Origin of the sequence: Pseudomonas fulva NBRC 16637 = DSM 17717 (genome assembly GCF_000730565.1) — a bacterium.
GTDB classification, from domain to species: domain Bacteria; phylum Pseudomonadota; class Gammaproteobacteria; order Pseudomonadales; family Pseudomonadaceae; genus Aquipseudomonas; species Aquipseudomonas fulva.
The window spans coordinates 1-56,492 of sequence record NZ_BBIQ01000002.1; the positions used below are offsets into that span (position 1 = coordinate 1).

General features: G+C 62.0%; 50 protein-coding genes, 1 tRNA gene and 3 pseudogenes (1 of these 54 running past the window's edge). 23 read left to right on the plus strand and 31 right to left on the minus strand.

Annotation, left to right across the window (positions count from 1 at the left end):
* Positions 1 to 222: hypothetical protein (locus PFU01S_RS02545; protein ID WP_176564488.1), on the plus strand; the 222-nt coding region annotated here is incomplete at its 5' end.
* Positions 223 to 435: 213 nt separating this feature from the next.
* On the opposite strand, the gene PFU01S_RS02550 is transcribed toward PFU01S_RS02545, so the two are convergent.
* On the minus strand, positions 436 to 3,363 hold the full coding sequence (locus PFU01S_RS02550) for an aminotransferase (protein ID WP_028686582.1): 2,928 nt from the start codon (positions 3,361 to 3,363) through the stop codon (positions 436 to 438).
* Between the two features lie 411 nt (positions 3,364 to 3,774).
* On the opposite strand from PFU01S_RS02550, the pseudogene PFU01S_RS22835 reads away from it, so the two are divergent.
* A pseudogene (locus tag PFU01S_RS22835) lies at positions 3,775 to 4,350 on the plus strand (PAS domain-containing protein); the annotation flags it as partial.
* 105 nt (positions 4,351 to 4,455) lie between these two features.
* Positions 4,456 to 4,887 (plus strand): annotated as a pseudogene (locus PFU01S_RS22840) (methyl-accepting chemotaxis protein); the annotation flags it as partial.
* Here the strand turns inward: PFU01S_RS22840 and PFU01S_RS02560 are convergent.
* The gene (locus tag PFU01S_RS02560; RefSeq protein WP_028686581.1) at positions 4,868 to 5,248 is read right to left on the minus strand and encodes a MerR family transcriptional regulator; all 381 of its coding nucleotides are present in this window, start codon (positions 5,246 to 5,248) and stop codon (positions 4,868 to 4,870) included. The pseudogene PFU01S_RS22840 and the gene PFU01S_RS02560 sit on opposite strands and share 20 nt — an antisense overlap.
* 87 nt (positions 5,249 to 5,335) lie before the next feature.
* On the opposite strand from PFU01S_RS02560, the gene PFU01S_RS02565 reads away from it, so the two are divergent.
* Positions 5,336 to 5,767: a hypothetical protein gene (locus PFU01S_RS02565; protein WP_028686580.1), complete on the plus strand. Its 432-nt coding sequence runs from the start codon at positions 5,336 to 5,338 to the stop codon at positions 5,765 to 5,767.
* Positions 5,768 to 5,837: 70 nt separating this feature from the next.
* Here the strand turns inward: PFU01S_RS02565 and PFU01S_RS02570 are convergent, their stop codons facing one another.
* The 7 genes from PFU01S_RS02570 to gloB all read right to left on the minus strand — a co-directional run bounded on the left by PFU01S_RS02570 (position 5,838) and on the right by gloB (position 15,644).
* Positions 5,838 to 7,445, minus strand: coding sequence for an ABC transporter ATP-binding protein (locus PFU01S_RS02570; RefSeq protein ID WP_027916265.1), 1,608 nt, complete (start codon positions 7,443 to 7,445; stop codon positions 5,838 to 5,840).
* Position 7,446: 1 nt separating this feature from the next.
* A complete protein-coding gene (locus PFU01S_RS02575; RefSeq protein WP_023534824.1) occupies positions 7,447 to 8,466 on the minus strand; it encodes an ABC transporter permease in 1,020 nt (339 codons plus the stop codon).
* A gap of 1 nt (position 8,467) precedes the next feature.
* The gene (locus tag PFU01S_RS02580) at positions 8,468 to 9,541 is read right to left on the minus strand and encodes a microcin C ABC transporter permease YejB (RefSeq protein WP_028686579.1); all 1,074 of its coding nucleotides are present in this window, start codon (positions 9,539 to 9,541) and stop codon (positions 8,468 to 8,470) included.
* Between the two features lies 1 nt (position 9,542).
* The gene (locus PFU01S_RS02585; protein ID WP_028686578.1) at positions 9,543 to 11,378 is read right to left on the minus strand and encodes an extracellular solute-binding protein; all 1,836 of its coding nucleotides are present in this window, start codon (positions 11,376 to 11,378) and stop codon (positions 9,543 to 9,545) included.
* Positions 11,375 to 13,204, minus strand: coding sequence for an extracellular solute-binding protein (locus tag PFU01S_RS02590; protein ID WP_081783924.1), 1,830 nt, complete (start codon positions 13,202 to 13,204; stop codon positions 11,375 to 11,377). Before PFU01S_RS02590 ends, PFU01S_RS02585 begins: the two co-directional genes overlap by 4 nt.
* Positions 13,205 to 13,333: 129 nt before the next feature.
* Complete coding sequence (locus PFU01S_RS02595; RefSeq protein WP_027916261.1) at positions 13,334 to 14,764, minus strand: lytic transglycosylase domain-containing protein; 1,431 nt, start codon at positions 14,762 to 14,764, stop codon at positions 13,334 to 13,336.
* Between the two features lie 100 nt (positions 14,765 to 14,864).
* The gene (gloB, locus tag PFU01S_RS02600) at positions 14,865 to 15,644 is read right to left on the minus strand and encodes a hydroxyacylglutathione hydrolase (RefSeq protein ID WP_027916260.1); all 780 of its coding nucleotides are present in this window, start codon (positions 15,642 to 15,644) and stop codon (positions 14,865 to 14,867) included.
* Positions 15,645 to 15,730: 86 nt separating this feature from the next.
* Between gloB and PFU01S_RS22265 the strand changes: the two genes are divergently transcribed.
* The 3 genes from PFU01S_RS22265 to dnaQ all read left to right on the plus strand — a co-directional run bounded on the left by PFU01S_RS22265 (position 15,731) and on the right by dnaQ (position 17,819).
* Positions 15,731 to 16,504: a class I SAM-dependent methyltransferase gene (locus PFU01S_RS22265; protein WP_027916259.1), complete on the plus strand. Its 774-nt coding sequence runs from the start codon at positions 15,731 to 15,733 to the stop codon at positions 16,502 to 16,504.
* Between the two features lie 13 nt (positions 16,505 to 16,517).
* Positions 16,518 to 16,964 (plus strand): ribonuclease HI, encoded by a 447-nt coding sequence (gene rnhA, locus PFU01S_RS02610; protein WP_023534768.1) that lies wholly within the window; start codon positions 16,518 to 16,520, stop codon positions 16,962 to 16,964.
* Positions 16,965 to 17,114: 150 nt separating this feature from the next.
* Positions 17,115 to 17,819, plus strand: coding sequence for a DNA polymerase III subunit epsilon (dnaQ, locus tag PFU01S_RS02615; RefSeq protein WP_241015291.1), 705 nt, complete (start codon positions 17,115 to 17,117; stop codon positions 17,817 to 17,819).
* A gap of 84 nt (positions 17,820 to 17,903) precedes the next feature.
* On the opposite strand, the gene PFU01S_RS02620 is transcribed toward dnaQ, so the two are convergent.
* The gene (locus PFU01S_RS02620) at positions 17,904 to 18,122 is read right to left on the minus strand and encodes a hypothetical protein (RefSeq protein ID WP_027916257.1); all 219 of its coding nucleotides are present in this window, start codon (positions 18,120 to 18,122) and stop codon (positions 17,904 to 17,906) included.
* Positions 18,123 to 18,277: 155 nt separating this feature from the next.
* On the opposite strand from PFU01S_RS02620, the gene PFU01S_RS02625 reads away from it, so the two are divergent.
* Positions 18,278 to 18,838: an NADPH-dependent FMN reductase gene (locus PFU01S_RS02625; RefSeq protein WP_023534853.1), complete on the plus strand. Its 561-nt coding sequence runs from the start codon at positions 18,278 to 18,280 to the stop codon at positions 18,836 to 18,838.
* Between the two features lie 82 nt (positions 18,839 to 18,920).
* On the opposite strand, the gene PFU01S_RS02630 is transcribed toward PFU01S_RS02625, so the two are convergent.
* The 14 genes from PFU01S_RS02630 to PFU01S_RS02695 form a co-directional block, all read right to left on the minus strand.
* Positions 18,921 to 20,993: a TonB-dependent receptor family protein gene (locus PFU01S_RS02630; RefSeq protein ID WP_028686575.1), complete on the minus strand. Its 2,073-nt coding sequence runs from the start codon at positions 20,991 to 20,993 to the stop codon at positions 18,921 to 18,923.
* Positions 20,994 to 21,210: 217 nt separating this feature from the next.
* Complete coding sequence (gene nuoN, locus PFU01S_RS02635; RefSeq protein ID WP_023534778.1) at positions 21,211 to 22,680, minus strand: NADH-quinone oxidoreductase subunit NuoN; 1,470 nt, start codon at positions 22,678 to 22,680, stop codon at positions 21,211 to 21,213.
* 7 nt (positions 22,681 to 22,687) lie between these two features.
* Positions 22,688 to 24,220, minus strand: coding sequence for an NADH-quinone oxidoreductase subunit M (nuoM, locus tag PFU01S_RS02640; protein ID WP_023534786.1), 1,533 nt, complete (start codon positions 24,218 to 24,220; stop codon positions 22,688 to 22,690).
* Positions 24,221 to 24,269: 49 nt separating this feature from the next.
* Positions 24,270 to 26,123 carry an NADH-quinone oxidoreductase subunit L gene (gene nuoL / locus PFU01S_RS02645; RefSeq protein ID WP_028686574.1) on the minus strand — a complete coding sequence of 618 codons (1,854 nt, stop codon included), beginning with the start codon at positions 26,121 to 26,123 and terminating at the stop codon, positions 24,270 to 24,272.
* Complete coding sequence (nuoK, locus tag PFU01S_RS02650; protein ID WP_003251446.1) at positions 26,120 to 26,428, minus strand: NADH-quinone oxidoreductase subunit NuoK; 309 nt, start codon at positions 26,426 to 26,428, stop codon at positions 26,120 to 26,122. Before nuoK ends, nuoL begins: the two co-directional genes overlap by 4 nt.
* 3 nt (positions 26,429 to 26,431) lie before the next feature.
* Positions 26,432 to 26,932, minus strand: a complete 501-nt coding sequence (nuoJ, locus tag PFU01S_RS02655; protein WP_023534783.1) for an NADH-quinone oxidoreductase subunit J — start codon at positions 26,930 to 26,932, stop codon at positions 26,432 to 26,434.
* Positions 26,933 to 26,942: 10 nt separating this feature from the next.
* Complete coding sequence (nuoI, locus tag PFU01S_RS02660) at positions 26,943 to 27,491, minus strand: NADH-quinone oxidoreductase subunit NuoI (RefSeq protein ID WP_023534793.1); 549 nt, start codon at positions 27,489 to 27,491, stop codon at positions 26,943 to 26,945.
* 11 nt (positions 27,492 to 27,502) lie between these two features.
* On the minus strand, positions 27,503 to 28,510 hold the full coding sequence (gene nuoH, locus PFU01S_RS02665; protein ID WP_027916254.1) for an NADH-quinone oxidoreductase subunit NuoH: 1,008 nt from the start codon (positions 28,508 to 28,510) through the stop codon (positions 27,503 to 27,505).
* A complete protein-coding gene (nuoG, locus tag PFU01S_RS02670; RefSeq protein WP_028686573.1) occupies positions 28,507 to 31,221 on the minus strand; it encodes an NADH-quinone oxidoreductase subunit NuoG in 2,715 nt (904 codons plus the stop codon). Before nuoG ends, nuoH begins: the two co-directional genes overlap by 4 nt.
* 133 nt (positions 31,222 to 31,354) lie before the next feature.
* Positions 31,355 to 32,734, minus strand: coding sequence for an NADH-quinone oxidoreductase subunit NuoF (gene nuoF, locus PFU01S_RS02675; protein WP_023534745.1), 1,380 nt, complete (start codon positions 32,732 to 32,734; stop codon positions 31,355 to 31,357).
* Positions 32,731 to 33,228, minus strand: a complete 498-nt coding sequence (gene nuoE, locus PFU01S_RS02680; RefSeq protein ID WP_027916252.1) for an NADH-quinone oxidoreductase subunit NuoE — start codon at positions 33,226 to 33,228, stop codon at positions 32,731 to 32,733. Before nuoE ends, nuoF begins: the two co-directional genes overlap by 4 nt.
* 2 nt (positions 33,229 to 33,230) lie before the next feature.
* The gene (nuoC, locus tag PFU01S_RS02685) at positions 33,231 to 35,012 is read right to left on the minus strand and encodes an NADH-quinone oxidoreductase subunit C/D (protein WP_023534867.1); all 1,782 of its coding nucleotides are present in this window, start codon (positions 35,010 to 35,012) and stop codon (positions 33,231 to 33,233) included.
* A 79-nt stretch (positions 35,013 to 35,091) separates the two neighbouring features.
* Complete coding sequence (locus PFU01S_RS02690) at positions 35,092 to 35,769, minus strand: NuoB/complex I 20 kDa subunit family protein (protein ID WP_023534774.1); 678 nt, start codon at positions 35,767 to 35,769, stop codon at positions 35,092 to 35,094.
* Between the two features lie 9 nt (positions 35,770 to 35,778).
* Positions 35,779 to 36,192, minus strand: a complete 414-nt coding sequence (locus tag PFU01S_RS02695; RefSeq protein ID WP_008096178.1) for an NADH-quinone oxidoreductase subunit A — start codon at positions 36,190 to 36,192, stop codon at positions 35,779 to 35,781.
* Between the two features lie 900 nt (positions 36,193 to 37,092).
* Between PFU01S_RS02695 and PFU01S_RS02700 the strand changes: the two genes are divergently transcribed.
* Together PFU01S_RS02700 and PFU01S_RS02705 are read left to right on the plus strand one after the other, a co-directional pair.
* Positions 37,093 to 37,335, plus strand: coding sequence for a hypothetical protein (locus tag PFU01S_RS02700; protein WP_027916251.1), 243 nt, complete (start codon positions 37,093 to 37,095; stop codon positions 37,333 to 37,335).
* A 152-nt stretch (positions 37,336 to 37,487) separates the two neighbouring features.
* Entirely contained in the window at positions 37,488 to 37,751 is a 264-nt protein-coding gene (locus tag PFU01S_RS02705; protein WP_027916250.1) for a DUF3077 domain-containing protein, read from the plus strand.
* 60 nt (positions 37,752 to 37,811) lie between these two features.
* Here the strand turns inward: PFU01S_RS02705 and PFU01S_RS02710 are convergent, their stop codons facing one another.
* The 3 genes from PFU01S_RS02710 to PFU01S_RS02720 form a co-directional block, all read right to left on the minus strand.
* Positions 37,812 to 39,083, minus strand: coding sequence for an NHL repeat-containing protein (locus tag PFU01S_RS02710; RefSeq protein ID WP_154665183.1), 1,272 nt, complete (start codon positions 39,081 to 39,083; stop codon positions 37,812 to 37,814).
* 240 nt (positions 39,084 to 39,323) lie between these two features.
* Positions 39,324 to 40,649 carry an isocitrate lyase gene (gene aceA, locus PFU01S_RS02715; RefSeq protein WP_023534769.1) on the minus strand — a complete coding sequence of 442 codons (1,326 nt, stop codon included), beginning with the start codon at positions 40,647 to 40,649 and terminating at the stop codon, positions 39,324 to 39,326.
* A 484-nt stretch (positions 40,650 to 41,133) separates the two neighbouring features.
* Positions 41,134 to 41,868, minus strand: coding sequence for a secretin N-terminal domain-containing protein (locus PFU01S_RS02720; protein ID WP_028686571.1), 735 nt, complete (start codon positions 41,866 to 41,868; stop codon positions 41,134 to 41,136).
* A gap of 208 nt (positions 41,869 to 42,076) precedes the next feature.
* On the opposite strand from PFU01S_RS02720, the gene PFU01S_RS02725 reads away from it, so the two are divergent.
* On the plus strand, positions 42,077 to 43,783 hold the full coding sequence (locus tag PFU01S_RS02725; protein ID WP_028686570.1) for a S8/S53 family peptidase: 1,707 nt from the start codon (positions 42,077 to 42,079) through the stop codon (positions 43,781 to 43,783).
* Positions 43,784 to 43,868: 85 nt separating this feature from the next.
* The gene (locus PFU01S_RS02730) at positions 43,869 to 45,311 is read left to right on the plus strand and encodes a SulP family inorganic anion transporter (protein WP_028686569.1); all 1,443 of its coding nucleotides are present in this window, start codon (positions 43,869 to 43,871) and stop codon (positions 45,309 to 45,311) included.
* 36 nt (positions 45,312 to 45,347) lie between these two features.
* On the opposite strand, the gene PFU01S_RS02735 is transcribed toward PFU01S_RS02730, so the two are convergent.
* Positions 45,348 to 45,773: a hypothetical protein gene (locus PFU01S_RS02735; RefSeq protein ID WP_028686568.1), complete on the minus strand. Its 426-nt coding sequence runs from the start codon at positions 45,771 to 45,773 to the stop codon at positions 45,348 to 45,350.
* A gap of 177 nt (positions 45,774 to 45,950) precedes the next feature.
* Between PFU01S_RS02735 and PFU01S_RS02740 the strand changes: the two genes are divergently transcribed.
* Positions 45,951 to 46,253 carry a hypothetical protein gene (locus PFU01S_RS02740; RefSeq protein ID WP_027916244.1) on the plus strand — a complete coding sequence of 101 codons (303 nt, stop codon included), beginning with the start codon at positions 45,951 to 45,953 and terminating at the stop codon, positions 46,251 to 46,253.
* Between the two features lie 13 nt (positions 46,254 to 46,266).
* Here the strand turns inward: PFU01S_RS02740 and PFU01S_RS02745 are convergent, their stop codons facing one another.
* Positions 46,267 to 47,517, minus strand: a complete 1,251-nt coding sequence (locus PFU01S_RS02745; protein WP_028686567.1) for a 2-aminoadipate transaminase — start codon at positions 47,515 to 47,517, stop codon at positions 46,267 to 46,269.
* A 333-nt stretch (positions 47,518 to 47,850) separates the two neighbouring features.
* Between PFU01S_RS02745 and PFU01S_RS02750 the strand changes: the two genes are divergently transcribed.
* The 10 genes and pseudogenes from PFU01S_RS02750 to PFU01S_RS22850 all read left to right on the plus strand — a co-directional run bounded on the left by PFU01S_RS02750 (position 47,851) and on the right by PFU01S_RS22850 (position 54,963).
* Positions 47,851 to 49,233 (plus strand): amino acid permease, encoded by a 1,383-nt coding sequence (locus tag PFU01S_RS02750; RefSeq protein WP_028686566.1) that lies wholly within the window; start codon positions 47,851 to 47,853, stop codon positions 49,231 to 49,233.
* A gap of 57 nt (positions 49,234 to 49,290) precedes the next feature.
* Positions 49,291 to 49,788, plus strand: coding sequence for a PaaI family thioesterase (locus tag PFU01S_RS02755; RefSeq protein WP_027916241.1), 498 nt, complete (start codon positions 49,291 to 49,293; stop codon positions 49,786 to 49,788).
* Positions 49,789 to 49,825: 37 nt separating this feature from the next.
* On the plus strand, positions 49,826 to 50,269 hold the full coding sequence (locus tag PFU01S_RS02760) for a GNAT family N-acetyltransferase (protein WP_027916240.1): 444 nt from the start codon (positions 49,826 to 49,828) through the stop codon (positions 50,267 to 50,269).
* Between the two features lie 109 nt (positions 50,270 to 50,378).
* A complete protein-coding gene (locus PFU01S_RS02765) occupies positions 50,379 to 50,768 on the plus strand; it encodes a helix-turn-helix domain-containing protein (RefSeq protein WP_110606571.1) in 390 nt (129 codons plus the stop codon).
* 63 nt (positions 50,769 to 50,831) lie between these two features.
* Positions 50,832 to 51,470 (plus strand): response regulator transcription factor GacA, encoded by a 639-nt coding sequence (gacA, locus tag PFU01S_RS02770; RefSeq protein WP_028686565.1) that lies wholly within the window; start codon positions 50,832 to 50,834, stop codon positions 51,468 to 51,470.
* A gap of 5 nt (positions 51,471 to 51,475) precedes the next feature.
* Positions 51,476 to 53,299 (plus strand): excinuclease ABC subunit UvrC, encoded by a 1,824-nt coding sequence (gene uvrC / locus PFU01S_RS02775; RefSeq protein WP_028686564.1) that lies wholly within the window; start codon positions 51,476 to 51,478, stop codon positions 53,297 to 53,299.
* 33 nt (positions 53,300 to 53,332) lie between these two features.
* Complete coding sequence (pgsA, locus tag PFU01S_RS02780) at positions 53,333 to 53,893, plus strand: CDP-diacylglycerol--glycerol-3-phosphate 3-phosphatidyltransferase (RefSeq protein WP_023534788.1); 561 nt, start codon at positions 53,333 to 53,335, stop codon at positions 53,891 to 53,893.
* Between the two features lie 64 nt (positions 53,894 to 53,957).
* Positions 53,958 to 54,033 (plus strand) — tRNA-Gly (locus tag PFU01S_RS02785).
* A gap of 361 nt (positions 54,034 to 54,394) precedes the next feature.
* Positions 54,395 to 54,481: pseudogene (locus PFU01S_RS22845) on the plus strand (hypothetical protein); the annotation flags it as partial.
* 188 nt (positions 54,482 to 54,669) lie between these two features.
* On the plus strand, positions 54,670 to 54,963 hold the full coding sequence (locus PFU01S_RS22850) for a phage integrase central domain-containing protein (RefSeq protein WP_371920336.1): 294 nt from the start codon (positions 54,670 to 54,672) through the stop codon (positions 54,961 to 54,963).
* Between the two features lie 252 nt (positions 54,964 to 55,215).
* On the opposite strand, the gene glsB is transcribed toward PFU01S_RS22850, so the two are convergent.
* Positions 55,216 to 56,136, minus strand: a complete 921-nt coding sequence (glsB, locus tag PFU01S_RS02795; protein WP_023534785.1) for a glutaminase B — start codon at positions 56,134 to 56,136, stop codon at positions 55,216 to 55,218.
* Between the two features lie 98 nt (positions 56,137 to 56,234).
* Positions 56,235 to 56,492: the 3' end of a substrate-binding domain-containing protein gene (locus PFU01S_RS02800; RefSeq protein ID WP_027916236.1), read on the minus strand. 537 nt of this gene lie beyond the right edge of the window; only the last 258 of its 795 coding nucleotides appear in the window; the start codon falls outside the window, past its right edge — the gene reads right to left on this strand; the stop codon is at positions 56,235 to 56,237.

Genomic DNA, 56,492 nt, shown 5'->3' on the forward strand with positions numbered 1-56,492 from the left:
GATCAAAAGCAAGATCAAGATCAAGAGCAAGAGCAAGAGCAAGATCAAGAGCAACAGCAAGATCAAGAGCAACAGCAAGATCAAGAGCAACAGCAACAGCAACAGCAACAGCAACAGCAACAGCAACAGCAACAGCAACAGCAACAGCAACAGCAACAGCAACAGCAACAGCAACAGCAACAGCAACAGCAACAGCAGTATGGCAGTTTGGCTGATGGATGAATCTCAGTGCTGTTGGTTGCTATTGTTTGATTTTAAGTATTTGCGTCTGCTATGACTGGTTTTGTTACCAGAGCCTAAGAACTTCCCGTCGTGCATTGCTCTCGCCCCTATATACAGCCCGTGTGGGAGCGGCCTCGCCGGGGCGTCGGACCGGCCGCGATGGGTCGCGTAGCGACCCCAGTCGTCTCATGAGTTTGCTCAAACACCGAAACTTCACACCCCCTGCGAAAGCACCCGATCAATGCAGTCGACAAAATAATCCACACTCGCCCGCCTGGTGCACATCGGCGGTTTGATCTTCAGGATGTTCAGGTAATCGCCCGTCGGCTGCATGAAAATCCCCAGCTCGCGCAGGCGATCACACAGCACCAGAGTTTCCTCGGTCGCAGGTTCCAGCGTATCCCGGTCGCGCACCAGTTCCAGCCCCAGATAAAAGCCCGAACCATGCGCCGCGCCTGCCAATGGGTGCTTGTCGACCAGCGCTTGAAGCCGGGCCTTGAAATAGCGCCCGGTTTCGCGGGCATTGTCCCACAGGCCCTCCTGCTGCAACACATCCAGCACCGCCATGCCAATGCGGCAACTGACCGGGCTACCGCCGGCAGAGGAAAAGAAGTACCCCTCAGCCTCCAGCGCCTCGGCGATGTCGCGACGAGTGATCACTACCCCCAGCGGCTGGCCATTGCCCATACCCTTGGCCATGGTGATGATATCCGGCACCACGCCTTGCTCTTCGAAACCCCAGAAATGCTCTCCTAGACGGCCATAGCCCACCTGCACTTCGTCGGCGATGCACACCCCGCCGCGTGCACGCACCTTGGCATAGGCCGCTTGCAGATAGCCCGGCGGTAAAGCGATGCCGCCGGCATTGCCATACACAGGCTCGCAGATGATCCCGGCCAGCTGGCGCCCGTTCGTATCGAGTTCGGCCAGGCGAGCATCGACGTCGCGCAGGTAGTCAGCGGCGCTGTCCGCGCCTCGGAAACGGCCGCGGAACGTGTTGGGGGCTTCTACCGGGTGCACCCAGGCGGGGCGAGTTTCCAGGGCCTGCGGGTTGTCGGCGATGGACGTGGAGATTGCATCCGTCGCCACCGACCAGCCATGGTAGGCCTCCAGCACGCTGAGCATGTCGCGGCCACCGCTGTAAGCCCATGCCAGGCGGATAGCCAGGTCATTGGCTTCGGTACCGCTGTTGACCATGAACACGCGGTCGAAACCGTCGGGCGCCAGGGCCAGCAGGCGTTCGGAAAATTCGGTGACGGCGGCGTAGTGAAAACGCGAATTGGTGTTGAGCAGCGACCACTGCCGCGCCGACTCGGCCGCCATGCGCGGATGACCGTGCCCCAGGACGGCCACGTTGTTGAGCATGTCCAGGTACGAGCGACCGTGCAGATCGATCAGGTAGTTGCGCCAGCCACGCTCGATCTGTGGTGGGTCGGCGTAATAGTGCTTTTGCGACCGGGCAAAACTGGCCTCGCGCCGAGCCAGCAACGCGTGGGGATCTGGCAGGGCGTCGGCGTTGCAGTCCACACCCAGTAAGCCCGCAGGGGAAGGGCACAGGGCCAGCCATGCTGGCGCCTGGGAGGGCACCGCGAAGAATGGCGGTTCCAGGCTGCTGTCCAGGCACAGCTGAACGCTGAGCCTCTCGCCGCTTTTGCCCAATGCATCACCTTTTTGCAACCGTTGGCCGTCGACGGGGACGTGGGGCAAGCCATCGATCCACAGGTTCCATGAGGGGGTGCGCAGATATCCGCTCTGTTCACCCACCGACCGCCATGTGCCGTCCTGCGGCGCCTGCACGACCGTGCCCGGTTCCAGTTTCAGCTCCACGCCCAACGCACAGGTTGCCGGTTCTTCGCTGCGATCGATGTGCGTCTGAGACAGGCGATACTGCCCATGCAACGTGCACGCTGGCGCTGACTGGGCTGCCAGCAGACGCTGGTCAAACCCTGGCACTTCCCAGTTGCCGGCGTCGCAGTGCACGCTCAGTACACCCAAGTCCAGGCGGGCGACAGGGCGGCCAGCCACGGTAGGGAGCAGCGGTGCGCAATCATCGAAGCTTGGTACACAAGACGCCAAGCCAGCTGCCTGCAAAATGGCGACTTCCATCAGTGCCAGCGGTGTCGCCTGCGCAGTCTCGAAAATCTGCCATTCGTGGGCGGCGTTATCGCGGATGTACTGGTTACCAGGGTCGATGGCCTGCTGTTGAGCACTACTGAGCACCAGCACAATTGCACGGTTGAGCACCAAGGGCCACAACGCGCGTAGTTCTGCCTCGGTCAGCGGATTGACCGCCTGATAGGCACTGACTGCGGCGAGCACCCTGAAGGGGTCGCCTTCGGCATGATGCAGCAGGGCTGCGCAGGTCACCGACAGGTCGGCAACGCGCCAGGTGCGAACCAAGTCGCCGAAATCGATGAGCCCCTGCAGTTGCCACTCGCGCTGCGCATCGCGAGCCCAGACGGTATTGTCATCGGTGATGTCCAGGTGCACGGCCTGGATGGGCAATTGCTCCATCAAGGGGTACAGGCGCAAGGCCGCGGCGCGTGCTGCCTCGCTCAGCCGTTCGCGTTGCCTGGGGTCGTCTACCTGTGACAGCAGGCGGTCAATCAATGCCGGGGCATGCCTGGGGTCCCACTGCAGCGTTCGCTCTAGACCCTCGTGGTCAAAATCGGCCAGGGCTCTGTCGACCTGCGCGCAGAGCGTGCCCATCGCCCTCATCACGGGGGCGGGAAGCCATCCGCATCGGGTCAGGGGTTGTCCTTGCAAGTACTCCAAAACCCGGAACCTCAGCACCTGCCCATCGATAGGCAATGTCAGCAGGGTATCGCCATCCTTTGCGGCAAGCACCGAAGGCACCGGCAAGCCCCGGTCCCGCAGCACGCCCAGCGCAGCATGCTGGGCATGCAACTCGGGCTCGGCATAGCTGGCGTGACACGCCTTGAGCACGAACTGGGTCTGGCCAGTATCCATAAGTACATTCAGATCCTGCTGACTACCAAGCGGCTGTATGTCACCCCGCAGGCCGTAATGCTCCCAAAGCATTGCAAGGGCCTGGGAGGGTTCCAGAGAGGGCGCAGGCAGGCTCACACGTTCTGCGATTTGGCGAAGGGCGGTGGCAGCATCATGAAGGTGTGCAGGCATGGGGTCGTACCGGGTCATGAAGGGGACTGACGCCATTAATGCCCGTTCTGAGCGATGAAGAAAGACGATTGTCTTCAGTTTTTCTGACAACCCCACAAGCAGTGCGGCTACGCCGTGGAGCAACGGCCCGCGCATCGGTCATGTACACCGAGAATTTCCTGTACAAGAAATACGATGCCTTAATGATGGCATCCCAGGGTGAGTCCTGGCCTCGCTCAATCACACTTATTAACCCCTTCTATAGGAACGACCACCGTATCTTCTAGTCGAAACGGCATCAGGGACGTGACGAACAGACTCCAGGCACTCCGTTGGACTGTGCCTTGGGGATGTACAAGTATTGACTGATTTGTCACACATAAGTGGTGACAAGACGCTGGTGCTGACGCACCCCACCCTCAGGTGACCCCTATGTTCAATCGGCAACTCAAAGCTACCTTGGCCGCCCGCGAAACCGAACTGGCCGCGCTTCGCCAGCGCCTCGACGTCTTGGAAAGCGGCGCATTCCTGCGCCTTGATGCACAACGTCGCGCCCTCGAATGCAGCTCGGCGTTCGCCACTGCCTTGGGCGTTTCGCCCGAAGAGGTGGTAGGGCAGCCACTCGGAAACTGGCTGGCCGCTCCGGCGCAGGAAAGCCAGGCGCTGCTGGAGGCCCTGTTGCGCTCCAGCGCCATCATTCAGTTCGACCTTGAGGGCAAGGTGGTGTCCGCCAACTCCAATTTCCTGACGGCGTTGGGCTACCGCCTGGACGAAGTGGTGGGACACCATCACCGCATGTTCTGCAGCCCTGATGAGGTCAAAGGCGAGGCCTATAGCAATTTTTGGCGCACGCTCAACGCAGGTCGCTACGTGACCGGGCGTTTCAAGCGCCTGGACCGCCACGGGCATGAGGTCTGGCTCGAGGCCAGCTATAACCCGGTCAGCGATGCCAGCGGCAAGCTGGTGAGGGTGGTCAAGTTCGCTTCCTTGGTGACCGACCAGGTGCAGCGTGAAGAGGCAGTCAAGCAAGCAGCGCAGGTGGCGCTTGAAGTGTCGCTGCAAACCGATGGCAGCGCCAGTGAAGGGGTCGTGGTCATGCAGGAAGTGGGGCAGTCCATGCAGGGGGTCGCGCGTCAACTGCAGTCGGCTGGCGATACCATCAGCGCGCTCGGCCAGCAATCGACGGTGATCAGCGCCATCGTCCAGACCATTGGCGCTATTGCATCGCAAACCAATCTGCTGGCGCTCAATGCGGCCATCGAGGCGGCGCGAGCAGGTGATCAGGGGCGTGGCTTTGCCGTGGTCGCCGACGAAGTACGCAAACTGGCCGGTCGCACCAGCGCAGCCACGGCGGAAATCGACGCGGTGGTGGCACGAAATCAGGCGTTGGTGACCCAGGCCGTAGGCGAAGTGCAAAGCAGCCGTGCCGAGGCTGCCAACGGCCTGCAGCTGGCTGACCATGCGGGGCATGTGATCAGCAGTATCCAGGAAGGTGCCAAGCGCGTGGTCGGCGCTGTCGAGCGGGTCAGCAAGGACCTGCGTTAGCATCCTGTAGGTTCGGGCGCAGGGGGCAGGCCAGGTCCAGGCGGTGCAGCAGGGATGCACGCAGTGCCTGCAGGTCGGCCATGCGCTGCTCGATAAGCGCCAGTTTATCGCGCAACAGTGCTTCAAGGGCTTGTGCCGGTTCGGTTGCGCTCCACAACTGCTGCACGTTGCTGCCAATTTCGCTGAGGCTGAACCCAAGGTGCTGCGCCGTACGGATGAAGGCGACCAGCTGTACGGTGTCATCGGCATAGTCCCGGTAACCGTTGGCCGAGCGCTGGGCCTTGATCAAACCCTTGGCCTCATAGAACCGCAGGGTATCGCGGCTGACCTCGCAGCAGGCGGCAAGTCGACCAATTCGCACGGTAATTTCCTTCTAAGGGTGCTTGACCCTGGAGCATACTCCAGGCTCTAGCCTGGGGCCTTCTTTACTTGAGGAAGGTGTAAGACGATGTGGAGCAAGCCCCACTACCGCAAGCTGGTGCGTATCAGTGGTTATTACGATTTGCTGATGACCATCGGTTTTGCGACCCCATGGACATTTGTCTGGTTGCACGGCTGGCTGGGGGATATGCACGCCTCACTGGGGCTTTACGGTGAATTGCCGGTGTTCGAGCCAATGCACCTGTTGATGGCCAACCTCATGGGCTCGATCGTCTGCGTGTGGGCGTGGCTGCGCATAAGTCATCCTCAAGTGCGGTTCGGTCGTTATGATGCGGCCGGTCGCGTGCTGTTCAGTAGCTGGCAGCTGTATGCGCTGATGCACGGCGGCTCGGCGCTGATCTGGGGCATCTTGGTGATGGAGGTAGTGTGGGCGATCCTGCAACTGATGCCCGTCACCGGGCGTCGCCAGACGCTGTGTAGAACGCCCGCCGCCGCCTGACAGCGTGCCAACCCGATGCGCCCTGTGGATGAGCGCGTCGGGCCGGGACATGACTAACGCGCCGAGGGTGTCAGCGGCCCTCAGGCTGCAAGAACGCCGCCTCCAGCAGTTGCTGGGTGTAGGGGTGCTGCGGGTCCTGAAAGATGGCCTGAGCATCCCCTTGCTCGACCACATGACCTTGCTTGATCACCATCAGCTGATGGCTCAGGGCCTTGACCACCGCCAGGTCGTGACTGATGAACAAGTAGGTGAGGTTGTATTTTTGCTGCAGGTTGCGCAGCAGCTCAACCACCTGGCGCTGCACCGTCCGGTCCAGCGCGGAGGTGGGTTCGTCCAGCAGGATCAGCGCCGGCTTGAGCACCAGGGCCCTGGCGATCGCGATGCGCTGGCGCTGCCCGCCTGAGAACTCATGGGGGTAGCGATGGCGCGTCTGTGGGTCCAGCCCGACCTCCTGCAGTGCTGCGATGATGGCTGCTTCCTGTTCCTGGGCAGTCCCGATACGGTGGATGCGCAGGCCTTCGCCCACGATCTCGGCCACGCTCATGCGGGGGCTGAGGCTGCCGAACGGGTCCTGGAATACCACCTGCATTTCCCGGCGCAGCGGACGCACGGCTTGCTGGTTCAGCCCTTGCAGGTCCTTGCCGTGGAAGCGGATGCCGCCTTGGCTCCCAATCAAGCGCAGAATCGCCAGGCCCAGAGTCGACTTGCCTGAGCCCGACTCGCCCACAATGCCCAAGGTCTGCCCCTGAGGCAGGCTGAAATTGATACCGTCCACGGCTTTCACGTGGTCGACGGTGCGGCGCAGCAAGCCTTTCTTGATCGGGAACCACACTTTCAGGTCGTCCACCGCCAGCAGTGGCGAGCCGGGTGTGTTGTGAGCCGGCAAACCGCTGGGCTCGGCGTTGATCAGCATCTGCGTATACGGGTGCTGTGGGGCATCGAACAGCGTGGCGCAGTCGGCTTGTTCGACGATCTGCCCCTGCTGCATCACGCACACCCGGTGCGCGATTCGCCGTACCAAATTCAGGTCGTGGCTGATCAACAACAGGGCCATGCCCAGGCGCGCCTGCAGCGCCTTGAGCAGGTCGAGCACCTTGAGCTGTACGGTCACGTCCAGCGCGGTGGTCGGTTCATCTGCAATCAGCAGTTCTGGCTCGTTGGCCAACGCCATGGCGATCATCACACGTTGGCGTTGGCCGCCCGAGAGTTCGTGGGGCAGCGCCTTGAGGCGCTTGCGCGGCTCTGGGATACCCACCATCTCCAGCAACTCAAGGGTGCGAGCGGTGGCCTGCTTGCCGGTCAGCCCCTTGTGGATGAGCAGGATCTCGTTGATCTGCTTTTCGATGCAGTGCAGCGGATTGAGCGAGGTCATCGGCTCCTGGAAAATCATCGCGATGCGGTCGCCGCGAATGCGCTGCATGCTCTTTTCGTTCTGCTGCAGCAAGTCCTTGCCTTGGTAGCGGATGGTGCCACTGGGATGACGCGCCAGGGGATAGGGCAGCAAGCGCAGGATCGAGTGGGCAGTCACCGACTTGCCCGAACCGCTTTCTCCGACGAGCGCCAGCGTTTCACCCTTGCGGATGTCGAAGCTGATGCCGTCGACCACCCGGTTGGTGTGCTCGCCACTCACGAATTCGACGGCCAGGTCGCGCACTTCGATCAGGTTTTCTTCGCTCATGTCACTTCCTCGGGTCGAAGGCGTCGCGGGCGGACTCGCCGATGAATACCAGCAGGCTCAGCATCACGGCCAGCACGGCGAACGCGCTGATGCCAAGCCACGGCGCCTGCAGGTTGGATTTGCCCTGCGCAACCAACTCACCGAGCGACGGGGCCCCCGGAGGCAGGCCGAAGCCGAGGAAGTCCAACGCGGTCAGCGTGCCGATCGCGCCGGTGAGAATGAACGGCATGAACGTCATGGTCGAGATCATGGCATTGGGCAGGATATGCCGGTACATGATCGCGCCGTTGCGCATGCCCAGAGCGCGCGCGGCGCGCACGTACTCAAGGTTGCGTCCGCGCAGGAATTCGGCGCGGACCACGTCCACCAGGCTCATCCAGGAAAACAACAGCATGATGCCCAGCAACCACCAGAAATTGGGCTGCACGAAGCTGGCCAGGATGATCAGCAGGTAAAGCACCGGCAGGCCGGACCAGATTTCCAGGAAGCGTTGCCCGGCCAGGTCTACCCAGCCACCATAGAAACCCTGCAAGGCACCGGCGATCACGCCGATGATCGAGCTGAGCACGGTCAGGGTCAGGGCGAACAGTACCGAAATGCGAAACCCGTAGATTACCCGTGCCAGCACGTCGCGCCCTTGATCATCGGTGCCCAGCCAGTTGTCGGATGAGGGCGGGGCGGGGGCGGGTACACGCAGGTCGTAGTTGATGCTCTGGTAGCTGAAGGGTATGGGCGCCCACAGCACGAAGCTGTCTTTCTTGGCCAGCAGGTCACGCACGTAGGGGCTTTTGTAGTTGGCTTCCAGCGGGAACTCACCGCCAAAGGTGGTTTCCGGGTAGCGCTTGAAGGCAGGGAAGTACCACTGGCCGTCGTAATGCACGGCAATGGGCTTGTCATTGGCGATGAGCTCGGCGCCCAGGCTCAACCCGAACAGGATCAGGAACAGCCACAGCGACCACCAGCCACGGCGGTTGGCCTTGAAACGCTCGAAGCGACGACGGTTCAGGGGGGACAAGGCCATGTCAGTGCTCCCGGCTGGCAAAGTCGATACGTGGATCGACCAGGGTGTAGGTCAGGTCGCCGATCAGTTTCACCACCAGCCCCAGGAGGGTGAAGATGAACAGGGTGCCGAAGACCACCGGGTAATCGCGGTTGATGGCCGCTTCGAAACTCATCAGGCCCAGCCCGTCGAGGCTGAAGATCACCTCGATCAGCAGCGAGCCTGTGAAGAAGATGCCGATGAAGGCCGAAGGAAAGCCGGCGATCACCAGCAGCATGGCATTACGGAACACGTGGCCATACAGCACCCGCGACCGGCTCAGGCCCTTGGCCTTGGCGGTGACCACGTACTGCTTGTTGATCTCGTCGAGAAAGCTGTTCTTGGTCAGCAGCGTCATGGTGGCGAAGTTGCCGATCACCAAGGCCGTGATCGGCAACACCAGGTGCCAGAAATAATCGAGGACCTTGCCTGTGGTGCTCAGCTCATCGAAGTTGTTGGAGGTCAGGCCGCGCAGTGGGAACCAGTCGAAGTAGCTGCCGCCGGCGAACAGGACGATAAGCAAGATGGCGAACAGGAACGCCGGGATGGCATAGCCCACGATGATCGCCGAGCTGGTCCACACATCGAAGTGACTGCCGTGGCGAACCGCCTTGGCGATCCCCAGGGGGATCGAGATCAGGTACATGATCAGCGTGCTCCACAGCCCCAGTGAGATCGATACGGGCATCTTCTCCAGAATCAGGTCGATGACCTTGGCGTCACGGAAGAAACTGTCGCCAAAATCCAGCTGGGCGTAGTTCTTGATCATGATCCACAGGCGTTCGGGCGGCGATTTGTCGAAGCCGTACATGCGCTCGATCTCCGCCACCAGCGCAGGGTCCAGGCCCTGTGCACCCCGGTAGTTGGAGCCGGCCACCGACACCTCGGCACCGCCACCTGCGATCCGGCTGGTGGCGCCTTCGAAGCCTTCGAGCTTGGCGATCATCTGTTCCACCGGCCCGCCAGGTGCGGCCTGGACGATGATGAAGTTGATGATCAGGATGCCGAACAGTGTAGGGATGATTAGCAGCAGTCGCCGCAGGATATAGGCCAGCATGTCAGTTGGCCTCGCCAGCAGTGGCCTGGGTTGCCTTGGGCGTTGAGCCGGGCTTGATCCACCAGGTGTCGATGCCGATGTCGTACTTGGGCGAAACCTTGGGGTGACCGATGTGGTTCCAATAGGCCACGCGCCAGGTCTTGATGTGCCAGTTCGGGATCACGTAGTAGCCCCACAGCAATACCCGGTCCAGGGCACGGCAGTGGTCGATCAGGCTCTGACGCGACTCGGCGTTGATCAGGCCATCGACCAGTTGGTCGATGGCGGGGTCACGCAGGCCGATGAAATTGCGGCTCCCGGGGTTGTCGGCGGCCGCGCTGGACCAGAATTCCCTCTGTTCGTTGCCAGGAGAGTTGGACTGGGGGTAGCCGCCCACGATCATGTCGTAATCGCGCGAGCGCAGGCGGGTGATGTACTGGGACACATCGACCCGGCGGATGTTGAGTTCGATACCCAGGTCCGCGAGGTTGCGCTTGAACGGCAGCAAAATGCGTTCGAACTCGGTCTGGGCGAGCAGGAACTCGATGCTGACCGGCTGGCCGTTGGTGTCGACCATCTTGTCGTCGACGATTTTCCAGCCCGCCTCCTGCAGCAACTTGTAGGCTTGGCGCTGCTGCTCCCGGATCATGCCGCTGCCGTCGCTGACCGGGTTATGGAAGGCCTGGGTGAAGACCTGTTCTGGCACCTGGCTGCGCACCGGTTCGAGGATTTGAAGTTCGCCAGGGCCGGGTAGGCCGCGGGCCGCCATCTCGGAGTTCTCGAAGTAACTGCCGGTGCGTGTGTAGGCGCCGTTGAACAGCTGCTTGTTGGTCCATTCATAGTCCAGCAGCAGGCTCAGCGCCTTGCGCACGCGGATATCCTGGAATACCGGCCGGCGAATGTTGAAGATGAAGCCCTGCATGCCAGTAGGGTTGCCATTGGGCAGCTCCTCCTTGATCAGGCGGCCGTCGCGCACAGCAGGCACGTTGTAAGCCGTGGCCCAGTTCTTGGCGCTGACTTCCAGCGCATAATCGAAGGCGCCCGCCTTCAGTGCCTCCAACGCGACCGTGGTGTCGCGGTAGGCGTCGAAGGTCATGGCGTCGAAATTGTAGAAGCCACGGTTGATGGGCAAGTCCTTGGCCCAGTAGTCCTTGACCCGCTCATAACGGACCGAACGCCCGGCCTTGACCTCGGCCACCTTGTACGGGCCGCTGCCCAGTGGGATTTCCAGATTGCCGCGGTTGAAGTCGCGCTGGGCGTACCAATGCTTGGGCAGCACGGGCAACTGGCCGAGGATCAGCGGCAGTTCACGGTTGCCCTTGTGCTTGAACTTGAACACGACCTTGAGCGGGTCTTCGGCGACCACCTCGGCCACGTCCGCATAGTATTGGCGGTACAGGGGAGCACCGTCCTTCATCAGCGCATTGAAGGTGAACACCACGTCTTCGGCACGCATGGGATGGCCATCGTGGAACCGCGCCTCGGGGCGCAGGTAGAAGCGCACCCAGCTGTTGTCAGGCGCCTTCTCGATCTGTCGAGCGACCAGGCCGTATTCGGTGAAAGGCTCGTCCAGGCTCTGGCGCATCAAGGTGTCGTAGATGATGCTGATGTTTTCGGCAGATACCCCTTTGTTGATGAAGGGGTTGAGGCTGTCGAACCCGCCAAAGCTGGACTGGCGGAAGGTGCCGCCCTTGGGGGCGTCCGGGTTCACGTAGTCGAAGTGCTTGAAATCCGCCGGGTACTTGGGCGGCTCGTCGTACAGCGTGAGTGCGTGCTGCGGCGCTGCCAGCGAGGGAAGGCTCAGGCAGGCCAGCAACAGGCTGCCAGCCAGCCGGCGCAAGGAATGCGTGGGCGTCATTGGGCTTTCTCCGAAGTCTTGATCCACCAGCTGTTCAGCCCGAGGGTATAGGGCGGCGTGGTGACGAAGCCGAACCGATTGCGGTAGGCCAGGCGGTGATTGTCGAGGTACCAGTTGGGAATCATGTAGTGCTGCCATGAGAGCACGCGGTCCAGCGCTCGCGCCGCTGCGACCTGATCATCGCGAGTGCGCGCCGCCAGCAAGGTGTCTAGCAGGTGATCGACCACGGGGTCGTCGACCCCGGCGTAATTCTTGCTGCCCTTGATGGCCGCCTGGCTTGAATGGAAGTACAGCCACTGCTCGAGGCCCGGGCTCAGGGTCTGGTTCAGGGTCATCAGAATCATGTCGAAGTCAAACTGGTCCAGTCGCTGTTTGTACTGAGCGCGGTCCACGGTTCGCAAGCGCGCGTCTACACCGATGCTGGAGAGGTTTTCGACATACGGCTGCAGGATGCGTTCCAGGTTGGGGTTTACCAGTAGCACTTCCATGCGCAGCGGTTGGCCCTTGCTGTCGACCAGACGCTGGCCCTTGAGTGTCCACCCGGCCTCAGCCAGCAAAGCCAGGGCCTTGCGCAACGTCTGCCGGTCAATCCCGCGCCCGTCCGTACGGCTGACCTGGTAGGGTTCAGTGAACAGCTTGGCCGCGAGCTGGTCGCGAAACGGGGCCAGCAACAGCCATTCCTTGCCTTGGGGCAGGCCAGCGGCCGCGAACTCGCTATTGGGGTAATAACTGGTCGAGCGCCGGTAGGCGCTGCTGAACAGGGCACGGTTGGTCCACTCGAAATCGAACATCAAGCCCAGTGCCTGGCGCACCCGTGGATCGCTGAAGGTGGCGCGACGGCTGTTCATGAACAGGCCCTGGGTCTGGGTAGGGATGCGGTGGGGGATCTGCGCCTTGATCACCTCGCCGCGTCGCACGGCGGGGAACGTGTAGCCGTTGGCCCAGTTCTTGGCCTGATGCTCGATGTAGATGTCGAACTCACCTGCCTTGAAGGCTTCGAAGGCAACGGTGGAGTCGCGGTAGAACTCGTACTCGACACGGTCGAAGTTGTACTTGCCTCGATTCACCGCCAGGTCTTTGCCCCAGTAGTTTTTGACGCGCTCGAACACCAGGCGCCGGCCTGGCTGTACCTGGGTCACCCGGTAAGGCCCACTGCCCAGCGGGGGTTCGAAGGTAGTGGCCTTGAAGTCGCGCGTACGCCAGTAATGCTGGGGCAGGACGGGCATTTCCCCAAGGCGCAGGATCAACAACGGGTTGCCGGCTCGCTTGAACACGAAGCGAATACGCAGCGGCCCGAGAATGTCCACCCGCTGCACTTCCTGCAGGTTGGTCCGGTAAAGCGGATGACCTTCCTTGAGCAGTGTGCGGAAGGAGAAGGCCACGTCTGCCGACGTGATGGGCTTGCCATCGTGCCAGCGGGCTTGCGGGCGCAGGTTGAACACTACCCAGCTGCGGTCCTGGCTGTATTCGACCGAGCGGGCAATCAACCCGTAACTGGAGGTCGGCTCATCGCCCGAGGGGTCGTACTGGCCGGTACCCACCATGAGGGTCTCGTTGAGTTCATTGACCCCATACTGTTGAAAGTTGGGCGTGCTCACCGGGCTCGTACCCTTGAAGGTATAGGGGTTGAGCGTGTCGAACGTACCGAAGGCCATCGCCCGCAATGTGCCACCTTTGGGGGCTTGCGGGTTGACCCAGTCGAAATGGGTGAACGAGGCCGGGTACTTGAGCGTGCCGAACTGCGCGTAACCGTGGCTTTCGCTCACGGTTGCGACTGCGGGAAAGCTCAAGGCCAGGCTGAGTGTAAGAAGGAGGGGACGTATCAAGTCGGCATCCGATCCAAAGGCATTGGGCTTTGATCGGGCTACAGTAACAGTTTGCACTGGCGCAGCAAGCGCCAAACGGCAAGAAAACACAGGTACGCGCACGCACAGGTGTCCGCTTGCCGCCTGGGGTCAGTGGCCGACGTAGACGGTCAGGGTCTGGCCGGGTTTGAGCGCATGGCCACTGCGCGGATTCCAGCGCTTGAGGTGGGTCATCTCGACATTGAAGCGTTTGGCCACCAGATACAGCGAATCGCCCTTGCGCACCTTGTATTGGGTTGTGCGTTTTGCCGAGCTGGCGACCCGGTTAGCGGCGCCACTGGAGGCTTTGCCGCCGCGCAAGGCTAGCACCTGGCCGGCGCGCAGGCTGCTGCCCGACAGGCGGTTCCAGCGCTTGATGTCCGCAATGGATACACGGTTGGCCTTGGCGATGGTCCCCAGGTTGTCACCACGCCTGACCTTGTAGCTGCGCGCGGCCACAGGCGCCTGGGCTTCGGCCACGGCGCGAGCGAAAGCGGCCTTGGGTGGCTGCAGGGTGACCAACTGCTCGGGGTTGAGGTTGGAGAGGCTGGCCGAGAGCAACTGCGCCTTGGCCGTGGGCACCAGCAACTGCTTCGGGCCATCGACCGTCATGCGCTTCTTGAAGGCTGGGTTCAGCTGGATGAGTTCGTCTTCGTCGATGTCGGCGAAAGCGGCCACCCGCGTCAGGTCGAGCCGGTCGTTGATCGCGACGGCCTCGAAGTAGGGCTCATTGGCAATCGGCGTCAGGTTCACGCCGTAGGCTTCAGGTGTGGAGACCACCTGTGACAAGGCCAGCAGCTTGGGCACGTAGTCGCGGGTTTCCTGAGGCAGTGGCAGGTTCCAGTAGTCGGTGGGCAAGCCCAGCTTCTCGTTGCGCTCCATCGCGCGGCTGACCGTGCCTTCGCCAGCATTGTAGGCCGCCAGTGCCAGCAGCCAGTCGCCGTTGAACATGTCGTGCAGGCGGGTCAGGTAGTCGAGCGCGGCGTTGGTCGAAGCGGTGACATCCCGACGGCCGTCATAGAAGTTGGTCTGGCGCAGGTTGAAGTGTCGACCGGTGGCTGGCATGAACTGCCACATGCCGGCTGCACTGGCGCGGGAGTACGCCATGGGGTTGTAGGCGCTCTCGATCGCCGGCAGCAGGGCCAGCTCCAGCGGCATGCCGCGCTCCTCGAGGCGTTCGACGATGTAGTGCAGGTAGAGGCTGCCGCGCTCCCCGGCGCTTTCGATGAACGTGGGGTTGCTGGCAAACCACAGGCGCTGTTGATCGATGCGCGGGTTGACGTCGCGGTACTCCTGGAGCACGAAGCCCTGGCGCATGCGTTCCCAGACATCCCGAGGCGCTTGCTCGACCGGCTTGACCAGCAATGGCGCCGGCCTTGGTTTGATTCGCGCTTGCTGGCTGTGCGCACGGACGCTATCGGCTTCGTCGAGCTGATGGGTGCTCTGGCAGCCCACCAAGGTGGCGGCCAGAGCGAGCGCACTGACCTGGGCCAGGCGCGTCAGCGCGACGGAATGAGAGGTTCTGCGGCTTCGGGAAGACATCGGCGGGCACAGGTATCCGGGCAAAAAATTTCGGCGATTCTAGGAACCGCTCCGGACCGGGTCAACCTTTGACCGCCACTTGCGATATATCTTGGGGTTATCAGAAGCTGTCTTTCCAAGACCTCAAGGCAGCAAAAACAGCGACATGCGAGGTGTTGGAATGTCCCTTCCATTCGTCTGCTTTTTGTTTAACAGATGTTTCAGCGGTGCGCAGGAAGGGGTTTGTCAGCCGTTCCAGACCAATGGTGGAGGGCAGTGTGATGCAGTCTTGCGCACGCAGCCGGGAGACCGTTTCGAAGCGCTTCACTACATCTTCATTGTCAGGTTCCACGGCCTTGGCAAAACGCAAATTGCTCAAGGTGTATTCATGTGCGCAGTAGACCTGGGTCTCGGCTGGCAGGGCTGCCAGGCGGGCCAGGGCCGGTTGCATCTGCTCGGCAGTGCCCTCGAACATGCGTCCGCATCCGGCTGCGAACAGGGTATCGCCACTGAACAGTACAGGCGTGGCCGCGCCAGCGTTGAAGAACGCGATGTGCCCCAGTGTATGGCCCGGCACGGCAAGCACCTCATAGACCTCACCCAGCACTGTGACCTGGTCGCCATCGTCCAGTGCCACATCCCTGCAAGGGATATCCTCGTTGGCTGGGCCGTGTACTTGCGCGCCCGTCAACGCCTTGAGCCGCGCCACACCGCCTACATGGTCGTTGTGATGGTGAGTGATGAGCATGTCGGTGAGCTGCCAACCAGGATGCGCGGCAAGCCACCGTTCCACCGGGCCGGCATCGCCAGGGTCGACCACCGCGCAGCGGCGTTTGGCAGTATCCTGTAACAACCAGATGTAATTGTCCGAGAAAGCGGGCAACGCTTCGATCTGTATCATGGTGGGAATCCGATTCGCCTTGCTTGGCACATGAAGGCATCTTAGCCGCGATGGCGCGGTGGGAGAACCTTTCGAGGAATTGCACAATGACCGACCAAGCCTTTGCCCAGGCCGACCCGGACTGGATCAAGCTGATCAGCCTGGCCCGTGAGTGGTTTCAGGGCCCGCTCGGCCAATTGATGCTGCAAGAAGAACAGAAGCTGCTGGAGGAAGAGCTGGGTCGCTTCTTCGGTGGCTACCTGGTGCACTATGGCCCCTGCGCCGACGCCCCACCCAGTGCGCCGAAGGTCCAGCGCAACGTGCGCCTCGGCGCGCCGCTGCCGGGGGTGGAGATCGTCTGCGAGGAACAGGCCTGGCCGTTGAGCGAGCACGCGGCCGATGTGGTGGTGTTGCAACATGGGCTGGATTTCAGCCTGTCGCCCCACGGGCTGCTGCGTGAGGCCGCCAGCGCCGTGCGCCCAGGCGGTCATCTGCTGATCGTCGGGATCAATCCGTGGAGCAGTTGGGGGGTGCGTCACCTGTTTAGCCGTGGCGCTTTGCGCAAGGCCCGCTGCATCTCGCCTTCGCGGCTGGGTGACTGGCTCAACCTGCTGGGCTTTGCCTTGGAGAAACGCCGCTTCGGGTGCTATCGTCCGCCGCTTGCTTCGCCCGCCTGGCAGCAGCGCCTGGAAGGGTGGGAGCGCATGGCGGGCGGGTGGCAAAGCGCTGGCGGCGGTGTCTATGTGCTGGTGGCGCGCAAGATGGTCGTGGGCCTGCGGCCGCTGCGGCCCCAGCGTCGCGAGCCGATGGGCAAGTTGCTGCCGTTGCCATTGGCCAAGGTCAACCGCACCTCGGCGACCCCCGATCCCGATAAGCAGTGAATACGAGTGGTACATGAGCGATAGCGTCGAAATGTTTACCGATGGTGCCTGCAAGGGCAACCCTGGCCCCGGCGGCTGGGGTGTGCTGATGATTTTCAAAGGCGTTGAAAAAGAGTTGTGGGGGGGCGAGCGCGAGACCACCAACAACCGCATGGAGTTAATGGCCGCCATCCAGGGGCTGATGGCGCTCAAGCGTGAATGCGAGGTCGTGCTGACGACTGACTCGCAGTACGTGATGAAAGGCATCAACGAATGGATGGTCAACTGGAAAAAGCGTGGCTGGAAAACCGCGGCCAAGGAACCTGTGAAGAATGCCGACCTGTGGCAGTTACTCGACGAACAGGTCAACCGCCACAAGGTGACCTGGAAATGGGTCCGCGGCCACATTGGCCACCCCGGCAACGAGCGTGCGGACCAGCTGGCCAACCGTGGCGTGGACGAAGTGCGCGCCCGGGCATGACGCGCTGAACCCGATGCCAGGTGCGAAGGGGGCTCAGCGCTCGCCCTGCTGTTATACTGCGCACCTTTGTAAACGATGCAAGTTGGAGTCCCCCAAGTGGAGCAACAGCAAGACAAGCGGTTCGTTATCCTCGATACCGAAACCACGGGTATGCCGGTCAGCGAGGGGCACCGCATCATCGAGATTGGCTGCGTCGAGGTGGTCGGCAGGCGCCTGACAGGCAGGCATTTCCACGTCTACCTGCAGCCTGACCGCGAAAGTGACGAGGGCGCGATCAACGTCCACGGCATCACTGACGCCTTCCTGGTTGGCAAGCCGCGCTTCGGCGACGTCGCCGAGGAGTTCTTCGCGTTCATCCAGGGCGCTACGCTGGTCATCCACAACGCGGCATTCGACGTCGGGTTCATCAACAACGAGTTCGCGCTGCTGGGCCAGCAGGACCGTGCTGACCTGTCCCAGCACTGCACCATTCTCGACACCTTGTTGCTGGCGCGGGCGCGTCATCCGGGGCAACGCAACAGCCTGGATGCCTTGTGCAAACGCTACGATATCGACAACTCGGGGCGCGAACTGCACGGCGCGTTGCTCGACGCCGAGCTGCTGGCGGATGTCTACCTGGCAATGACCGGGGGGCAGACCAGCCTCTCGTTGGCAGGGCATGGCAGCGATTCGGACGAAAACGGGCAGGGTAGCGGAGGAGCTGACATTCGTCGCATCAGCGGTCGCGCGCCCGGCCGGGTCATTCTGGCCGCACCGGATGAGCTCGAAGCTCATGCCGAACGCCTTGCAGCGATTGCCAAGTCCGCTGGCGGCCCATCGCTCTGGCAGGCACTGGCTGAGCGGTCAGCGGACTGAAAAAGCGACGGCCTGCTGCTGGTCAATCAAGACCGCAAGCGGTCTCACCCTCATCGAGCAGTAACAGGCCAGTGCCTCTTCGTGTCATGGGATACGGATGATTTCGACACCGGTGCGGGCAAGCTCGAATCGATTTTCACCCAGGTAGTTGACGCGATCGCCGATGGCAAGGCGGTAGGTGGTGATAGGTGCGCCGGTCGTGCTGCCGTCGTGTTGCAGGGTAGATTCCTGAAACTCGTGCACGGGATAGATACGGCCTTCGGCGTCGCGGGCATGGAATTGGCCGACCATTACTGCTGCCATTTGGGTGGAACCCTCTGAATTGCGTAGGAAATGTCTGTAGCAGTAGACCTTCCAAGGGCAGGGGAAGTTTTCGCGGCCGGGAAAAAAAACCAAAGCAGCGCAAAACGGTCATCTATAACTACATCGTCCCTGAAAACATGAAGTTGGAGATTGCCATGACCCAGGTCTATTCGGTTGCCGTCGTCGTCGGTAGCCTGCGCAAGGATTCCTATAACCGCAAGGTGGCCCGCGCGCTGTCTGAGCTGGCGCCGTCGAGCCTGGCACTGAAGATCGTCGAGATCGGCGACTTACCCCTGTACAACGAAGACCTGGAAACCGATGCCCCGCCAGCTGCCTGGACACGCTTTCGGAACGACATCAAGGGCAGCGATGCGGTGCTCTTCGTCACGCCGGAGTACAACCGGACCATGCCAGGCTGCCTGAAGAATGCCATCGATGTGGGTTCAAGGCCTTACGGGCAAAGCGCGTGGGGCGGCAAGCCGGCAGCCGTGGCGAGTGTGTCGCCAGGTGCGATCGGCGGCTTCGGTGCCAACCATTCAGTGCGCCAGTCCCTGGTGTTCCTGGACATGCCATGCATGCAGATGCCGGAGGCCTACATTGGCGGCGCTGCCAGCCTGTTCGACGAGTCAGGCAAACTCAACGACAAGACCCGGCCGTTTTTGCAAGGCTTCATCGACAAGTTCGCGTCTTGGGTGAAGCTGAATCGCTCTGTATGACCGTGGCCTGAGCGGCACCACATTGTGCGGGCCAGTCGGCCCGCGCAATGTTTGTCAGCCAAGGGCTGCCCGATCGTGGCAGTCAGCGGAATGTGTAGGACACTCCCGCATAGACCGCAGCGCCTTCGCCCGGAGTGGAGCGGGCAATGTCCCGCCCTGCGTCATTGAAGCCTGGGGTTACGGTCGCTGCGTAGCGCTTGTTGGTCAGGTTGCGTAGATCCAGCCAGGCCTGCCAGTCACGCTGCGGCGAGTCCCAACCGAGACGGGCGCCGAGGGTGGCGTAATCGTCGGCATGGTAGCTGTTGGCATAGTCCACTTGCACCTTGGACGCCATCTGCGTGTTGATCCCGGCGTAGAAGCCGCTGGGCCAGTCGAAGCGCAACTCGGCCTGATAGTAGTGCATGGGGATGCCCGGCAGGCGGTTGTCGCCGAATCTTTCGTCGTCGCGGTAATGGAAGTCACTGAAGGTGTAGGCCTGACGCAGGCTCAGGCGACCCAGGCCTGACTGCTCCCAGAGCGTGCTGTCCAGCCCGACCTCCACGCCCTGGTGCACCGTGGCGCTGGCATTGAATTCCGAGGTGAAGTTCGGCACCACCTCGACCGCGAGCAGTTCGTGGCGTACTTGGGCGTAGTACCAGGCAAGGTCCCACCGCCCGAATGCCGACTCGCCGCGCGCACCTACTTCCAGCGTGGTGGCTGTCTGGTTCTGCATTTCGATCGGTTGAATCTGCTTGCCGCCCACGCTTGGCGAGCTCCAGATCAGCGACCATGGGTGGGGCGGTTCCACCGAGCGGCTGAGGTTGCCGTACACCTGCAGGTCCGGGCGTGCGTCGTAGCGCAGTCCGATGCGCGGCGCATAATCCCAATCATGCATCGACACCTTGCCGCCTTCGGCGGGGTAGGTCACGTCGCTCTCGCGTCGCGTATAGATAGCGGCCAGCCCGGTTGTCAGCCACAGGTTCGGTATGAGCTCCAGGTCATTACCCAGATGCAACACGGTATCGGAGCCTTGATAGGTGAAGTCACGTGTCCGAGTGCCGATCACCTGGCCGTTGCGCGCAAATTGTGAGGCGCCGCTGTTGGGCAGGTGCTTGGTGGTGCGCCAGCCCACGGTCGTCTTGCTCTCACGGCCAAACACCGTGTCGCGCCGCTGATAGTTCAGCGTGCCACTGACGTCGGTGTAAGCCACCTTCAGGCGCATCGGGCCCTCGCGCAGGTCCATGGGGTAATCGTGGTAGACCAGGCCGGCTTCGACGCGGGCATCATCGTCGAGGTAGAACGTGGTCTTGCTGCCAACCCAGGTACTGCCCGGCTGCGGACGGCTGTCATCACGTGCCAGGTAGGCAGGGTTCGCCGAGGTAGGGTGATGCTTGATCTGGTCTTTGGTCAAACGTCCGGCCAGGTCGTTCTCCGTTTCCCGGTAGCGCAGGTAGAGCCGTGTTTCAAGGTTGGGGTTGAAGCGATAGCCGACGTTGGCCGCGATGCCCTTGGCGCTGCCGCTGCTGTGCTGCTGGTATCCGTCGTAGTGCGCATCGGTCAGCGCAACGTAGTAGTCAAGGTTACCGAGTACTTGGCCGGAGCTGATGTGGCGGCGCTGATAGCCACGGCTGCCGACTTCATAGCGCACGTGCAGGGGCGCTGCATCGTAGCCGGTGTGGGTGACGTAATTGATGGCACCGCCCAACGCCAGCGATCCCTGATCAAACCCGTTGGCACCGCGCAGCACTTCGGCGCGGTTGAGCCACAACGGCTCGAACAGCTCGTAGGGCGTGCCCCCGGGGCCGGTCAGCGGCAGGCCGTCGAACTGCGTGTAGACCCCTGAGCCGTGCGCGCCTGGGGCCCGGTTGAGGCCGGAGCCGCGAATCGACAACTTGATGCCGTCGTTGCCCGCCGACTGGGCGAACACCCCCGGCTGGTAGGCAAGGACATCCTGGTTGCTGGCCACACGGCCTTGACCCACCTTTTGCATGTCCACCAGGTTGGTGCCACCTGGGGCACTGCGCAGGCGCTGCGCTGCGGCCTCCAGGTCCCCTTGCGCCTGGTCGGTGATCAGCACCTGGCCAAGTTCGATCGGGCTTGCTGACCAGGCAGGCGGGCTCGCAATGATGGCGCCAAGCAGGCCAAGGCGGGGGGACAGCAACAAAACGCGACGCATCGTAGGGCTCCAGACGACCAGCAGTGAGGCAACAGCGGTATGACGTACGAACCCGCGCTCAGATCACCCACAGCAGGGTAAAAATGCTGACACTGCCCCAACGCTTTCACCCACACGCCAGATCGGGCGACCGATAGGCCTGAGGGCGAGTCCAGCATTCGCCAGGCACAAACAAAAACACCCCGCGTAAGCGGGGTGTCTGGGATTGCCAGGCGGGTTAGCCGATCAGGTACAAACCTGCATGCTGCACCAGGTCCAGCAGCGGCTGCGGGTACACACCCAGTACGAAGACGAGCAGGGCGACAGCCAGCAGCATGACGCCACCGGTGCGCTGTTCCCACTTCAACGGTGCGTCGTGACGGCGCAGGTTAGGCTCGACCAGGTACAGGGTGACCATCACACGCAGGTAGTAGTACACACCGATGGCACTACCGATGACCAGCGCGCCCACCAACCACCACAGCTGCGACTCGACACCGGTGGCAATGATGTAGAACTTGCCGATGAAACCAGCGGTGAGCGGGATACCGGCGAGCGACAGCATCATCACGGTCAGCACGGCGGTCAGGTAGGGGCGACGCCAGAACAGACCGCGGTACTCGTACAGCGCGTCAGCATCGCGGCCACCGTAGGGCGAGGACATCAAGGTGATGACACCGAATGCCCCAAGGCTTGTGAGCACGTAGGTGACCAGGTAGACGCCCATGGCCTCCAGCGCCAGGCCCTTGCTGGCCACCAGCGCGATCAGCAGGTAGCCGAAGTGGGCGATGGACGAGTAACCCAGCAGGCGCTTGAGGTTGCTCTGGGTCAGCGCCAGCAGGTTACCGACCAGGATCGACGCCACGGCGATGATGGCAAGCACCGTGCTCAGCACACCGCTGCTGGCGGCAGGGGAGAGCATGAACAGGCGGATGACCACCGCGAACACCGCAACCTTGCTGGCCGTGGCGAGGAACGCGGCGACCGGGGCCGGAGCACCTTCGTACACATCGGGCGTCCACAGGTGGAACGGTACCAGCGACAGTTTGAACGCCAGGCCGACCAACATCATGCCCAGACCCAGTTGAGCCAGCAGGCTCGGCATGCTGGTGGCAGCCAATGCCTTGCCCAACTGGTCGAAGGTCAAGCTGCCGGCGTCGGCGTACAGCAGCGCCATGCCGAACAGCAGGAAGGCAGAACCTGCTGCCGACAGCACCATGTACTTGATGCCGGCTTCAAGCGAGCGCTTGTTGAAGAACGCATAGGCCACCAGGCCGTAGACCGGTACCGACAGCAACTCCAGGCCAATGAACAGGCCCGCCAGGTGGTTGGCGCTGACCAGCACCAGCCCGCCCAGTGCCGACATCAGCAGCAGCAGGTACAGCTCTTCGCGGTTGCCCGGGAAACCCTTGGCGCCTTCGCCCAGGTAGGCATGGGCGAGCGTTACGCATGCCAGGGTCGCGACCAACATGATTGCCATGTAAAGGCAGGCGAACTTGTCGATGGTGATCAGCGACGTGACCGCCAGTGGCGCGACCTTCAATGCTGGCAGGATCGAAAGCAGGGCCAGGTTCAGCCCCACGGTGGACAGCAGGAACGTCTGCGAGTGATTGCGCTTCCAGGCGATCGCCAGCATCACCACCACCGTGGTGATGGTGGTGATCAGCATCGGCGCCAATGCGATGAAGTGTTGAGTGGTGAATTCCATAGCGCTCTTACCGGGCCGAAGCGAGTTGAGTGAAAGCGGAACCGAGCCACTGCTGCACACCACTCATGGTGGCGGCAGAGGTGTCGAGGAACGGCTGTGGATACACGCCCAGCAGCACCAGCAGTACCGCCAGGCCCAGCACCATGACCAGCTCGCGGGTGTCCATGCCGGCCAGTACGGTGTCCGATTTGCTCGGGCCGAAGTAGGCGCGGTGAATCATGATCAGCGAGTAGACCGAGCCGAATACCAGGCCGGTAGTGGCGATGACGGTGATCCAAGGCACGTGCACGAAGCTGCCGATCAGGATCAGGAACTCACCCACGAAGTTGCCGGTGCCTGGCAGCCCCAGGGAGGCGGCAGCGAAGAACAGGCTGATGGCAGGCAGGTAGGCGATGCGGTGCCACAGCCCGCCCATCTGGCGCATGTCGCGGGTGTGCAGGCGCTCGTACAACTGACCGGACAGGATGAACAGCGCGGCAGCCGACAGACCGTGAGCCAGCATCTGGATGACCGCACCTTGCAGTGCTTGCTGGCTACCGGAATAGATGCCGATCAGCACGAAGCCCATGTGAGAGACGCTGGAGAAGGCGATCAGGCGCTTGATGTCGGTCTGGGCGAAGGCCAGGAAGGCCCCGTAGAAGATGCCGATCAGGCCCAGGGTCATGGCGATGGGCGCGAACTCTGCCGATGCATTGGGGAACAGCGGCAGGGCGAAGCGCAGCAGGCCATAAGCAGCGGTCTTGAGCAGGATACCCGCCAGGTCCACGGAACCTGCGGTCGGCGCCTGGGCGTGGGCGTCGGGCAACCAGGAGTGGAACGGCACCACCGGCAGCTTCACGGCAAAGGCAATGAAGAAGCCCAGCATCAGCAGGTATTCGGTACCGGCCGGCAGGTCGGCCTTGAGCAGGTCGCTGTAGTTGAACGTGATCACACCGGTGTTGGTGTAGTTGACCAGTACCAGGCCCAGGATCGCCACCAGCATGATCAGGCCGCTGGCCTGGGTGAAGATGAAGAACTTGGTCGCCGCGTAGATGCGCGTCTTCTTGCCGTCCGCCGAGCTATGACCCCAGAGCGCGATGAGGAAGTACATCGGCACCAGCATCATTTCCCAGAAGAAGAAGAACAGGAACAGGTCCAGCGCCAGGAACACACCGACCACACCACCCAGGATCCACATCAGGTTCAGGTGGAAGAAGCCGACGTGGCGCTGGATCTCTTTCCAGGAGCACAGCACCGACAGCACGCCCAGCAGGCCTGTGAGCAGGATCATCAGCAGCGACAGGCCGTCGAGGGCCAGGTGGATGCTGATGCCGAAGCGCTGGATCCACTGGACTTTGTATTCCAGGGCCCATGCAGGCTCGGCGCCCGGAGCCGGGGCAAGGGTGTAGTCGCCGTTAGCCCACAGCCACAGGCCGATGCCGAGCAACAGGGACATGGTCAGCAGCGCGATCCAGCGCGGCAGGGTAGCGCCGAAGCGCTCGCCCAGCCAGCACAGGAAGCCGCCGATGAAGGGGATCAGGATCAGCCAAGGCAAAATCATGACGGGTTGGTTTCCTTTTGCAGGGTCGCAAGGTTCGCAAGGTTCATGGTCATACCGCGGCCACTACCACAGCGCCGAGTACCAGCACTGCGCCAATGGCGATGGAGGCGGTATACCAGCGCAGCTGGCCCGTCTCGGTCTTGGTCATGGCCACGTGGCCACCGCGAGCCAGACGAGGGATCAGGCCGATACCGCGGTCAACCGGGTCTTTGCGCAGCAGGTGGCTGATCAGCAGGTAGGGCTGGACGAACAGCTTGTCGTAGATCCAGTCGAAGCCCCAGGCCGCGAACCACCAGGCCGACAGCACGCGGCCGATGCCACTGTTGGCCACCGCGCTGACGAAGCTGCGCTTGCCCAGGAACAGCAAGGCGGCGAGCAGGATACCCGCAATGGCGATGGCGCCCGAGGTGATTTCCAGAGCATGCTTGGCCTCACCGCCGGCATGGCCTGCGCTTTGAGGCAGCACGTCAGCCAGCGGCGGTGTGATCCATGCGCCGACGAAGGTCGACAGCACGATCAGCACGCCCAGTGGCAGCCAATGGCTGATGCCGTGGCCGGCGTGGGCTTCGGTCTTCGCTTCGCCGTGGAAGGCGATGAAGATCAGGCGGAAGGTGTACAGCGAGGTCATGAAGGCGCCGAGCAGGCCGGCGTACAGCAGGCCGGAGTTGCCGCTGGCAAAGGCTTCCCACAGGATCTCGTCCTTGGAGTAGAAGCCTACGGTCACGATCGGCAAGGCCGCCAGGGCAGCGCCACCGACCACGAAGCTGGCGTAGGCCAGCGGCAGTTTCTTCCACAGCCCGCCCATCTTGAAGATGTTCTGCTCGTGGTGGCAGGCCACGATGACGGCGCCCGAAGCCAGGAACAGCAGCGCCTTGAAGAAGGCGTGGGTCATCAAGTGGAAGATCGCCGCATCCCAGGCGCCGACGCCCAGTGCCAGGAACATATAGCCGATCTGGCTCATGGTCGAGTAGGCCAGGATACGCTTGATGTCGGTTTGCACCAGTGCAGCGAAGCCTGCCAGCACCAGGGTAACGCCACCCACCACGCCCACCAGGTGCAGGATGTCCGGCGCCAGCAGGAACAGGCCATTGGTACGGGCAATCAGGTAGACACCGGCCGTTACCATCGTCGCCGCGTGGATCAGCGCCGACACCGGGGTCGGGCCGGCCATGGCGTCCGCCAACCAGGTCTGCAGCGGTAGCTGCGCGGATTTGCCCACTGCGCCGCCGAGCAGCATCAGCGTTGCCAACACCATCCAGGTATCGCCGGCCTGGAATTTCTGCGGTGCCAGCACCAGCAGTTCCTGGACGTTCAGCGTGCCCAGCTGGGCGAACAGGATGAACAGGCCGATGGCCATGAACACGTCGCCGATACGGGTGACGATGAAGGCCTTGAGCGCTGCGTTACCATTGTTGCGGTTGCTGTAGTAGAAACCGATCAACAGGTAGGAACACAGGCCTACGCCTTCCCAGCCGAAGTAGATGAACAGCAGGTTGTCGCCCAGGATCAGGAACAGCATGCTGGCGATGAACAGGTTGGTGTACGAGAAGAACCGTGAATAGCCGGTCTCGCCACGCATGTACCAGGACGCGAACAAGTGGATCAGGAAACCCACACCTGTCACTACGCCCAGCATGGTGACCGACAGGCCATCGAGGTACAGGGTGAAGTTCGGCGCAAAACCATCCACCGACATCCACTGCCACAGCAGCTGGCTGTACGCACCGCCTTCAGGCGGGGCGACGTTGAATTGCCAGATCACGTAGGCGGCCGTGGCCGCCGACAGGCCAACCGAACCGACGCCGATCAAGGCGGACAGGTTCTCCGAGAACCTCCCGCGCGAGAACGACAGCAGCACAAAGCCCACAAGGGGAAAGACGAAAGTCAGGAAGAGAAGGTTCATCCGCGCATCTCACTGGCAGCATCGATGTCGAGAGTGTGGAAGCGGCGATACAGCTGCAGCAGGATGGCCAGGCCAATGCTGGCCTCGGCTGCTGCCAGGCTGATCACCAGAATGAACATCACCTGGCCATCGGGTTGGACCCAACGGGCACCGGCGACGACGAACGCCAGGGCAGAGGCGTTCATCATGACTTCCAGGCTCATGAGCACGAAGAGGATGTTGCGGCGGACCATCAGGCCAACCAGACCTAAGCAGAACAGGATGCCGGCGACGGCCAGGCCATGTTCGAGAGGGATAGCACCCATGATTTACTCCTTCGCCTCATTGCGGCCCAGGTGGAAGGCGGTGACCGCTGCCGCGAGCAGCAGCATCGACGCCAGTTCGACCACCAGCAGGTAGGGGCCGAACAGGCTCACACCCACTGCTTTCGGGCCCACGGTGGTACCGCTGATGGCAGCGCCGCTGGGTGCGACGAACAGCACGTACAGCAGCTCCACCAGCAACAGGGCGCCAAGGATCACCGGCCCTGCCCAGATGCCGGGCTTGAGCCAGCCGCGCTCCTGGGCGACCGAAGCCGGCCCCAGGTTGAGCATCATCACCACGAAGACGAACAGCACCATGATGGCGCCGGCATAGGCGATCACTTCCAGGGCGCCCGCGAACGGCGCACCCAGGGAAAAGAAGATCATCGCCACGGAAATCAGCGAGATGATCAGGTAGAGCAGGGCGTGCACGGGGTTTGTGCCGGTCACCACCCGAAGGGTGGACACCACGGCGATCCCGGATGCGAAGTAGAAAGCGAATTCCATCTTTCTGTCCTTATGGGAGCAAGCTCTTCACGTTGATCGGCTCGGCTTCGTTCTGCGCAGCGCCTTTCGGCTTGCCAGCGATCGCCATGCCCGCAACACGGTAGAAGTTGTAGTCAGGGTTCTTGCCGGGGCCGGAGATCAGCAGATCTTCTTTCTCGTACACCAGGTCCTGACGCTTGAACTCGGCCATTTCGAAATCCGGAGTCAGCTGGATTGCGGTGGTCGGGCATGCTTCTTCGCACAGGCCACAGAAGATGCAGCGCGAGAAGTTGATGCGGAAGAACTCCGGGTACCAACGGCCGTCGTCGGTTTCTGCCTTCTGCAGCGAGATGCAGCCCACCGGGCAGGCCACCGCGCACAGGTTGCAGGCCACGCAGCGCTCTTCGCCGTCAGGGTCGCGCGTCAGGACGATGCGGCCACGGTAGCGCGGCGGCAGGTACACGGGTTCTTCGGGGTACTGCAGGGTGTCGCGCTTGCGAAACCCGTGGGAGAACACCATGGCCAGGCTGCGCAGCTGGGTGCCGGTGCCCTTAACGATGTCGCCGATATACTTGAACATGGGTCAAATCCTCACTGGGCCGCGACGGCTGGCGTGTTGTAAAGCACGATCGCAGCGGTCACCAGCAAATTGATCAGGGTCAGCGGCAGGCAGAACTTCCAGCTGAAGTCCATCACCTGGTCATAGCGTGGGCGCGGAATGGAGGCGCGCAGCAGGATGAACAGCATGATGAAGAACGCGGTCTTCAGGGCGAACCACAGGAACGACAGTTGCGGCAGGATGCCGAACGGGCCGTGCCATCCGCCGAAGAACAGGGTGACCAGCAGCGCCGAGATGAGGATGATGCCGATGTACTCACCGACGAAGAACATGCCCCATTTCATGCCGGCATACTCGATGTGGTAGCCGTCGGCCAGTTCCTGTTCCGCCTCCGGCTGGTCGAAGGGGTGACGGTGAGTCACGGCCACGCCAGCGATGAAGAAGGTGCAGAAGCCGAAGAACTGCGGAATGATGAACCACAGGTTCTGCGCCTGGTACTCGACGATGTCGCGCATGTTGAACGAACCGACCTGTACCACCACGCCCATCAGCGCCAGGCCCAGGAACACTTCGTACGACACGGTCTGGGCCGAGGCCCGCAAGCTGCCCAGCAAGGCGTACTTGTTGTTCGAGGACCAGCCGGCGAACAGGACGGCATAGACCGACAGACCTGCCATGGCGAAGAAGAACAGCAGGCCGATGTTCAGGTCGGCCACGCCCCAGGTCGGGGTGATCGGAATGACCACGAAGGCAATCAGCAGGGCGCTCATGGCCACGACGGGTGCCAGGGTAAAGATCACGCGGTCGACGAAGGGCGGGTTCCAGTCTTCCTTGAAGAACATCTTCAACATGTCGGCAGCGATCTGGAACATGCCGAACGGGCCAACGCGGTTCGGACCGTAACGGTCCTGCCACCAGCCCAGCAGGCGCCGCTCGATGAAGCTGAGCAGCGCGCCGCAGACCACCACCGCCAGCAGGACCACGATGGCCCTTAGCACGGTGAGGATCACGTCGATCACTTCGGGGGTGAACCAGCTCATTGTGCTGCCTCCTGCAGGCCTTCGACGGATGCCCCGAACACGGCAGGCGGGATGCCGGCCAAGCCCTTGGGCAGCGCGACCAGGCCAGCGCCCAGCGCTTCATTGATACGCAGCGGCAGGCGCAGCGCCACACCCGCGACGTTCAGGTCCAGCAGGGCACCTTCGTTGACGCCCAGGCGATCGGCTTCGGACTTGGCCAGGGCCACGTAGGCAGCCGGGATGCGCGTTTGCACCGGCGCGGCACGCGAGGAGCTTTCTTCGCTGCCGAACAGGTGGAAGAACGGTACCGCTGTCCAGGTGCCGCGGGCCGGGTTGAAGGCGCCAGGTACCGTGGTGAACCAGGCCAGGCCATCACCTTTGGATTCGATCAGCCGCACGCCTGGGTCGCCGGCACGCAAGTGACCACCCACCTCGTCCTGAAACTTGTTCCAGGCCTGGGGCGAGTTCCAACCTGGCGACCAGGCGAACGGGACCTGCTGGCGTGGCTCGGCCGAGCCCGAATACCCTTCCATGGAGAAGGCGAACGCGGTATCGCGATCTTGCGGGGTACGCGGCTCGTGCACGCTGATGTTGGCGCGCATGGCGGTGCGCCCGGAGTAGCGCAGCGGCTCACGGGCAAGCTTCAGGCCCTTGATGCGGAAGGCGGCGCTTGGCGCGGCATCGACGATGCCAGCCAGTTGCGGGGCCGCCTGGGCGCAGGCGTGGGTAACGTGGTCCAGTTGGGTCCAGTCCACGGGCTTGGCCAGCAGGGTGGCACGCAGGGCGTGCATCCAGCGCCAGCCTTCGTGGACCTGGATGCTGCTGTCCAGGTACTGCGGGTCGAACACCTGGAAGAAGCGCTGGGCACGGCCTTCCTGGCTGACCAGGGTGCCGTCGCCTTCGGCGAAGGAGGCGGCGGGCAGTACCAGGTGAGCGCGCTCGACCGTCGGGGTTCTGGAGTGGTCGGCAACGATGACCACCTTGGCCGCTGCCAGGGCAGCATCCACCTTGGCTGCAGGGACGCGGGCGTAGAGGTCGTTTTCCAGCACCACGATGGCGTCGGCCTTGCCGTCGATGACCGCATCCAGTGCAGCGTCGACCGACTCGCCACCCAGCATGGCCAGGCCAAGGCTGTTGGCTTCAGGCACCACCAGGCTCAAGGAGCCTTGTTTGTCGCGCAGCTTCAGGGCCTTGGCGATGTTGGCGGCTGCTTCGATCAGCGAAGCATCGGCCAGCGAGGTGCCGGCAATGACCAGCGGGCGCTTGGCCGCGATCAGGGCATCGGCGATGCGCTGGGCCAGCGCCTTGGCCTCGTCGTCCAGGCCGGCGACGGCTGGCGCACTTGCGTCGATGGCATGGGCCACGGCAAAACCGAGACGGGCCAGGTCCGCCGGGGCTGCATGCACGCATTCTTCGGCCACGTCGTCGAGCTTGGTCTCGGCCAGGCTGGCGATGAACAGGGGGTACAGCGCATGCTGACCGATGTTCTTGACGGCAGCGTCGAGCCACGGCTGAACCTTCATCGCCTCGGCCATGGCCTCGGCCTTGCCCTTGGTGGCCTGGCGCACGGCCAGGGCGACGCGGGCAGCGGTCTGGGTCAGGTCTTCACCGAGCACGAATACCGCATCATGGTCTTCGATGTCGCGCAGGGTCGGAACGGGCAGGGGGCTGTTGTTCAGCACATCTAGCGCCAGACGCACGCGCGTCAGCTCATCGGCTTCCATCCCGCAGTGGAAATACTCGGCACCGACTAGTTCGCGCAGGCCATAGTTGCTTTCGAGGCTGGCGCGTGGCGAACCGATACCGACGATGGTACGGCCGCGCAGCAGGTCGGCGGCTTTGTCCAGGGCCGCGTCCAGGCCCAACTTGGTGCCGTCGGCCAGTTGCGCCTGGCGTGGACGATCCGTGCGGTTGACGTAGCCATAGCCGAAGCGGCCTCGGTCGCACAGGAAGTACTGGTTCACCGAGCCGTTGAAACGGTTCTCGATGCGGCGCAGTTCACCGTAACGCTCGCCTGGGCTGATGTTGCAGCCACTGGAGCAACCGTGGCAGATGCTCGGGGCAAACTGCATGTCCCACTTGCGGTTGTAGCGCTCGGAGTGGGTTTTGTCGGTGAACACGCCGGTTGGGCAGACTTCGGTCAGGTTGCCCGAGAACTCGCTTTCCAGCACACCGTCTTCGACGCGCCCAAAATACACGTTGTCATGGGCGCCATAGACACCCAGGTCGGTGCCACCGGCGTAGTCCTTGTAGTAACGCACGCAGCGGTAGCAGGCGATGCAGCGGTTCATCTCATGGGCGATGAACGGGCCGAGGTCCTGGTTCTGGTGGGTGCGCTTGGTGAAGCGATAGCGGCGCTCGTTGTGGCCGGTCATCACTGTCATGTCTTGCAGGTGGCAGTGCCCGCCTTCCTCGCACACCGGGCAGTCGTGCGGGTGGTTGGTCATCAGCCATTCGACGACGCTGGCGCGAAACGCCTTGGACTCGTCATCGTCGATGGAGATCCAGGTACCGTCGGATGCAGGCGTCATGCAGGACATGACGATACGCCCGCGCGTGTCGTTCTCGTCGGTGTACTGCTTGACCGCACATTGGCGACAGGCACCGACGCTGCCAAGCGCCGGGTGCCAGCAGAAATAAGGGATGTCGAGGCCAAGTGACAGACAGGCCTGTAACAGGTTGTCTGCACCGTTGACTTCGAGCGCTTTGCCGTCTACGTGGATAGTGGCCATTGTTCAAAGTTCTTCGTTGGCCCGCGTGAGCAGGCGTGGCTAATGGAAATCGGTAAGCCTGCGACACGCCGCGATCGGGTCGGGCCTGTCGGCAAGCTGGCGAGTGGCACGGACCACCCGCAGGAACATCGTGTTATGCGCCGACTACGGTCGGCCCGGCCTGAAGCGGTCTTGCCAGGTCAGGGCGCAACGCCTCGCCAGCGACAACCGGTGCGACACCGGCCTCGAACTCCGAGCGGAAGTACTTGATGGCACTGCCAAGCGGCTCCACCGCACCGGGTGCGTGGGCGCAGAAGGTACGGCCTGGGCCGAGGAAGTTGACCAGCCCCAGCAGGGTCTCGATGTCTTCGGCGCGGCCCTGGCGGTTCTCCAGGGCGCGCAGCATCTTCACGCTCCAGGGCAGGCCGTCACGGCACGGTGTGCACCAGCCGCACGACTCACGGGCGAAGAACTCCTCCATGTTGCGCAGCAGCGAGACCATGCTGACACTGTCGTCCACCGCCATGGCAAGGCCGGTCCCCATGCGGGTGCCGACTTTGGCGATACCGCCCGCGTACATTTGCGCGTCCAGGTGCTCGGGCAGCAGGAAACCGGTGCCGGCCCCGCCTGGCTGCCAGCACTTGAGCCGGAAGCCGTCGCGCATGCCGCCCGCGTAGTCCTCGAACAGTTCGCGTGCGGTGACGCCAAACGGCAGCTCCCACAGGCCTGGGTTCTTGACCTTGCCGGAGAAGCCCATCAGCTTGGTGCCATGGTCTTCGCTACCTTCGCGGGCCAGCGACTTGTACCAGTCGTTGCCATTGGCGACGATGGCCGGCACGTTGCACAGGGTCTCGACGTTGTTCACGCAGGTCGGCTTGCCCCACACGCCCACGGCGGCAGGGAAGGGCGGCTTGGAGCGTGGGTTGGCGCGGCGACCTTCGAGCGAGTTGATCAGCGCGGTTTCTTCACCGCAGATGTAGCGGCCTGCACCGGTGTGCACGAACAGCTCGAAATCGAAGCCGCTGCCCAGGACGTTTTTGCCCAGCAAGCCAGCGGCCTTGGCTTCATCGATGGCACGGTTGAGGTTTTTTGCCGCCGTGGTGTATTCGCCGCGCAAGAAGATGTAGCCGCGGTAGGCCTTCAGCGCGCGGGCGCTGATCAGCATGCCTTCGATCAGCAGATGGGGCTGTTGCTCCATCAGCATGCGGTCCTTCCAGGTGTTGGGCTCCATTTCATCGGCGTTACACAACAGGTAACGGATGTTCATGGACTCATCCTTGGGCATCAGGCCCCACTTCACCCCGGTGGGGAAGCCCGCGCCACCACGGCCCTTGAGGCCGGAGTCCTTGACGCTTTGCACGATCTCGTCAGCCGACATCTGCGCCAGCGCCTTGCGGGCAGCGGCGTAGCCGTTCTTCGATTCGTACTCGGCCAGCCAGACCGGCTCGCCGTCTTCACGCAGGCGCCAGGTCAGCGGATGGGTTTCAGCCGAGCGCGCGATGCGGTTGGCCGGGCCGAAGGAAGTGATGGTCATGCGTAACCCTCCAGCAGTTTGGAGACGCCAGCAGGCTGCACGTCGCCAAAGGTGTCGTCGTCGATCATCAGCGCCGGGGCCTTGTCGCAGTTGCCAAGGCAGCAGACCGGCAGCAGGGTGAAGCGGCCATCGGCAGTCGTTTGACCCAGGCCGATGCCCAGCTCGCTCTGGATCTGGCTGACCACCGACTCGTGGCCGCCGATGTAGCACACCATGCTGTCGCACACGCGGATAATGTGGCGGCCCACCGGCTGGCGGAAGATCTGGCTGTAGAAGGTAGCGACGCCTTCGACGTCGCTGGCCGGGATGCCCAGCACCTCGCCGATGGCGTGGATGGCGCCGTCCGGCACCCAGCCACGGGCTTTCTGCACGATCTTCAGGGCTTCGATGGACGCCGCACGCGGGTCCTCGTAGTGGTGCATTTCATGCTCGATGGCCGAGCGTTCGGTTTCGCTCAGGGCGAAACGGTCTGTCTGGATAAGCGTGCTGTTCATGCTTAGCGGTCCACGTCAGCCATAACGAAGTCGATACTGCCCAGGTACGCAATGAGGTCGGCGACCATGCTGCCTTTGATCACCGAGGGGATCTGCTGCAGGTGCGGGTAGCTCGGGGTGCGGATCCGGGTGCGGTAGCTCATGGTGCCGCCGTCGCTCGTCAGGTAGTAACTGTTGATGCCCTTGGTCGCCTCGATCATCTGGAACGACTCGTTGGCCGGCATGACCGGGCCCCACGACACTTGCAGGAAGTGGGTGATCAGGGTCTCGATGTGCTGCAGGGTGCGCTCTTTGGGTGGCGGCGTGGTCAGCGGATGGTCCGCCTTGTACGGGCCTTCGGGCATGTTGCGCAGGCACTGGTCGATGATGCGGATACTCTGGCGCATCTCCTCGACGCGGACCATGCAGCGATCGTAGGCATCGCCGTTGTGGGCCAGTGGTACTTCGAATTCGAAGTTTTCGTAGCCGGAGTAGGGGCGGGCCTTGCGCAGGTCGAAGTCGCAACCGGTGGAGCGCAGGCCGGCACCGGTGGTGCCCCAGGCCAGTGCCTCTTGCGTGTTGTAGGCGGCCACGCCAATGGTACGGCCCTTGAGGATGCTGTTCTGCAGCGCGGCCTTGGTGTATTCGTCCAGGCGCTTGGGCAGCCACTCGACGAAATCCTTGACCAGTTTGTCCCAGCCACGCGGCAGGTCGTGGGCGACGCCACCGATACGGTACCAGGCCGGGTGCAGACGGAAACCGGTGATCGCCTCGATCACCGTGTACGCGCGCTGGCGGTCGGTGAAGGTGAAGAACACCGGGGTCATGGCGCCCACGTCCTGGATGTAGGTGCCCAGGAACAGCAAGTGGCTGGTGATACGGAAGAATTCGGCGAGCATGATGCGAATCACGTCGACCTTTTGCGGCACCTGGATGCCGGCCAGCTTTTCCACCGCCAGAACGTACGGCAGGTTGTTCATCACACCGCCGAGGTAGTCGATACGGTCGGTGTAAGGAATGAAGCTGTGCCAGGACTGACGTTCGGCCATTTTCTCGGCACCACGGTGGTGGTAGCCGATGTCCGGTACGCAGTCGACGATTTCTTCACCGTCGAGTTGCAGGACGATACGGAAGGCACCGTGGGCAGACGGGTGGTTGGGGCCAAGGTTGAGGAACATGTAGTCCTCGTTGGCGCCCTGGCGCTTCATGCCCCAGGCTTCGGGGTTGAAGCGCGCCGACTCTTCCTCAAGCTGCTGCTTGGCCAGGGTCAGGCTGTAGGGATCGAACTCGGTGGCGCGGGCCGGATAGTCCTTGCGCAGCGGGTGACCTTCCCAGGTCGGCGGCATCATGATGCGGCTCAGGTGCGGGTGGCCAGCGAAATCGATGCCGAACATGTCCCACACTTCACGCTCGTACCAGTTGGCGTTGGGCCAGATGCTGGTCACCGACGGCAGGTTCAGGTCGCCTTCGCTGAGCGAGACCTTGATCATCACATCGCTGTTACGCTCGATCGACAGCAGGTGGTAGAACACGCTGAAGTCGGCGGCAGGCAGGCCGCGGCGCTGGGTGCGCAGGCGCTCGTCGACGCCGTGCAGGTCGTACAGCATGCTGTAGGGCTTGGCCACACCGCGCAGGAAGCTCAGCACTTCCTTGAGCTGGGCGCGCTTGACCCACAGCACGGGCATGCCGGTGCGGGTTTCCTGGGCGACGAATGCTTCGGCGCCAAAACGGTTGTGCAATTCGACGACCACATCTTGGTCGTTTGCCTTGTAGGGCGGAATGTAAATAGCGTTGTCCGCTGTCATGGTCTCGGTCGCTTTGGGTCAACGTTAAGAATGAAGCCAGGCCGCCGGCACCCTCGGGCGCCGGCGGCAGGTCGCTGGATCAGACTTCGTCGGGGCTGCGCAGGTTGGTGACGGCAATGCGCTGTTCACGACGCAGCTCCTTCTGGGCGGGCATCTCGGCACGGTAAATGCCTTGATCGCCCACGACCCAGGAAAGCGGACGTCGCTCTTGGCCGATCGACTCCTGCAGCAGCATCAAGCCTTGCAGGAAAGCCTCAGGGCGTGGCGGACAGCCGGGCACGTAGACGTCCACGGGGAGGAACTTGTCGACCCCTTGAACGACCGAGTAGATGTCGTACATGCCGCCGGAGTTGGCGCACGAACCCATGGAAATGACCCATTTGGGCTCGAGCATCTGCTCGTAGAGACGCTGGATGATCGGCGCCATCTTGATGAAGCAGGTACCGGCAATGACCATGAAGTCGGCCTGGCGCGGCGAGGCCCGGATGACTTCGGCGCCGAAGCGGGCGATGTCGTGGGGTGCCGTGAAGGCCGTGGTCATTTCCACGTAGCAGCAGGACAGGCCGAAGTTGTACGGCCACAGGGAGTTCTTGCGGCCCCAGTTGACGGCGCCACGCAGCACATCTTCGAGCTTGCCCATGAAGATGTTCTTGTGGACCTGGTCTTCGAGCAGTTGATCGGTGACGGTTTCCCGTTCACCGACCGGGTATTGCTCGTTGGGTGCGTCCGGATCGATTCTGGTGAGATTGTATTGCATGCCAAAGCCTCATTGTTTCAGCTTCGCTTGCCGCTTGCGGCGACCTTCGGGAGCCCAGTCAAGGGCCCCGACGCGCCATAGGTAGACAAGACCTGCCAACAGAATTGCTATGAAAACGAGTGCTTCGACGAACCCGGTCCAGCCGCTTTCGCGGACGGACACAGACCATGCAAAGAGAAAAAGGGCTTCGATATCGAAGATCACGAAGAGCATCGCGACCAGATAGAATTTTGCCGACAGGCGCAGGCGAGCGCTGCCGGTGGGCAGCATGCCGGATTCGAAGGGTTCGTTCTTGGCGCGACCCCAAGCCTTGCTGCCGAGCAGGCTGGACAGGCCGAGCATGAAGGCACACAGGCCGACGACACCCAGAAGGAAAATGGCAAAGCCCCAGTTGTGGGCGATGAGTCCTGCCGAATCGGACATGCTTCAAATCCTTATACAGAGACCCAGCTCTGCAGTCTGAAATAAGTGTAGAGCGGCGACGTGGTGTCGCACTTGCAGTGACCAAATGTCGCAGCTGAATCAATCCTGCTGATTTTATGGGTAAACCCGGTGCAAGTAAAATTTCCGTAGCAAATTTATTCGCAGGTTCAACAACACATTCGGCTTGTAACTGGCTGAAAGCCTTGAGATTCGGGCATTGCGCGTGCTTTTGTTAATTATGTTTCTTGCGAGTGGTAACGAATTACGAATTGAGTAATGATAATTAATATCATTTAGCGCTGCGCTTCTTAGTTGGTCCGTTCTGCGCCGTGTAAAGTTCATCTGCAGATTTCCTGTGCTTGCAAATGCGAAAAGCGCGTGTTCTAGCAGTTTTCGACACGCTGGGTACCGCTCTGGATCAATACTAAAGCGTGAGCGCGGTGGTTGGGTCATGTGCCGGTGTGGTCTGTAGCATAGACCAGGGTGCTCTGATTGCCCTGACCTTGGGACAGGCGCTAGGTGGGCGGCGCTCGCTTTCTGCGACACCGTCTACGCAAAGGAGGTGGCTAGGCGCCAGGTGCAGTTGGGCGCAAGGTCACTGGAATGTCGGATTTAACCCCTTCCCTGTAGGGCATTTCCCAAACATACTCTTGCCGCCTGTTTTCCGTTGCGGCTGCCCGGGTGGCGCTCTAGTCTCGGCCTGTCGTTGCTCATCAACGACACAGCTTTGACAGGCTGTGACCGTAAATAGTGCGCGGCTTTCCTATATGGTGGCTGTGCGTGCGGGCACGCTTGCGTGCGCCGGAACTTAGCTATTTCCGCCGGTCTGTCAACCCACGCACAGCTGCCGCCCTTCTGTTTGACAGCAGGTGGGTGGCCAGCCCTAGAAGGTAAATAGCTATGTTGAAGATAGTCCCTGATCCACCCCGCAACTCCCATTCCCTCGAAGACACCCTGACCCAGGCCACCGACCACGCACTCTGCGCAGCTACCGTGGTGCATCAGGTCTTGCTCCTACAGCCCAGGTCCCCGGCATCGATCCTGATGATGACCACGATGCATGAACTCGAAGCGCTTCGAGCTTTGCTTGAGTCGGCCTTGATCCAAGTGCAGATCCCGGCGGGTGCCAAGCCTTTGCATTGAAGCTGGTCGATGTGCAGCTACAGCCGGTCTTTGGCGGTTAAGCCGCGCCTTCCCGATCACCGCAGCTCGCAAGGTTCCACATCCACGGCGGGAGCGGATCTGGCTGCGTCAGGGGCCGGCCATGCAGTAGGAAATTTCCAGGGGATTCGAAAATGACCACAGAAGACACACAGTTCACCGTCGGTCAAACCACCTTTTGCCAAGGCGAAAACGGCACCCACGCGTTGTTTCGCATCGAGCCCGGCATACCGTGTCGGGATGCTCGCGAGCAGTCGTCGGAGTTGATGGGTTACGTTCGCGAATTGACCATCATCGGCCTGACGGAAGAGAGGCCGATGATGATCTGGGCGGCCCACTACCTCAGCGCCATGGCCAAAGCGTTGATGGACGACGCCGAGCTGGGCATGGCGCAGTGATTTTCGGCCAGATGGCCTAGCCTAGCGACTTGCGTGGTCTGGCGCCGCGCAAGGCCGCTGCTACCGCGTCAGGCGTACCAGATAGATGCCGGTACGAGGATCTGTTGCAAGCTTCAGGTTACAGGCGACAAGCGGCTGGCCATTGCTTTGACAGCTGACCTCCAGGGCCGTCCCGCTCTCCCCGACAAATGCCCAGCCAGCAGTACCGAAATCATCGTCCAAGGTGCCATCACCGTTGAAGCGCAACAGGGCAAATGGGTCGCGTGCTGCTTCGTCTTCATACAGCACGCTCAGGTAAATTTTTTCGTGATCGCCTGGTTGCCCATCGAAGGCTAGGTCCAGCGCGGAAGCCATGACCAATGGGTTCTTTTGAATAATGACAGGTTGCCCTGCATTGAAATGGGTGTTGGGCGTACCGTCGCATTTGAAAGACATGAGCGCGGAACCTTCATCATAGGTATTGATGTCGGTCCGGCACGCCAGCACGAAGTCAGTGTTGGAGATGGACTGTTCAAGACGCGCTGCAAGCAGCGTGTGCCCGGGCGTGCTCAACTGCAAATGGCCGCGCGCGGCAAACGTCTCGTCAACGTTGGCTCGGTTATCAAGGCGGGTCACGATGACGTGGCTGTGGTAATCCTCGGTAGGCATGGGCGCGTGCGCGGCATAAATACCTTGTTCATTTACCGCTATCGTGCCCAGTAGCACGGGCTGCCCCTGGTGTTCAGCGCGCCAGAAGCCGGTGCCATTGAACTCGGTAGCCAAATCCCCTTTCAGCGAAATGGCAACAATATGATCGCGCGAATGAAAGTAGAGGACGCCGTCCCGAATTCTGCCGCTGGCGCTTTGCTGGACATTGGAACTGCGGTGCTTGGAGGCGGGGGTTGACTTGATTGGCCGGTCCTGGCGCATGGAGCTGATCGACCGATAAACACGGTAGGCCTGTCCATTTTCGCCAAATTGCGTGTCGGGCTTACCATCTGGGAGCAAGTGAAAGACGACGGGACAAAACGAATTCGGGGCATCGTTGTAGTCACCTACCACATAGATTCCCTCGGTTTCGTCCGCAACGATCGTGGACAGATAGACCCGTAAGGCACCGGTGTATTCAACGGTGGCGACCCCGTCGGTTGCAAACTCTCGGTCAGGCGCTCCGCCAGCTCCTAGCCGTAGCAGTTTGATGTATTGCTCAGCCCTGTGAGCCGAGGACAGGAGGATGTGTCCGGTTGATTCGAGCAACGCCATTGGGCCAGCGTGGTTGTAGTGGTTGTGCCAAAAGCGGCCTCTTGAAGCAAACGTAGGGTCCAGCTCACCGGCTTTGGAAATCGTTGGCATGATGCGACTCCTGATTGGGCCAGTCGCAAGGTTTACAGAAGAGGCTGCTGCAAAAAACTGGTAATACTGCTAGGCGTCGATTGCAGAAAAACTCATCGCGCTTTGCGAAGCCCCTTGTTCTTTGCCAAGAAACCCCGGGCCGCGTGCAGGTTTGGTGTGGCTTGATCTGGCCAACTTCAGCAAAAAGAAGGCCCGGTGCCTTCACAAGCTCCGGGCCTTCGTTCAACCGCAACCCACTGGTTAGTGGAACTGCTCTTCCTCAGTCGAACCGGTCAGTGCGGTCACCGACGAAGCCCCACCCTGAATCACAGTGGTCATGTCATCGAAGTAGCCCGTACCCACTTCCTGCTGATGCGCCACGAAGGTGTAGCCCTTGCTGGCGTCGGCGAACTCCTGCTCTTGCAGCTTGACGTAGGCGGTCATGTCGTTGCGGGCGTAGTCGTGCGCCAGGTTGAACATGCCATGCCACATGTTGTGGATGCCGGCCAGGGTGATGAACTGGTGCTTGTAGCCCATGGCCGACAGCTCGCGCTGGAATTTGGCGATGGTGGCATCGTCCAGGTTCTTCTTCCAGTTGAAGGAAGGCGAGCAGTTGTACGAGAGGATCTGGTCCGGGTACTCCTTCTTGATCGCTTCGGCGAAGCGGCGGGCTTCGTCCAGGTCCGGCTTGGCGGTTTCGCACCAGATCAGGTCGGCGTAGGGGGCGTAAGCCAGGCCGCGGGCGATGGCCTGGTCGAGGCCGGCGCGTACTTTGTAGAAGCCTTCACGGGTGCGCTCGCCGATCACGAACGGCTGATCGTATGGGTCGCAGTCACTGGTCAGCAGGTCGGCGGCGTTGGCGTCGGTACGGGCCAGAATGATGGTCGGCACGCCCGAAACATCGGCTGCCAGGCGCGCGGCGACCAGCTTTTGCACGGCTTCCTGGGTAGGTACCAAAACTTTGCCGCCCATGTGGCCGCACTTTTTCACCGAGGCCAGCTGGTCTTCGAAGTGCACGCCAGCCGCGCCCGCTTCGATCATGTTCTTCATCAGCTCGTAGGCATTGAGCACGCCGCCAAAGCCTGCTTCTGCGTCAGCCACGATAGGCGCGAAGTAGTCGATGTAGCCTTCATCACCAGGGTTCTTGCCTGCCTTCCACTGGATCTGGTCGGCGCGGCGGAAGGAGTTGTTGATGCGCTTGACCACCGTCGGCACCGAGTCGACAGGGTACAGCGACTGGTCGGGGTACATGGACTCTGCAGAGTTGTTGTCGGCAGCTACCTGCCAGCCCGACAGGTAGATGGCCTGGATGCCTGCCTTGACCTGTTGCACGGCCTGGCCACCGGTGAGGGCGCCCATGCAATTGACGAAGTCTTTTTCCGGGCGGAACGATGGATGTGCACCTTGAGTGACCAGTTTCCACAGCTTTTCAGCACCCAGGCGGGCCAGGGTATGCTCCGGCTGCAGGGAGCCACGCAGGCGAACGACATCGGCGGCGGTGTAGGTACGGGTCACGCCTTTCCAGCGCGGGTTTTCGGCCCAGTCTTTCTCAAGGGCTGCAATTTGCTGTTCGCGTGTCAGTGCCATGGAAGTAAACCTCGTCGCATCGATCTTGGATTAGTTGTGCGGATGCTCGGGGCAGATCAGGGCGCTGGCGGCAGTCCTGTTCAAGCGGGTACGGCGGCAGCGGGCAAGGATGGGGTGCAAGTCGGGCAGTCATGTACATCAGTGCCCCTGCAGGTCGGCTCGTGGATGCCTCGCTGCGGAGCTACACGAATGCTGTGACGGCGGTGACGCACTTGAGTCCCTCGAAACCACTTGCTCGGTGCAGTCGCAACCTCGTCGAACGGCCTTATGGGCTGTACGGACACGGGGCGCCTCCACGGTGACGGAGGGCGCCCCAAGGCCCTTGCCAGGGCCCCTGATTAGCGGGAGCGAGGCCATCATGCCCTCGCTAAAAAGTGCCTGTCAAACGTTTTGTAGTGCTTTTTTAGATCTACTACATCTTTGGTCTAATACGACTCATCAGTCAGTTCAGAGGCCTTTGGTCGAGGCCGCAGACTGTCTCGGATCAGTCCAAAACATCGACTTTTACCCGCACTGTCATGTTTTTTCCCCGTTCAGTGCTGTAGGTATGGCTTCCGGTACTAAAGCCGGCCTGGCTCTGCTGGTTATACCCGGCCATATCGATCCACTCACCCACCTTGCCGGTGAGGGTTGTGTCGGTGCTTTGAACATCCACTACATCTGCACGTTCGCGGCTGATGCGATCATTATTAGTGCTGATCTGGAGGCGAACGGTGTCTCCAGTGAGCGTCGGTGTTACGTAAAAGCCTTGGGTTACATTGCGGTATTGGGTATCGCTCTGCACACGCCCATATCCATCGGTACTGGAGCTGGTTACGGGGATGCTCTGGCCGACCTGAACCAGCGCTGGCTGACCTTCACTGGCCTGGATCTGCTGCACGCCGCCGTCGCGGTTGGAGGTGCCGCGGCGGATGATCTTCGCGTTGCCGCGCGTATCCTGAAATTGGCTGTCGCTGGTATCGACGCTGATCAGCAAGCGTTTGGCGGCGGTGTCCAGTTGCTTGAGTAGCTCACGCAGTTCGCCAATGCGTTGCGGGCTGGCATTGACGATGAGTTTGTTCTCGAAGGCGCTGACAGTACCGTCCTGGCCGATGAAGGCTTGCGCGGGCGGCAGCAACTCGGCGCTGCTGCGGTGCTGAAGTGGCACGACCTCAGTTTGGGCTTGTGCGGTCAGGCTGACCAGCAGTGCCAGCGAGATGAAAAGCGGGCGTGTGGACATGGGCAGGGTCTCCGTAAAAGGTGAGTGTAATCGCTGCATCGGCAGCACCCGAACTTCCTGAGCCATTTCGCAGCAATTGATGCCTGGGCCCTCAGTAGTGCCCACCTGTGGCTCGGCCTCCACAAGGAGGGTCTTGAAGGGCAGGGTAACGGCTGAACCTTGGCAGGGGCCGTGGGTCGCAATCACAGGTTATCCGAGGACGACTGTCATGAAACGCTGGTTCATCGTATGGGCGTGCTTGTGGAGCGCCGGTCTGCAGGCGGCGCCTGATACGCTGCGCATCCAGCAACTGCAACGCTGCGGTGATCGACTGAGTGCCGAGCGCCAGCAGTGGTGCCTGCGCGTGACCGGCCTAGGTGAACAGGCGCCAACACTCAAGGTTGGGGGTGTGGCGGTACCTGCTGGAGCGTTGGAGCGCCAGGGGGACACGCTCACGCTGACCCTTGAACACCCGTCTGGGCCAAGTGCGCCGTTGTGGCTGGAGGTCGACGGGCAGGCCAGCAACCCTGTGTGGTTGACCCGTCAGCGCAGCCATGTGGTCGCCGCAGGCCCCGATGAAGTGGCCAAGAACATGGACGGCCTGACCACCTACCTGAATCTGGTCAGTGTGCTGATAGAGGAAAGATACGACGGTCTGCAGGAGGCGCGGCGCATTGCCGACAAGTACGGGGCGCAGGTGGTGGGTGCCATAGCGCCACTGAACGTCTACCAATTGCGCTTGCCGGTGCACGATCTGGTGCAACGGGACGCCATGATCCTACGCATGGGCACGGAGGTCAGTGTCGATGCGGTGATCGTTGAAGAGTCGGCTCCCGAGCGGGGCGAGGAGGGGGACGGGCGCGCCGAACCGGCCATCACCCAGGCGGACGAATGGGCCGCCAACCGCTTCATGGACGCCCTGTACTACTATCAGCGCCGCATCCCTGCATCCAGAATTCCCGTCCAGCCTGTGCGCGTGGGGGTGATCGAAAGGGGTGTGGACTTCGATGCGCCTGGCTTCAAGGGTTATCGCGGCGCCTGCCAGCACGGGCAGACATGCGTGTATGCCAGGGACGGCAGCGAGCCTGCTAGCCATGGCACCCACGTGGCGGGCATTTATGCCGCCCAGGACGAGGGGTTTCTCGCTGGCCTGGGCAAGGCCAGCCCGGGGTTCGATGTGATCGTCGACCGTAATTCCGATGCCGGTATCACGGCCAATATCGCTGCATCGGTCAACCTGGTGCAAGACGGTGTGCGGGTGCTGAATTGGAGTTGGGGCATCCACCGAGTAGGTGCGCGTAACATCAAAGGGGATGAGGTCGATTCGCTGGTCCGTTCCGGGCTGGCCATGAGCGGTTACGAGGAGCTGCTCGAGGAGTTCTTCCTGTGGCTGCGGGCCAAGCATCCGGATGTCATCGTGGTGAATTCGGCGGGTAATGGGGCTTCGTGGTCGAGCACGGACGAATATCGGCTACCGTCGTCATTCGTCACCGAACAGTTGCTCGTGGTGGGCGGCCATCAGCGCAGTGAACACGCTGTCCCGGTCAATGACCCGCGCCATGTGCGCAAGCGCCACAGCTCCAACATCGACAGCCGCGTGGATGTCAGTGCCGCTGCATGCCTGCGGCCCTCCGGCGCAAAGCCCCATTGCGGCACGTCCTATGCCACGCCTTTAGTGGCGGCCACCGTGGCCGCGATGCTGGCGATCAATCCGGCGCTGACCCCAGCGCAGGTGCGCATGTTGCTACGGCGTAGTGCGCTGACCCTTGGCGAGCAGCAGGATTTCGAGGCGATGGATGCCGAGGACCTGACTGCCCCCATCTTGCCGTCGGAGCGAGGCGGGCGCCTGGATGATCCGGACCTTGGGCGGTCTGCACGGCTGGACATGCAGCGTGCCCTGGATTTGGCGGTGCAGAGTCGCGATCGGGTGCGCTGATCGGTGGCTCCTGCCTGACAAATTCCGTAACATCGCGCCTTTACTTTCGCGCTCCGTCCGTTCTGGACCGTCACCCAGGAAACCCATGAAACCCGCTCGCCTACGCGCCGACCTGCTGGCCGGCTTGACCACCTCGTTTGCTCTTGTGCCCGAATGCATTGCCTTCGCCCTGGTGGCACACCTCAATCCATTGATGGGCCTTTATGGCGCATTCGTCATTTGCACGCTGACCGCGCTGTTTGGCGGTCGACCTGGGATGATTTCCGGTGCCGCGGGCTCGATGGCCGTCGTGATCGTCGCGCTGGTGGTGCAGCACGGCGCGCAATACCTGCTGGCCACGGTGTTGCTCGGGGGCGTGGTGATGATCCTGTTCGGCGTGCTGCGCCTGGGCAAGCTGGTCAGGCTGGTGCCGTACCCGGTAATGCTCGGTTTCGTCAACGGCCTGGCGATCGTCATTGCCATGGCCCAGCTGGAGCATTTCAAGCAAGGCGAGCGCTGGCTCGACGGCGCGCCCTTGTACTTGATGGTCGGCCTGGTGGCGTTGACGATGGCGGTGGTCTACATCCTGCCCAGGCTCACCCGCGCTGTGCCACCGGCGCTGGTTGCGATCCTGGGCGTGGGTCTGTTGGTGTACCTGTTCGACCTGCCGACGCGCACCCTGGGTGACATGGCCCACATTGCTGGTGGCCTTCCGCAGCTGGCTTGGCCGGCGGTGCCCTGGACCCTTGAAACGCTGCAGATCATCGCCCCTTACGCCGTGTTGATGGCCATGGTGGGCCTGCTCGAAACCCTGCTCACCCTCAACCTGACGGACGAGATCACTGAAAGCCGCGGCTTTCCGGACCGCGAGTGCGTCGCGCTCGGGGCGGCCAACATGGTGTCGGGATTGTGCGGCGGCATGGGCGGATGCGCCATGATCGGCCAGACGGTGATCAACCTCAGTTCCGGCGGGCGAGGGCGGCTGTCCGGAGTGATGGCCGGGGTGATGATCCTGTTGTTCGTGCTGTTCCTTTCGCCATTGATCGAGCGCATCCCCTTGGCGGCCCTGGTAGGCGTGATGTTCGTGGTAGCGCAACAGACGTTCGCCTGGGCGTCGCTGCGGGTGCTGCACAAGGTGCCGGTGAACGACATGCTGGCGATCATCGCCGTCACCGTGGTGACGGTCTTCACCGACTTGGCCATGGCCGTGCTGTTCGGCATCGTGATCGCGGCGGTGAACTTTGCCTGGCAACATGCGCGCGAACTGTACGCCGACAGTCATGAAGACGAGCACGGGCACAAGCGTTATCAGGTGCACGGCACGTTGTTCTTTGCCTCGACCGCGCCGTTCCTGAACCAGTTCGACCCGGCCAATGATCCGGCCGAGGTGACCTTGGACTGCCAGCACTTGAGCTTTGTGGACTATTCGGCCATTGCCGCGTTGAAAGCTTTGCGCGAGCGCTATGCCAAAGCCGGCAAGCACCTGCGGGTGGTGCATTTGTCCGAGCGTTGCAAGAAGCTGCTCAAGCGGGCCGGCGAACAGCACTGAAGCGCCGGCCCGCCGAGGGTACCGCAGGCCAGGGTCTCAGTCGGTCGGGGCCTGCAGGTGCCACTGTCCGTCGGCTTCACGGGCCAGCCCGCTGGCGGGCAGCAGGGCGAGCAGGCGCGGGTGCAGCGCTGCATCGGTAAAGGTCTGTACGGTGCTCAGGTCGAGCATGCCGGACAGCGTCAGATCAGCCTTGGTGTAGGACAGCCAAGCCTTTTTCAGAACTTGGGCCATGTCGCTGGCGGCGGTACTGGCGAAGCGGCGATGCCATTGCCGGCCGTCGAACGAAAACGTGTGCGCCAGGGCGTAGGCCGTCTGGTCGGCGCCTTCAAGGCAACGGTGGCAGCGGCAGGGTCCCTCGCCAAACGCATTGCGCAGGTAGCTGTTGAAATCCACGACCGGCTTGAGGGACAGGCGTTTGTCGACGTCGAACAGGTCGGCGATCAGGGGTTCTTCGGCGCTCACTCGGGATCCTCGTATGCTAGGGCGTGTATCGGCCGACACCCTAACAGATCATGGCGAGCAGATCACCTGTGTTGGCCTGTCCCGTGCGGGCTCAGCAGGCGAACGCTAGAGACAAGGCGTGACGGCTGCCGTACTCTACGCGCCCCTATGCCAACCCACGTTTCGAGGTAGACCCGCTTGAGCAACCAGTACCCGTACATCGCCACCATCACCATCAGCGCCGAAGACCGAGGCGGCGACATCGAAGCCTCGGAAAACGCCAGCATGCGCGTGGGCCTGGAGGCGGTGACCGAGACCCTCAAGAAGGTGCATTTCGTCGGTACGCTGGCCGCGCCGGAAAAGAACGCCACGCACATCTGCGTGACCCTGGAAAACGGCCTGACCTACTATGGCCCGATCGTCAACGGCCACGCCGAGCTCGAAGGCGGCTGGATTGCCTTCGAGTCCGACATGCTTACCCCGCAAGAGCTGGGTCTTTAAGACCCGTTTCTTCTCAGTCGAGCTCTGCCAGGCACTGCTCGAGCACATCCAGGCCTTCCTCGAGCACGTGGGCCTCGATGGTCAGCGGTGCCAACAGGCGGATGATGTGCCGCGCCTTGCCGCTGGGCATCAGCAGCAGCCCCCTGGCGCGTGCCGCTTCAATCACCTTGGCCAGCTGCGCCGGTGCCGGGCTGCCGTCGGCATTGACGAACTCGATCCCGCGCATGGCACCGACGCCGGTCAGGCGGCCCAGGAACGGGCTCAGGCCCGTCGCCTTCCAGTGCGCGAAGCGGCGCACGATTGCCTGCTCCTGGCGTTCGCCCCAGCAAGCGAGGTTCTCGTCGGTCATCTGCGCCAGGCTGGCCAGGGCCGCTGCGCAGGCGATTGGGTTGCCTGAATAGGTGCCACCCAGGCCGCCCTTGGGCAGCGCTGCCATCAGTTCCTTGCGCCCGACCACCGCACCCAGCGGCATGCCGCCGGCAATGCTTTTGGCCAACAGCAGCAGGTCGGGCTCAAGCCCCAAGCGCGGGAAGGCGAAGCGCTGGCCAGTGCGGCCGAATCCGGACTGGATCTCGTCGATGATGATCAGGATGCCATGGTCGTCACAGAAGCGGCGCAGGGCCTGGGCGAAGCTTGGGTCAAGGGCGAGGAATCCGCCTTCGCCTTGCACCGGCTCGAAGATGAACGCCGCCACGTCCTCCACTGCCAGTTCGACGCTGAACAGGCGGTCCATCGCCTTGAGGGCCTGTTCGCAGGTAACCCCGTTGTCGGCGCTGGGGTAGGGCATGTGGTACACCGGCCCCGGCAGTTCGCCGACCCGCTGCTTGTAAGGGGCCACCTTGCCGTTGAGGTTCAGGGTGGCCAGTGTACGCCCGTGGAAGCCGCCGTCGAAGGCGATGATGGCGCGCTTGCCGGTCGCCGCGCGGGCGACTTTCAGGGCGTTTTCCGCCGCCTCCGCGCCGCTGTTGGTCAGCATGCCGGCCAGCGCGTAATCGACCGGGATGAATTGGCTCAGTTGCGCCATCAGCTCAAGGTAAGGGGCATGCGGCGCTGCATTGAAGGCGTAGTGAGTCAGGCGGCTGGCCTGAGCCTGTATGGCCTGAACGACCGCGGGATTGCAATGGCCCAGGTTCAGCACGCCGATGCCGCCTACGAAATCGATGTAGCGTTTACCTTGCTCGTCCCACACCTCGGCGTTGCGGCCATGTGAAAGGGTGATGGGATGAACGATGGCGATGGATTGGCTGATGCAGTCGTGGTTCATGGGGCAGGGACCTATGGGCGATGTACTGCCAATCCAAGCGCGTGTCATCAGGGGGTGCAAACGAATTATTGGATTGCTTTCATTCCTTTGATTCTTGATGTATTCGAGTCAGTCATCAACGCCCTGCGAGCGATGAACTCGGAGCCTTATGAACTGACCTTCACGACATAGGCCTGCAGGCCAGTTTAGAGAACGTGTTCCTATGTGTAAGAGCACGTGATCATTCCTTGAGGGAATCACGTAGTGATAAAACGTCGTTTGTGACGCCCCGGCCAAGCCCCAATACTGACTCGGATCAAAAAATGACCGTGCGATCCAGTCAGAGGGTTCAACATGGCTTCCACGAACAACAAGAAACAGCGTTCCTTGCAACATGGCCTGACTTCGCGCCAGGTATCGATGATTTCCATTGCCGGCATCATAGGCGCCGGGCTGTTCATTGGCTCCTCCAACGCCATCGCCACGGCAGGCCCGGCCATTCTCATTTCCTACGCCATGACCGGGCTGCTGGTGTTGCTGGTGATGCGCATGCTGGGTGAGATGGCCATTGCCAACCCTAACAGCGGCTCGTTCTCCACGTACGCCTCGCAAGCCATCGGCCCGTGGGCAGGCTTTACCATCGGCTGGCTGTACTGGTGGTTCTGGGTGTTGATCATTCCGGTCGAAGCCATTGCCGGCGCTGATATTCTGCATGCCTACTTTCCCGGGGTGCCGTCCTGGCTGTTCGCCTTCCTGATCATGCTCGTGCTATCGGGCACCAACCTGATCAGTGTCAAGAACTTCGGCGCGTTCGAATACTGGTTCGCGTTGATCAAGGTCGTGGCCATCGTTGCCTTCATCGTCGTGTGTACCTTGGCGGTGAGTGGGTTCTGGCCCTTGGCCGAGGTGTCCGGGGTCAGCCGACTCTGGGATGCTGGGGGCTTCATGCCCAATGGCTTTGGCACCGTACTGGGCGGCGTGCTGATCACCATCTTTTCGTTCTTTGGCGCGGAGATCGTCACCATCGCTGCCGACGAGACGGCCAACCCCAAGGACAAGATCCGGCGTGCCACCAACCTGGTGGTGTATCGCATCGCGATCTTCTACCTGGCTTCGATCTTTCTGGTGGTTTCGCTGGTGGCCTGGAATGATCCAGGGCTCAAGGCAGTCGGCTCGTTCCAACGCGTACTTGAAGTGCTGAACGTGCCTGGTGCCAAGCTGCTGGTGGACTTGGTGGTGTTGGTAGCCGTGACCAGTTGCATGAACTCGGGGCTGTATACCGCCTCGCGCATGCTGTATTCGCTGGGCGCTCGCGGGCAGGCCCTGCCCATGACCCGGCGTATCTCAGGCTCCGGCGTGCCCACGGTCGCGGTGATCCTCTCGACGTTGGCAGGGTTTGCCGGGTGTCTGGTCAACTACGTGTTCCCAGGCAAGGTGTTCGGCTTTCTGCTGTCCACCACCGGTGCCATTGCGCTGCTGGTGTATCTGGTCATCGCCGTGTCGCAATTGCGCATGCGCGCCCGCGCAGAGCGGGAAGGGCGCCCGCTGGAGCTCAAGATGTGGTTGTTCCCATGGCTGACCTGGCTGGTGATCGCCACCATCGTCCTGGTGCTGGGATACATGTTGGTCAGCGATGCCTACCGATACGAAACATTGATGACAGCCGGGGTCACGACGTTCATCCTTGTAGTAGCGCTGGCCAGGCGCCCCGGCAAGGCGAGCCTGCAAACCGCGTGACCTCTCTGCTTTAATGAGGGCGTAGCGCGCCCTCATTACAACAAGCACAGGAAGCGTATGAACGATCAAGCCTTGAGCCTGCAGGCAGTGGCTGCCCCGGATGGCATTTGCTATGGCTGTGGCAGCGCCCATCCGGGCGGGCTGCATGTACAAAGCCATTGGGCCGAAGACGGCATTCATCTGATCTGCCGGCACACCCCCGACGCTACCTTTACCGGCTGGCCGGGGCTGGTCTACGGCGGATTGCTCGCGATGCTGGTGGACTGCCACTCCAATTGGACGGCCATGGCCTACCACTATCGAAACGAAGGCCGGGCGCCTGGCAGCTTACCGCGTATCGACTGCGTCACTGGCCGCCTGGGGCTTGAGTACCTCAAACCAACCCCTATGGGGGTTGAGCTGCTGCTCAAGGCTCGGGTTGAGGGGGAAGTAGCACGCAAAAGCCGGGTGATCTGCGAGGTGTGGGCCGATGGGGTGCTCACTGTCAGGGCCGATTCGGTGTTCGTCCGTGTCGATACCGATAAGTTGCAGCGCCAGGCCCATGCAAGGGCGTGAGTTCCTTACGGCCAAGCCTGCCTGAGCGGGAGAACGCGTGATGCTGCAACTGACCCCTGCCACTGACAGTGACCTTGCGTTCGCCCGCGACCTGACGCGCCGTCTCATGCTGCCGTATTACCACCGCTACGACCTGCTCTGGGTGGAGCAGGCGTTCGATCAGGCCTGGCAATGGCGCGAGCAGTGGCTGGTGACCGATACCGACGCCGTGTTGGGTTTCTGCAGCCTCAGCCAGGATAGCCAGGCGCTGTTCATCCGGGAGTTGCATTTGCTTCCCGCCCACCAAGGGCAGGGCGTTGGTAGCTGGGTGCTCGAAACGCTTGCGCATTGGGCAGCCCAACGGCGCCTGGCGTTGCTCAGGCTGATGGTGTTTCGCACCAATCCGGCGCGCAGGCTTTACCAGCGACGAGGCTTCGTCGAAATGGGTGAGGATGACTGTTTTGTGCGCATGCAGCGCACGATCGATTGCTCAGGACAATGATGCCTTGTCCCAACCGGCTGGCAGCGGCATAGTGCCCTGTGTGAGCGACGCGGAGGTAAGTGCGGACGTGGCGCTGCTCGGAGATACCCAGGGACAAGGAGACGCCCGGATGAATGGAATCGGCCCCCGGCTGCGGGAAGAACGTGAACGGCTGGGCATGACCCAGCGTGTATTCGGCGATATCGGCGGGGTGGAACCCAACGCGCAGGGCAAGTACGAGAGTGGGGAGCGCACGCCACGTGTCGATTACCTGGCCGCCGTAGCGGCCAGGGGGGTTGATGCGCTGTATGTGCTTAACGGGGTGCGTACCCCTGTACCCTTGCACGGGCTTAGTGCGCAGGAGTCGGACGTGCTCAACGCGCTTCGGCGCGTCGCTGAAGCCGACAGGGCGGCGATTTATCACCTGTTGAAACGTCTGTCCGACGACAGGCATGAGCATCCGGGGCGTATAAGTTCGGACGCCGGTCGTCAGCCGTTTCTGACGAAAGCAATGCGCTAGGCCGGTTGTGAAAAATTTTGTTAAGGTGGCGGCATCCAATCGCCCTGCTGAAGAGGTGTGTGCTTGATTAGGGTCCTAGTGGTCGACGACCACGATCTGGTACGAACCGGTATTACGCGCATGCTGGCCGACATCGACGGCTTGCAGGTGGTAGGTGAAGGGGACTCCGGCGAATCGGCGCTCAAGCTTGCGCGCCAGCTCAAGCCAGACGTTGTGCTGATGGACGTCAAGATGCCTGGCATCGGCGGCCTTGAGGCCACACGCAAGTTGCTGCGCAGTCACCCTGACATAAAGGTGGTGGCAGTGACCGTGTGTGAAGAAGACCCGTTCCCCACGCGCCTGCTACAAGCCGGGGCGGCCGGCTACCTGACCAAGGGGGCAGGGCTCGATGAGATGGTTCAGGCCATTCGCCTGGCATTCGCCGGCCAACGCTACATTAGCCCGCAGATCGCCCAGCAGTTGGCGCTTAAATCGTTCCAGCCACAGGGCTCGCCGTTCGATGCGTTGTCCGAGCGTGAAATCCAGATTGCCCTGATGATCGTCGGCTGCCAGAAAGTGCAGATCATTTCCGACAAGTTGTGCCTCTCACCCAAGACCGTCAATACCTACCGGTACCGGATCTTTGAAAAACTCTCGGTCACCAGTGACGTCGAACTGACATTGCTGGCCGTTCGCCACGGTATGGTTGACGCAAGCCTGTAAACCTCATGTCTGAAGTCTTTGATGCCAGCGCATTCCTGGCGACCTGCAGTGGTCGCCCGGGTGTGTACCGAATGTTCGATGCCGATACGCGGCTGCTCTACGTGGGCAAGGCCAAGAACCTCAAGAAGCGCCTTGCCAGCTATTTTCGCAAGTCCGGGCTGGCGCCCAAGACCGCTGCGCTGGTCAGCCGCATCGCTCAGGTGGAAACCACCATCACCGCCAACGAAACCGAGGCGCTGTTGCTGGAGCAGAACCTGATCAAGGAGTGGCGCCCGCCGTACAACATCCTGCTGCGTGACGACAAGTCCTACCCTTATGTATTCCTCTCCGACGGTCAGTTTCCACGGCTTGGCATTCATCGGGGCGCGAAGAAAGCTAAGGGGCGCTACTTCGGCCCTTACCCAAGTGCCGGGGCCATCCGCGAGAGCCTGAGCGTGCTGCAGAAGACCTTTCTGGTACGGCAATGTGAGGACAGCTACTACGCCAACCGCACCCGCCCGTGCCTGCAATACCAGATCAAGCGCTGCAAGGGGCCCTGTACCGGCCTGGTCAGCGCCGAGGAATATGCCGAAGACGTGCGCCACTCGGTGATGTTCCTAGAAGGGCGCAGCCAGCAGTTGGGCAACGAGCTCAATGCCGAGATGGAAAAGGCCGCCATGGACCTCAATTTCGAAAAGGCGGCCGAACTGCGCGACCAGATTGGCCTGCTGCGCCGGGTACAGGACCAGCAATACATCGAAGGGGGCAGCGGCGAGGTCGACGTCATCGCCGCGTTCGTCAACCCTGGTGGCGCTTGCGTCCACATGATCAGCGTCCGTGGTGGGCGTGTGCTGGGGAGCAAGAACTTCTTCCCGCAGGTCGGTATCGAGGAAGACGTCTCCGAGGTGATGGCGGCTTTCGTTTCGCAGTACTACGTCGGCAACCCGGAGCGTGAGTTGCCGGGGGAGCTGATCGTCAACGTGGTGCACGAGGACTTCGAGGCCATCACCGAAGCCCTCAACGCCCTGCGCGGCCGCGAGCTGACCATCAGTCACCGAGTGCGTGGCACCCGCGCGCGCTGGCAGCAGTTGGCAGTGACCAATGCCGAGCAGGCGCTCAACGCACGCCTGGCCAACCGCCAACACATGGCCGCACGCTTCGACGCACTGGCTCAAGTGCTGGACCTGGACGAAGTGCCGCAGCGCTTGGAGTGCTACGACATAAGCCATTCCAGTGGCGAGGCCACGGTCGCCAGCTGCGTGGTGTTCGGGCCGGAGGGGCCGATCAAGTCGGACTACCGGCGCTTCAATATCGAAGGCGTGACTGCCGGCGACGACTACGCCGCCATGCACCAGGCCCTGACCCGTCGTTACGGGCGCATCCGTGATGGCGAAGGCAAGCTGCCGGACGTACTGCTGGTGGACGGGGGCAAGGGCCAGTTGAACATGGCGCGCGATGTGATGCAGGAGCTGGGTTTCAGTGAGCTGACCCTGCTTGGCGTGGCCAAAGGCGTTACGCGCAAGGCCGGCTTCGAAACCCTTTACCTGAACGATGTGCACAACGAATTCACCCTCAAGGGCGATTCGCCGGCGCTGCACTTGATCCAACAGATCCGCGACGAGGCTCACCGCTTCGCGATCACCGGTCACCGTGCTCGTCGCGGCAAGGCCCGGCGAGTGTCGAGCCTGGAGGATGTGGCAGGCGTCGGGCCCAAGCGCCGGCGCGACTTGCTGAAACATTTCGGCGGCCTGCAAGAGCTCAACCGCGCCAGTGTCGACGAGATTGCCAAGGCACCGGGCATCAGTAAAAAGCTTGCCGAGTCGATTTATGCCAGCCTGCATAGCGAGTAGAATGCCGGGTTCAACCCGCAGCCAGTCGTACCGATGAATATTCCAAACCTGCTCACCGTTCTACGCGTTCTGCTCATCCCGATTTTCATCCTGCTGTTCTACATGCCGTTCCACTGGAGCTACATGGCCGCCAGCAGCGTATTCGCCGTCGCCGCCGCCACCGACTGGCTGGATGGTTACCTGGCGCGTCGGTTGCAGCAGAGCACCCCGTTCGGTGCGTTCCTGGACCCGGTGGCCGACAAGCTGATGGTCGCCGTTGCGCTGGTACTGCTGGTGCAAACCCACGCCAACTTCTGGCTCACATTGCCCGCTGCAGTCATCATCGGTCGCGAGATCGTGGTGTCGGCGCTGCGCGAGTGGATGGCCGAGCTGGGCGCGCGGGCCCATGTGGCCGTGTCCAACCTGGGCAAGTGGAAGACGGCTGCACAGATGCTGGCGTTGGTGATCCTGCTGGGCAATCCGCCAGCGGTGACTTTCTGGGTCATTCTGGGTTACGGGTTATTGTTAGTGGCAGCGGGTTTGACCCTCTGGTCGATGGTGCACTACCTGGTGGCCGCCTGGCCGCACCTGCGCGAAGGCTCGGAGCAGAAATAAAAGTTTTTTTGAATCAAGGGGTTGACGCGGTTTTGGATATCGCTAAAATGGCACCCATCACGACGCGGGAATAGCTCAGTTGGTAGAGCACGACCTTGCCAAGGTCGGGGTCGCGAGTTCGAGTCTCGTTTCCCGCTCCAAATATCGATCTACAGAGTTCCATGGAAGTCTGTAAGTCATTGAAAAAAGACGCTTAGGCGTCTTTTTTCGTTTCAGTCAAAGCCGCGCCGATCCATGGGCATCCGGACTTTTTTAGTCCACAAATTAGTCCATGAAATTCGGACTCTCACTGTGGCGGTTTGTGCTGGAGAGGAGCGTCGAGCGTCACGAGCATCTAGCCCTGAATTTCATGTTCAGGAGCTCGTACATCGCACTTTGAGATGCAACCTTTCGCCAAGCCAATTCCACCGGCAAGGACTACACCCTCGGAAATAGCGACGGCCTGTCACTTGGCGTGAGCGGGCTGGCGGTAAATCTTGGCACTTTCGCTATTCATGGGCTGGCAAGCAAAAACGCATGCCCCTCGGTACCTACCCCGAAGTCGGCCTGGGCAGGCACGCTCACTGCGCGACGAAGCGCGGCGGCTGATCGCCCCAGATGCCAATCCCTGTATGCACCGGCCCCACCAGCGCCACACCCACAACCTCGCAGAGCAAAACACCTTCCAGGCGATGTACGGCTTGTGATTCAAGCACCGCAGTGGTGTGCTCAAGAAGGGCCTGCAGAGCACGCTGTAGCAGATCCAGCGCATCTTTGATAACTACGTGTTGCCTGTAGTGGGCAAATTTTCCATCTTTGCGGTCAAGCGGCATGACCTGCTGGAAGTGCTGGCCAAGATCGAGCGGCGCCGAGCTTACACCGTGGCCGAGAAGGTCCGGATGTGGTTCAAGCAGCTGTTTCGCTTCGCTTCGGTCAAAGCACCAGGGCTGGAGCAGAACCCTGCGCCGGATCTCGATGTGCTGGTCGCGCCTAAGCCGGCTGTGGTCCACAACCCCTTGCTGCGGGTGTCAGAGCTTCCTGGACTGTTTGAGGCTGTCGGGGGTACGGTGGTGCATTGCAGATCCGTCTAGGCTTGCGCCTGCTGTCACTGACGGGCGTGCGCACCAGCGAGCTGCGTCTGGCCACCCCGGATCAGTTCGACCTGCGGCGGGGGCCTATGGACGATTCCGCCCGAAGTGGTCAAACAGTTGCAGCTTGAAATGCGCAAGGAAGGCCGTCGTAACCAACAAACTACGCCTTACTCCGTGCCACTGTCCAGGCAGGCGAAGGACGTTGTTCGGCAGTTGCTGCAGTAGATTACGGCCGCCACAGAAATACGACCCTCAAGGCACCGCCGAAAAAACCGACCCCGTGATGCGCTCACTCAGCAATTCCAACGCACGGATACCTGCCAGTGAATTGCCAGAAGCGTTGAGCGCTGGCGACCAGACGCAGATGCTGTACCGCCCGGGGACCACTGCCACGATGCCACCGCCCACGCCACTCTTGCCCGGCAGGCCCACGCGATAGGCGAAATTGCCGGCTTCGTCGTACAGGCCGCTGGTGGCCATGATCGCGTTCACCTGCTGGGCCTGACGTGCGCTGAGCACGTGTTCACCGCTGTGGGGGCAATAGCCGCTGTTGGCCAGAAACGCAAAGCCCCGGGCCACGTCGACGCAGTTCATCGACAGCGCGCAGTGATGGAAGTAGCTGCTCAGCACGGCGTCCACGTCGTTATGAAAGTTACCAAACGCAGTCATCAGCCAGGCCATCGCGGCATTGCGCGCGCGGTGCTGGTATTCGGACTCGGCCACCACCGTGTCGCTGACGATGCGCGGGTTGCCAGCCAGGCGGCGAACGAAGTCGCGCATCGACAGGGCAGGGGTGGCGAAGCGTGACTGGTTGATGTCGCAGATGACCAGTGCGCCGGCATTGATGAACGGGTTGCGCGGACGACCCTTTTCCACCTCCAGCTGCACCAGCGAGTTGAAGGCCTGGCCCGAGGGCTCGTAGCCCAAGCGCGACCAGATGTCTTCGCCGCTATGGTTGATCGCCTGGACCAGGCTGAACACCTTGGAAATGCTCTGAATAGAGAAGGGCGTGTAGGCATCGCCTGCGCAGTGCAACTGGCCATCAAGGCCCTGCACTGCGATGCCAAGCTGGTTAGGGTCGACCTGGGCCAGGGCAGGGATGTATTGCGCGACCTGACCCTGGCTTAGCAGTGGGCGCACCTGGTCGAGAATCTCTTGCAGCATGTCTTGCATCGCGACGGCCTTGGGAAGGAGGAAGGATGGGTCTCAGACGCTGCGGCACGCCGTCAGGGCACGCCTTCTACCCACATGCCCTGGCCGAGCGTCGAAGCTTAGTGAGCCGAGTGCGGCAGTGGGGTCAGGCCGCTTTTCTCGATAGCGGCGTCCGCCTGGGCAGAGGCCATGTAATCAAGCAGCGCCTGGGCCGCCGCCCGGTGCTGGCTGTTGGCAACCACCGCACCCGAATACATCGTCATCTTTTGCCCCTCGGCCGGGATCAGCCCCACGATGTCGATGCCGGGCACCGGCTTAAGCTCGCTCAGCTGCTGGAACCCGATGGCTGCCTCACCGCGTGCGACCACCTTGCCGAC

Excerpts from the sequence above, each read along its gene's own strand:
- PFU01S_RS02550 (WP_028686582.1), bottom strand. The coding sequence starts at position 3,363 with ATGCCTGCACACCTTCATGATGCTGCCACCGCCCTTCGCCAAATCGCA.
- PFU01S_RS02565 (WP_028686580.1), top strand. The coding sequence starts at position 5,336 with ATGTGGAGCAAGCCCCACTACCGCAAGCTGGTGCGTATCAGTGGTTAT.
- PFU01S_RS02570 (WP_027916265.1), bottom strand. The coding sequence starts at position 7,445 with ATGAGCGAAGAAAACCTGATCGAAGTGCGCGACCTGGCCGTCGAATTC.
- PFU01S_RS02575 (WP_023534824.1), bottom strand. The coding sequence starts at position 8,466 with ATGGCCTTGTCCCCCCTGAACCGTCGTCGCTTCGAGCGTTTCAAGGCC.
- PFU01S_RS02580 (WP_028686579.1), bottom strand. The coding sequence starts at position 9,541 with ATGCTGGCCTATATCCTGCGGCGACTGCTGCTAATCATCCCTACACTG.
- PFU01S_RS02585 (WP_028686578.1), bottom strand. The coding sequence starts at position 11,378 with ATGACGCCCACGCATTCCTTGCGCCGGCTGGCTGGCAGCCTGTTGCTG.
- PFU01S_RS02595 (WP_027916261.1), bottom strand. The coding sequence starts at position 14,764 with ATGTCTTCCCGAAGCCGCAGAACCTCTCATTCCGTCGCGCTGACGCGC.
- gloB (WP_027916260.1), bottom strand. The coding sequence starts at position 15,644 with ATGATACAGATCGAAGCGTTGCCCGCTTTCTCGGACAATTACATCTGG.
- PFU01S_RS22265 (WP_027916259.1), top strand. The coding sequence starts at position 15,731 with ATGACCGACCAAGCCTTTGCCCAGGCCGACCCGGACTGGATCAAGCTG.
- rnhA (WP_023534768.1), top strand. The coding sequence starts at position 16,518 with ATGAGCGATAGCGTCGAAATGTTTACCGATGGTGCCTGCAAGGGCAAC.
- dnaQ (WP_241015291.1), top strand. The coding sequence starts at position 17,115 with ATGCCGGTCAGCGAGGGGCACCGCATCATCGAGATTGGCTGCGTCGAG.
- PFU01S_RS02620 (WP_027916257.1), bottom strand. The coding sequence starts at position 18,122 with ATGGCAGCAGTAATGGTCGGCCAATTCCATGCCCGCGACGCCGAAGGC.
- PFU01S_RS02625 (WP_023534853.1), top strand. The coding sequence starts at position 18,278 with ATGACCCAGGTCTATTCGGTTGCCGTCGTCGTCGGTAGCCTGCGCAAG.
- PFU01S_RS02630 (WP_028686575.1), bottom strand. The coding sequence starts at position 20,993 with ATGCGTCGCGTTTTGTTGCTGTCCCCCCGCCTTGGCCTGCTTGGCGCC.
- nuoN (WP_023534778.1), bottom strand. The coding sequence starts at position 22,680 with ATGGAATTCACCACTCAACACTTCATCGCATTGGCGCCGATGCTGATC.
- nuoM (WP_023534786.1), bottom strand. The coding sequence starts at position 24,220 with ATGATTTTGCCTTGGCTGATCCTGATCCCCTTCATCGGCGGCTTCCTG.
- nuoL (WP_028686574.1), bottom strand. The coding sequence starts at position 26,123 with ATGAACCTTCTCTTCCTGACTTTCGTCTTTCCCCTTGTGGGCTTTGTG.
- nuoK (WP_003251446.1), bottom strand. The coding sequence starts at position 26,428 with ATGGGTGCTATCCCTCTCGAACATGGCCTGGCCGTCGCCGGCATCCTG.
- nuoJ (WP_023534783.1), bottom strand. The coding sequence starts at position 26,932 with ATGGAATTCGCTTTCTACTTCGCATCCGGGATCGCCGTGGTGTCCACC.
- nuoI (WP_023534793.1), bottom strand. The coding sequence starts at position 27,491 with ATGTTCAAGTATATCGGCGACATCGTTAAGGGCACCGGCACCCAGCTG.
- nuoH (WP_027916254.1), bottom strand. The coding sequence starts at position 28,510 with ATGAGCTGGTTCACCCCCGAAGTGATCGACGTGATCCTCACCGTGCTA.
- nuoG (WP_028686573.1), bottom strand. The coding sequence starts at position 31,221 with ATGGCCACTATCCACGTAGACGGCAAAGCGCTCGAAGTCAACGGTGCA.
- nuoF (WP_023534745.1), bottom strand. The coding sequence starts at position 32,734 with ATGACCATCACTTCCTTCGGCCCGGCCAACCGCATCGCGCGCTCGGCT.
- nuoE (WP_027916252.1), bottom strand. The coding sequence starts at position 33,228 with ATGAACAGCACGCTTATCCAGACAGACCGTTTCGCCCTGAGCGAAACC.
- nuoC (WP_023534867.1), bottom strand. The coding sequence starts at position 35,012 with ATGACAGCGGACAACGCTATTTACATTCCGCCCTACAAGGCAAACGAC.
- PFU01S_RS02690 (WP_023534774.1), bottom strand. The coding sequence starts at position 35,769 with ATGCAATACAATCTCACCAGAATCGATCCGGACGCACCCAACGAGCAA.
- PFU01S_RS02695 (WP_008096178.1), bottom strand. The coding sequence starts at position 36,192 with ATGTCCGATTCGGCAGGACTCATCGCCCACAACTGGGGCTTTGCCATT.
- PFU01S_RS02700 (WP_027916251.1), top strand. The coding sequence starts at position 37,093 with ATGTTGAAGATAGTCCCTGATCCACCCCGCAACTCCCATTCCCTCGAA.
- PFU01S_RS02705 (WP_027916250.1), top strand. The coding sequence starts at position 37,488 with ATGACCACAGAAGACACACAGTTCACCGTCGGTCAAACCACCTTTTGC.
- PFU01S_RS02710 (WP_154665183.1), bottom strand. The coding sequence starts at position 39,083 with ATGCCAACGATTTCCAAAGCCGGTGAGCTGGACCCTACGTTTGCTTCA.
- aceA (WP_023534769.1), bottom strand. The coding sequence starts at position 40,649 with ATGGCACTGACACGCGAACAGCAAATTGCAGCCCTTGAGAAAGACTGG.
- PFU01S_RS02720 (WP_028686571.1), bottom strand. The coding sequence starts at position 41,868 with ATGTCCACACGCCCGCTTTTCATCTCGCTGGCACTGCTGGTCAGCCTG.
- PFU01S_RS02725 (WP_028686570.1), top strand. The coding sequence starts at position 42,077 with ATGAAACGCTGGTTCATCGTATGGGCGTGCTTGTGGAGCGCCGGTCTG.
- PFU01S_RS02730 (WP_028686569.1), top strand. The coding sequence starts at position 43,869 with ATGAAACCCGCTCGCCTACGCGCCGACCTGCTGGCCGGCTTGACCACC.
- PFU01S_RS02745 (WP_028686567.1), bottom strand. The coding sequence starts at position 47,517 with ATGAACCACGACTGCATCAGCCAATCCATCGCCATCGTTCATCCCATC.
- PFU01S_RS02750 (WP_028686566.1), top strand. The coding sequence starts at position 47,851 with ATGGCTTCCACGAACAACAAGAAACAGCGTTCCTTGCAACATGGCCTG.
- PFU01S_RS02755 (WP_027916241.1), top strand. The coding sequence starts at position 49,291 with ATGAACGATCAAGCCTTGAGCCTGCAGGCAGTGGCTGCCCCGGATGGC.
- PFU01S_RS02765 (WP_110606571.1), top strand. The coding sequence starts at position 50,379 with ATGAATGGAATCGGCCCCCGGCTGCGGGAAGAACGTGAACGGCTGGGC.
- uvrC (WP_028686564.1), top strand. The coding sequence starts at position 51,476 with ATGTCTGAAGTCTTTGATGCCAGCGCATTCCTGGCGACCTGCAGTGGT.
- pgsA (WP_023534788.1), top strand. The coding sequence starts at position 53,333 with ATGAATATTCCAAACCTGCTCACCGTTCTACGCGTTCTGCTCATCCCG.
- glsB (WP_023534785.1), bottom strand. The coding sequence starts at position 56,136 with ATGCAAGACATGCTGCAAGAGATTCTCGACCAGGTGCGCCCACTGCTA.